39 protein-coding genes are annotated in these 45,368 nt (G+C 74.1%); 10 read left to right on the top strand and 29 right to left on the bottom strand.

The window, feature by feature from the left end; genetic code table 11:
- Positions 1-159 precede the first annotated feature (159 nt).
- The 3 genes from ACI783_RS15115 to ACI783_RS15125 all read left to right on the top strand — a co-directional run bounded on the left by ACI783_RS15115 (position 160) and on the right by ACI783_RS15125 (position 2,255).
- On the top strand, positions 160-813 hold the full coding sequence (locus ACI783_RS15115; RefSeq protein ID WP_457141204.1) for an amino acid ABC transporter permease: 654 nt from the start codon (positions 160-162) through the stop codon (positions 811-813).
- Positions 810-1,703, top strand: coding sequence for an amino acid ABC transporter permease (locus ACI783_RS15120; protein ID WP_457141205.1), 894 nt, complete (start codon positions 810-812; stop codon positions 1,701-1,703). Before ACI783_RS15115 ends, ACI783_RS15120 begins: the two co-directional genes overlap by 4 nt.
- Before the next feature lie 123 nt (positions 1,704-1,826).
- On the top strand, positions 1,827-2,255 hold the full coding sequence (locus ACI783_RS15125; RefSeq protein WP_457141206.1) for a hypothetical protein: 429 nt from the start codon (positions 1,827-1,829) through the stop codon (positions 2,253-2,255).
- Between the two features lie 127 nt (positions 2,256-2,382).
- Here the strand turns inward: ACI783_RS15125 and ACI783_RS15130 are convergent, their stop codons facing one another.
- From ACI783_RS15130 to ACI783_RS15145, 4 genes are all read right to left on the bottom strand, one after another.
- Positions 2,383-2,601: a hypothetical protein gene (locus ACI783_RS15130; RefSeq protein ID WP_457084972.1), complete on the bottom strand. Its 219-nt coding sequence runs from the start codon at positions 2,599-2,601 to the stop codon at positions 2,383-2,385.
- Between the two features lie 81 nt (positions 2,602-2,682).
- The gene (locus ACI783_RS15135) at positions 2,683-3,513 is read right to left on the bottom strand and encodes a regulatory protein RecX (RefSeq protein WP_457141207.1); all 831 of its coding nucleotides are present in this window, start codon (positions 3,511-3,513) and stop codon (positions 2,683-2,685) included.
- Between the two features lie 8 nt (positions 3,514-3,521).
- Positions 3,522-4,562: a recombinase RecA gene (gene recA, locus ACI783_RS15140; RefSeq protein WP_457141208.1), complete on the bottom strand. Its 1,041-nt coding sequence runs from the start codon at positions 4,560-4,562 to the stop codon at positions 3,522-3,524.
- 200 nt (positions 4,563-4,762) lie between these two features.
- Positions 4,763-5,149, bottom strand: a complete 387-nt coding sequence (locus ACI783_RS15145; RefSeq protein ID WP_457141209.1) for a winged helix-turn-helix transcriptional regulator — start codon at positions 5,147-5,149, stop codon at positions 4,763-4,765.
- A 104-nt stretch (positions 5,150-5,253) separates the two neighbouring features.
- Between ACI783_RS15145 and ACI783_RS15150 the strand changes: the two genes are divergently transcribed.
- Complete coding sequence (locus ACI783_RS15150) at positions 5,254-6,111, top strand: NmrA family NAD(P)-binding protein (protein ID WP_457141210.1); 858 nt, start codon at positions 5,254-5,256, stop codon at positions 6,109-6,111.
- A gap of 25 nt (positions 6,112-6,136) precedes the next feature.
- Here ACI783_RS15150 and ACI783_RS15155 read toward each other — a convergent pair whose 3' ends face one another.
- The 3 genes from ACI783_RS15155 to ACI783_RS15165 all read right to left on the bottom strand — a co-directional run bounded on the left by ACI783_RS15155 (position 6,137) and on the right by ACI783_RS15165 (position 8,010).
- Positions 6,137-6,331 carry a DUF3046 domain-containing protein gene (locus tag ACI783_RS15155; protein WP_457141211.1) on the bottom strand — a complete coding sequence of 65 codons (195 nt, stop codon included), beginning with the start codon at positions 6,329-6,331 and terminating at the stop codon, positions 6,137-6,139.
- A gap of 140 nt (positions 6,332-6,471) precedes the next feature.
- Positions 6,472-7,737 (bottom strand): MFS transporter, encoded by a 1,266-nt coding sequence (locus ACI783_RS15160; RefSeq protein ID WP_457141212.1) that lies wholly within the window; start codon positions 7,735-7,737, stop codon positions 6,472-6,474.
- Positions 7,738-7,788: 51 nt separating this feature from the next.
- The gene (locus tag ACI783_RS15165) at positions 7,789-8,010 is read right to left on the bottom strand and encodes a KTSC domain-containing protein (protein ID WP_457141213.1); all 222 of its coding nucleotides are present in this window, start codon (positions 8,008-8,010) and stop codon (positions 7,789-7,791) included.
- A gap of 245 nt (positions 8,011-8,255) precedes the next feature.
- Here ACI783_RS15165 and ACI783_RS15170 point away from each other — a divergent pair, with 245 nt between their 5' ends.
- Positions 8,256-12,875: an ATP-dependent helicase gene (locus ACI783_RS15170; protein WP_457141214.1), complete on the top strand. Its 4,620-nt coding sequence runs from the start codon at positions 8,256-8,258 to the stop codon at positions 12,873-12,875.
- Between the two features lie 88 nt (positions 12,876-12,963).
- Here ACI783_RS15170 and ACI783_RS15175 read toward each other — a convergent pair whose 3' ends face one another.
- Positions 12,964-13,557: an antibiotic biosynthesis monooxygenase gene (locus ACI783_RS15175; RefSeq protein WP_457141215.1), complete on the bottom strand. Its 594-nt coding sequence runs from the start codon at positions 13,555-13,557 to the stop codon at positions 12,964-12,966.
- A gap of 154 nt (positions 13,558-13,711) precedes the next feature.
- On the opposite strand from ACI783_RS15175, the gene ACI783_RS15180 reads away from it, so the two are divergent.
- Positions 13,712-14,713 (top strand): zinc-binding alcohol dehydrogenase family protein, encoded by a 1,002-nt coding sequence (locus ACI783_RS15180; RefSeq protein ID WP_457141216.1) that lies wholly within the window; start codon positions 13,712-13,714, stop codon positions 14,711-14,713.
- An 83-nt stretch (positions 14,714-14,796) separates the two neighbouring features.
- Positions 14,797-15,648: an Fpg/Nei family DNA glycosylase gene (locus ACI783_RS15185; protein ID WP_457141217.1), complete on the top strand. Its 852-nt coding sequence runs from the start codon at positions 14,797-14,799 to the stop codon at positions 15,646-15,648.
- 103 nt (positions 15,649-15,751) lie between these two features.
- On the opposite strand, the gene ACI783_RS15190 is transcribed toward ACI783_RS15185, so the two are convergent.
- The 13 genes from ACI783_RS15190 to ACI783_RS15250 all read right to left on the bottom strand — a co-directional run bounded on the left by ACI783_RS15190 (position 15,752) and on the right by ACI783_RS15250 (position 31,718).
- A complete protein-coding gene (locus tag ACI783_RS15190; RefSeq protein ID WP_457141218.1) occupies positions 15,752-16,609 on the bottom strand; it encodes a PspA/IM30 family protein in 858 nt (285 codons plus the stop codon).
- Positions 16,610-16,842: 233 nt separating this feature from the next.
- A complete protein-coding gene (gene pgi / locus ACI783_RS15195; protein WP_457141219.1) occupies positions 16,843-18,471 on the bottom strand; it encodes a glucose-6-phosphate isomerase in 1,629 nt (542 codons plus the stop codon).
- A 135-nt stretch (positions 18,472-18,606) separates the two neighbouring features.
- Complete coding sequence (locus tag ACI783_RS15200; protein ID WP_457141220.1) at positions 18,607-19,869, bottom strand: ABC transporter ATP-binding protein; 1,263 nt, start codon at positions 19,867-19,869, stop codon at positions 18,607-18,609.
- A gap of 75 nt (positions 19,870-19,944) precedes the next feature.
- Positions 19,945-20,778, bottom strand: a complete 834-nt coding sequence (locus ACI783_RS15205; RefSeq protein WP_457084958.1) for a carbohydrate ABC transporter permease — start codon at positions 20,776-20,778, stop codon at positions 19,945-19,947.
- Complete coding sequence (locus ACI783_RS15210; protein ID WP_457141221.1) at positions 20,778-21,737, bottom strand: carbohydrate ABC transporter permease; 960 nt, start codon at positions 21,735-21,737, stop codon at positions 20,778-20,780. Before ACI783_RS15210 ends, ACI783_RS15205 begins: the two co-directional genes overlap by 1 nt.
- Positions 21,734-22,984 carry an extracellular solute-binding protein gene (locus tag ACI783_RS15215; protein WP_457141222.1) on the bottom strand — a complete coding sequence of 417 codons (1,251 nt, stop codon included), beginning with the start codon at positions 22,982-22,984 and terminating at the stop codon, positions 21,734-21,736. Before ACI783_RS15215 ends, ACI783_RS15210 begins: the two co-directional genes overlap by 4 nt.
- Before the next feature lie 187 nt (positions 22,985-23,171).
- Entirely contained in the window at positions 23,172-24,443 is a 1,272-nt protein-coding gene (locus ACI783_RS15220; RefSeq protein ID WP_457141223.1) for a DUF4032 domain-containing protein, read from the bottom strand.
- Positions 24,444-24,636: 193 nt separating this feature from the next.
- The gene (locus ACI783_RS15225; protein WP_457141224.1) at positions 24,637-25,353 is read right to left on the bottom strand and encodes a TetR/AcrR family transcriptional regulator; all 717 of its coding nucleotides are present in this window, start codon (positions 25,351-25,353) and stop codon (positions 24,637-24,639) included.
- Between the two features lie 269 nt (positions 25,354-25,622).
- Complete coding sequence (locus ACI783_RS15230; protein ID WP_457141225.1) at positions 25,623-26,063, bottom strand: helix-turn-helix domain-containing protein; 441 nt, start codon at positions 26,061-26,063, stop codon at positions 25,623-25,625.
- Between the two features lie 108 nt (positions 26,064-26,171).
- Entirely contained in the window at positions 26,172-26,717 is a 546-nt protein-coding gene (locus ACI783_RS15235) for a CinA family protein (RefSeq protein ID WP_457141226.1), read from the bottom strand.
- Positions 26,714-27,397, bottom strand: coding sequence for a CDP-diacylglycerol--glycerol-3-phosphate 3-phosphatidyltransferase (pgsA, locus tag ACI783_RS15240; protein WP_457141227.1), 684 nt, complete (start codon positions 27,395-27,397; stop codon positions 26,714-26,716). Before pgsA ends, ACI783_RS15235 begins: the two co-directional genes overlap by 4 nt.
- Positions 27,398-27,401: 4 nt before the next feature.
- Positions 27,402-28,946: a 30S ribosomal protein S12 methylthiotransferase RimO gene (rimO, locus tag ACI783_RS15245; protein ID WP_457141228.1), complete on the bottom strand. Its 1,545-nt coding sequence runs from the start codon at positions 28,944-28,946 to the stop codon at positions 27,402-27,404.
- A 255-nt stretch (positions 28,947-29,201) separates the two neighbouring features.
- The gene (locus ACI783_RS15250) at positions 29,202-31,718 is read right to left on the bottom strand and encodes a DNA translocase FtsK (RefSeq protein ID WP_457141229.1); all 2,517 of its coding nucleotides are present in this window, start codon (positions 31,716-31,718) and stop codon (positions 29,202-29,204) included.
- A gap of 102 nt (positions 31,719-31,820) precedes the next feature.
- Here ACI783_RS15250 and ACI783_RS15255 point away from each other — a divergent pair, with 102 nt between their 5' ends.
- Positions 31,821-33,773 (top strand): dipeptidyl-peptidase 5, encoded by a 1,953-nt coding sequence (locus tag ACI783_RS15255; protein WP_457141230.1) that lies wholly within the window; start codon positions 31,821-31,823, stop codon positions 33,771-33,773.
- Between the two features lie 18 nt (positions 33,774-33,791).
- Here the strand turns inward: ACI783_RS15255 and ACI783_RS15260 are convergent, their stop codons facing one another.
- The 8 genes from ACI783_RS15260 to ACI783_RS15295 form a co-directional block, all read right to left on the bottom strand.
- Entirely contained in the window at positions 33,792-36,749 is a 2,958-nt protein-coding gene (locus ACI783_RS15260) for an acetoacetate--CoA ligase (RefSeq protein WP_457141231.1), read from the bottom strand.
- Entirely contained in the window at positions 36,746-37,522 is a 777-nt protein-coding gene (locus ACI783_RS15265) for a 4'-phosphopantetheinyl transferase family protein (RefSeq protein WP_457141232.1), read from the bottom strand. The genes ACI783_RS15260 and ACI783_RS15265 overlap by 4 nt, the downstream gene beginning before the upstream one ends.
- A 127-nt stretch (positions 37,523-37,649) precedes the next feature.
- Positions 37,650-39,359 carry a ribonuclease J gene (locus tag ACI783_RS15270; RefSeq protein ID WP_457141240.1) on the bottom strand — a complete coding sequence of 570 codons (1,710 nt, stop codon included), beginning with the start codon at positions 39,357-39,359 and terminating at the stop codon, positions 37,650-37,652.
- Between the two features lie 5 nt (positions 39,360-39,364).
- Entirely contained in the window at positions 39,365-40,261 is an 897-nt protein-coding gene (gene dapA / locus ACI783_RS15275; protein ID WP_457141233.1) for a 4-hydroxy-tetrahydrodipicolinate synthase, read from the bottom strand.
- Positions 40,262-40,271: 10 nt separating this feature from the next.
- On the bottom strand, positions 40,272-40,877 hold the full coding sequence (locus tag ACI783_RS15280) for a dihydrofolate reductase (RefSeq protein ID WP_457141234.1): 606 nt from the start codon (positions 40,875-40,877) through the stop codon (positions 40,272-40,274).
- Between the two features lie 2 nt (positions 40,878-40,879).
- Positions 40,880-41,734, bottom strand: a complete 855-nt coding sequence (locus ACI783_RS15285; RefSeq protein WP_457141235.1) for a thymidylate synthase — start codon at positions 41,732-41,734, stop codon at positions 40,880-40,882.
- A 33-nt stretch (positions 41,735-41,767) separates the two neighbouring features.
- Entirely contained in the window at positions 41,768-42,520 is a 753-nt protein-coding gene (gene thyX / locus ACI783_RS15290; RefSeq protein WP_457141236.1) for an FAD-dependent thymidylate synthase, read from the bottom strand.
- Positions 42,521-42,547: 27 nt separating this feature from the next.
- Positions 42,548-43,774: a winged helix-turn-helix domain-containing protein gene (locus ACI783_RS15295; RefSeq protein ID WP_457141237.1), complete on the bottom strand. Its 1,227-nt coding sequence runs from the start codon at positions 43,772-43,774 to the stop codon at positions 42,548-42,550.
- A 72-nt stretch (positions 43,775-43,846) separates the two neighbouring features.
- Here ACI783_RS15295 and ACI783_RS15300 point away from each other — a divergent pair, with 72 nt between their 5' ends.
- The gene (locus ACI783_RS15300; RefSeq protein WP_457141238.1) at positions 43,847-44,416 is read left to right on the top strand and encodes an N-acetyltransferase family protein; all 570 of its coding nucleotides are present in this window, start codon (positions 43,847-43,849) and stop codon (positions 44,414-44,416) included.
- An 8-nt stretch (positions 44,417-44,424) separates the two neighbouring features.
- Positions 44,425-45,090 (top strand): DUF2461 domain-containing protein, encoded by a 666-nt coding sequence (locus ACI783_RS15305; RefSeq protein WP_457141239.1) that lies wholly within the window; start codon positions 44,425-44,427, stop codon positions 45,088-45,090.
- Positions 45,091-45,368 lie beyond the last annotated feature (278 nt).

Consider the following 45,368-nt stretch of genomic DNA (forward strand, 5'->3'; position numbering starts at 1 on the left):
CCCCCCCCCCCCCCCCCCCCCCCCCCCCCCCCCCCCCCCCCCCCCCCCCCCCCCCCCCCCCCCCCCCCCCCCCCCCCCCCCCCCCCCCCCCCCCCCCCCCCCCCCCCCCCCCCCCCCCCCCCGCCACTCCCACCACCCAGCTCCGGAGGGCACCACCGCATGGGCGTCGTCGTCGCGAACTTTGACCTGTTCTGGTCGGGGTTCCTGCGCACCCTGCTGATGAGCGTGGTGGCTGGGGCCGTCGCGCTGCTGCTGGGCACCCTGCTCGCCGGCTTCCGGGTGTCCCCGGTGCCGCCGCTGCGAGCCCTGGGGACCGTGTACGTCAACGTCGTGCGCAACACCCCGCTGACGGCGGTGTTCGTGCTGGTGGTCTTCGGGCTGCCACAGGTCGACATCACCTTCGAGGACTACGTGCTCGCCGCCATCGTGGCGCTGTCGGTGTACACCTCTGCGTTCGTCTGCGAGGTGGTGCGCTCCGGCATCAACTCCGTCTCCGCCGGGCAGGCCGAGGCGGCCCGTGCGCTGGGCCTGACGTTCCGCCAGTCGCTGGGCACCGTGGTGCTGCCGCAGGCCTTCCGTACCGTCGTCCCCCCGCTGGGCAACGTCTGGATCGCCCTGGTGAAGAACACCTCGATCGCCGGCGGCGGCTTCGCCGTCGCCGACATCGCCTTCTACGGCCCCTCCATCATCCGGGACAACCCCGGCAGCGCCCTGTGGGTGTTCGCCGGCGTCGCCTTCTTCTACATGGTGATCACCGTGCCCTCGGCCTACGCGATCTCCGTCGTCGAGCGCCGGACGGCGATCGTCCGATGAGCACCTCGACCACGGTCCTGTTCGACGACCTGGGCCCCCGTGGGCGCGCCCGTGTGCGCGCGGCCACCGTCGGCGGTTTCCTGCTGGTGGCCGCCGTCGTCGCCGTCGTGCTGTGGCGGCTGGGGGTCAACGGCCAGCTGGACGGGCAGCGCTGGGCGATCCTGTTCGACTCCCGGACCGGAGTGCCGCAGCGGCTGTGGGACGGCCTGCTGAACACCCTGGAGGCCGCCGGGTACGCCATGGTGCTGGCCGTCGCGCTGGGCGCCGTGCTCGCCGTGGGACGGCTCTCCGACCACCGGCTGCTCCGGTGGCCGTGCCTGCTGATCGTCGAGTTCTTCCGGGCGGTGCCCCTGGTGGTGCTGCTGCTGTTCCTGCTGCTGGGCGCACCCACGATCGGGCTGGACGTCAGCCGGCTGTGGACGCTGGTCTTCGGGCTGACGCTCTACAACATGGCCGTGCTGAGCGAGATCTTCCGCGCCGGCATCCTGTCGATCGACCGGGGGCAGAGCGAGGCCGCCTACGCGCTGGGCATGCGGAAGACCACCGTGATGACCACGATCCTGGTGCCCCAGGCCGTGCGCCGGATGCTGCCGGCGCTCATCAGCCAGCTCGTGGTGCTGCTGAAGGACACCGCGCTCGGGTTCATCATCGCCTACCCCGAGCTGCTGCAGTCCGCGTCGAACCTGGTCAACTTCTACGGCTCCCGCTACCAGCTGCAGCTCTATGCCGCGGCGGTGGCCGTCTACATCGTGGTGAACCTCCTGCTGTCGCTGCTGGCCACCCGGCTGGAGCGCCGGCTGGGCCGTTCCGCGCGGAGCCCCGCCGGGATCCCCGAGGACACCGACGGAGAGCCGGACGCCGTCGCCGGCCTTCCGCCGGCCCGGGGCTGACGCGTCCGATCCGCCCGATTCGGGGCCGCCTGGTCAGACAGGTCAGACAGCGCCGTAGTCGACGCGACGGCTTGGCAACTCCCGCCGGTAGGACCGGGGTCCCCCGCTGCCGAGAACTGGGACGTGACCGCCTCCCCCCTCGCCGCGAGGTTCGACATGGACTACGACCTGGACCACACCTCGCAGCTGTTCGTGAACCGGCTCCGGACGTCCGCCGCGAACTTCGCCGCCGCCGCCGGCGCCGAGGAGGCGATCGTCCGCGAGGCGGTGCCCCCGGCCCGCCACCGCCGCTCCCGCTGCCGCGTCGTGCTGCGCTACCCCGGCGGCCTGGAGAACGACGTGACCTTCCTGGGACCGGTCGTCTCCCCGGACCTGGGCAAGTACCTGTCGATGTCGGAGTTCGACGCCTCCATCGAGCGGTGGCTGAGCTCGGGCCAGCAGCGCAGCCGCCGCTGGCTGGTGCCGGACGACGAGGCCGCCGACGGCGTCGCGGTCGACGTGACGGCCTGGCTGGACCGCGCCCCCGGCGCGTTCGTGCCGCGCCCGCGCTGACCCGTCGTGTCCGACTCCGCGAGGGGGCGGATCCGGGCACCACGCACGCACTGCGAGCGTCTGACTGCGCGGGGCCGGTGCGACGTCCTGGACGTCGCACCGGCCCCGGCGGCGTTCGCGGCACCGCTCACCCGCCGGAGCCGCCCCCGCCGAGCATCCAGCTGCTCTTGTTGACCGCCCCGCGGGTGTCGGGCGCCTGGTTCTCCGCGCCCGCGCCGCGACCCGGCGGGTCGTTGCTCGGATGTTCCGGCTCGGACATCCGCTCCCAGCGGCGCCGGCGGCTCCCCACGTAGAGGACCGATGCGACCACCACTGCGACGGCGAGCAGCACGAGGACCCACTCCACAGACGACCTCCGTTCGACGGCCCACCGGCGGGGCTCCTGTGGAACATGCCCCGCGACGTCGACGGGAACCGCCCGCGGGCGTCAGGGGAGGGAGTCCTCCCAGACGTCGCCCGGCCGGGCGGCGCGACGGCCGAGCCCACGCACCTGCCCCTCCCCCACCTCAGGGCCGGCGGACGGGCCCCCGTCGTCCGCATCGGCCGTGAGGTCGTCGAGCCGTTCGTCCTCGGCCAGCAGTTCGGCGGCGAGCGTGTCCAGCGCTTCCCGGACCACGTAGCCGGCCAGTCCACCGCCGTAGCCCTTCCGGGCCAGCATGCCGACCAGCCGGCGCTCGGCGGTGACCCGGTCCAACCGGCGCATCGACGGCAGCTTCCGCTCGACCAGCCTGCGCGCGGCGTCCCACTCGTCCTGCGGGTCGACCTCGGCGACCGCCGCAGCGGCCACCTCGTCGTCCACGCCCTTGGCGCGGAGCTCCGCAGCGAGCGCTCGGCGGGCCAGCCCTCGGCCCGACTGCCGTGAGGTCACCCAGGCGGCGGCGAACGCCGCATCGTCGATCAGCCCGACCTCGGTGAACCGGTCGAGCACCGCCGCGGCCGCCTCGTCGGGGATCTCGCGCTTGGCCAGCAGGTCGGCGAGCTGCTTGCGGGTTCTCGACGCACCGGTGAGGGCGCGCAGGCAGATCGCGCGGGCAGCCTGCTCCGGGTCACCCAGATCGTCCTCCGCGCGCCCCGGAGCGTCGTCACCCCCCGAGCGACGACGCTCGGCTCGGGGGCGCCGCGCCCCCTGGTCATCTCCTCCCGACCAGCCGCCGGCCGACCGTCCGGAACGACGACGGCCGGCGCGGCGGGTCTCCCCGCCGGCCGGCCGTGCGCGCTCCTCGGCCGGCCCGTCGCTGGTGAACAGCGATTCGGACACGGCGGGGATCAGAAGTCGGCCGGGACAGCGGCCTCGACCGGGGCATCGAGCGGCGCACCGATGCCGAGCTTCTCCTTGATCTTCTTCTCGATCTCGTCGGCGAGGTCGGGGTTGTCGCGCAGGAAGTTGCGGGCGTTCTCCTTGCCCTGGCCCAGCTGGTCGCCCTCGTAGGTGTACCAAGCGCCGGACTTGCGGACGAAGCCCTGCTCCACGCCCATGTCGATGAGGCCGCCCTCGCGGCTGAAGCCGTGACCCCAGAGCAGGTCGAGCTCGGCCTGCTTGAACGGGGCGGCGACCTTGTTCTTGACGATCTTCACCCGGACCCGGCTGCCGACCGCCTCGGTGCCCTGCTTGAGGGTCTCGATGCGGCGGACGTCGAGGCGGACCGAGGCGTAGAACTTCAGCGCCCGGCCACCGGTGGTGACCTCCGGCGAGCCGTAGACCACGCCGACCTTCTCGCGCAGCTGGTTGATGAAGATCGCGGTGGTGCCGGAGTTGTTCAGCGCACCGGTGATCTTCCGCAGCGCCTGGCTCATCAGCCGGGCCTGCAGACCGACGTGGCTGTCACCCATCTCGCCCTCGATCTCGGCGCGGGGCACGAGCGCCGCGACCGAGTCGATGACGATGACGTCGAGCGCGCCGGAGCGGATCAGCATGTCGGCGATCTCGAGCGCCTGCTCACCGGTGTCGGGCTGGCTGACCAGCAGCGCGTCGGTGTCGACACCGATCGCCCGGGCGTACTCGGGGTCGAGCGCGTGCTCGGCGTCGATGAAGGCCGCGATGCCGCCGGCGGCCTGGGCGTTGGCCACCGCGTGCAGGGCGACCGTCGTCTTGCCGGAGGCCTCGGGGCCGTACACCTCGACGACCCGGCCGCGGGGCAGACCGCCGATGCCGAGGGCGATGTCGAGGGCGACCGAGCCGGTCGGGATGACCTTCATGGCGATCTCGGGCGAGTCGCCGAGGCGCATGACCGAGCCCTTGCCGAACTGCTTGTCGATCTGGGCGAGGGCCATGTCGAGGGCCTTGTCGCGGTCCAGGGTTGCTGCCATGGTGGCCACCTTCGGGTGTCGCTGTGCGCTGTCTGCGGGTCGTCGCCGACGCTAGGGCGGGGGTCTGACAGTTTCGCCGGGCCGACGTCATCTGTGGACGAGCACCGGACCTGTGGACACGGTAGACCGAACAGGTGTTCGAAGCCAGCGACACGCCGTCCGCCCGTCCCACGCGCCCCACCGGCCGGGGCCGGCATCGCTCAGCGGGCGGAGCGCGCCTCGTCCGCCGCGGCCCGGGCTGCGTGCACGGCCGGCATCCGGCCCTCGACGAACTCGATGAGCGCCAGCAGGTGCGGCACCAGCTGCTCCCCGGCGTCGGTGAGCCGGTACTCCACGTGCGGCGGGATCGACGAGCGCACCTCGCGGTGCACCCACCCGTCGCGCTCGAGGGTCTGCAGGCTCTGGGCCAGCATCTTCTCGCTGACCCCCTCGATCCGGCGGCGCAGCTCGCCGAACCGGTGCGGGGACTCGGCCAGTGCCGAGAGCGCCAGCAGCGACCACTTCCCGGTGACGTGCTCGAGGGCCTCGCGCGAGGTGCAGGCACGCCGGAAGACGTCCGCGACCAGCTGCTCGACCGTCTGCTCCACGGAACCCCTCCCCTCCGGTGCCGCCTGCGAGTGTACGGTGCGACCGACCTGTACTAACTATTGGTTAGTACCAGCCGCGCAGCACCCATCCCTCGGAGGGCCCCTTGATCACCGTCACCGGAGCCAGTGGCCACCTCGGCCGGCTCGTCGTCCTCGGCCTCCTCGACGCGGGCGTGCCCGCCACCGAGGTCGTCGCCGTCGTGCGCACCCCCGCCAAGGCCGCCGACCTCGCCGACCGCGGCGTGCAGGTCCGCCAGGCCGACTACGCCGACCCGGCCGCCCTGGAGGCGGCCCTGCAGGGCACCGACCGGCTGCTGCTGGTCTCCGGCAGCGAGGTGGGGCAGCGCGTCGCCCAGCACGGCAACGTCCTGCAGGCGGCGAAGGCGGCCGGCGTGCAGCTGGTCGTCTACACCAGCGCGACGCGGGCCGACGACACCCCGCTGCCGCTGGCCCCCGAGCACATCGCCACCGAGCGGCTCATCGCCGAGGCCGGCATCCCCGCCGTCGTGCTGCGGAACAACTGGTACCTGGAGAACTACGACCAGCAGATCCAGCAGGCGGCCGGCACCGGGGAGCTGACCGGCAGCTCCGGCAGCGGGCGCATCGCCGCCGCCACCCGGGCGGACTACGCGGCCGGTGCGGTCGCCGTCCTCACCGCCGACCAGCCGGAGACCGGCGTGCTGGAACTGGGCGGGGACGAGGCGTTCAGCCTCGCCGACCTCGCCGCGGTCGTCGCGGCGCAGACCGGCCACGAGGTCGTCTACCGGGACCTCGGCCCCGAGGAGCACCTGCGCACGCTGACCGAGGCGGGGCTGCCCGAGGCCACCGCCGGGTTCGTCGTGGCGCTGGACCAGGCGATCGCCCAGGGGGCGCTGGACACCGGCAGCACCGACCTGCACCGGCTGATCGGCCGGGCCCCGACGACCCTGGAGCAGTACGCCCGCACCGTCCTGGGCAGCTGACCCGACGGCGTCCCGCCGGTGGTCCTCAGCGGTCCTTCGGCGGGACGTCGTAGGCCTTGCAGATCTCCAGCCAGACGGTGCGCACCGGCACCCCGGCCTCGATCGCCTCGATCGCCGTCCGGCCACCGAGCGGGCCGAACGAGTGGTCTCGGGCGACGCTCTGCGACCGCATCGAGCCGAACTGCTGCTCCATCCGGGACCAGAACTCCTGCAGGCGCACAGCGAGCACGGTACCCACCGCCGCCGTCCGGCCTACCCTCGGCGCATGGTCCCGAGCACCGGTTCCCCGACCTGGGACACGATCCTGGAGATCGCCATCGTGTGCGCACTCGTCGCCTGGCTGGTCCTGCTGTGGCGGAGCTACCGGAACCGGCGCTGATCCACCCACACCACGACCAGCGGGACGACGAGCCCGGCGCTGACCGCCGCGACCAGCCCGAAGCCCCCGCCCGCCAGCAGCGGCCCCCCGATCGCCCCGGCCAGCGCTGCGCCGAGGCCCATCAGCAGATCGGTGGCCCCCTGGGCGGCGGGGCGCACATCGTCGGTGACCGACTCCGTCACCAGCGTCGAGCCGGCCACCAGACCGCACGACCAGCCCACCCCCAGCAGGAACAGCCCGACGCCCAGCTGCCAGGCCGCTCCCGGCGGTGCGGTGCCGGCCACCAGCGCCGCGAGCAGCAGCAGGGCGCCGCCCAGCGCCACGGTCGCCGAACGGCCGAACCGGTCGGCCAGCCAGCCGACCACCGGGGAGAACAGGTACATCCCGGCCACGTGCACGCTGATCACCAGGCCGATCACCCGGAGCGTGGTGCCGTCGGCGTGCTCGCCGCCCGCGCCCATGTGCACCGGGGTCATGACCATCAGGCCGACCATCACCGAGTGCGCGACGACGACGGCGGTGACCCCGAGCCGCCCGTCCGGCGTGGCCCAGACCGCGCGCAGGGCACCGATCGCGCCGGCCCGGGGCACAGGCCCGACGGCGGGCGCGGTCGCGGCGAGGCGCCGGGCCAGCAGCAGCGGGTCGGGCCGCAGCAGGACCAGGACCCCCAGGACGACGGCGACGAACACGACGACCGGCAGCACGAACGCGCCACCGAGCGCGGGCAGGCCCAGGGCCCGGCCGAGGTCGTCCCCGGGACCGGCCAGGTTCGGCCCGAGCACCGAGCCGATCGTGGTCGCCCAGACGACCAGGGACAGCGCGCGGCCGCGGTGCTCGGGCTCGGCCAGGTCCGCGGCGGCGTACCGCGCCTGCAGCCCGCTGGTCGTGGCGGCCCCGAAGAGGAAGAGCCCGGCCAGGAGCAGGGCCAGCGACGACAGCGCGGCCGCGGCGAGGACCACCAGCGCGCCGAGCACGGCGACGGCGTAGCCGAGGGCGAGGCCCGCCCGGCGGCCGGCGCGGTCGCTGACCCGGGCCAGCGGCACGGCGATCAGCGCCGCGCCCAGCACGCTCGCGGTCTGCCCCAGGCCGGCCGCGGCGTCGCTGCCGGCGACCTCCCGGGCGAGCAGGCCACCGACGGTGATGCCGACGGTCACCCCGAGTCCACCCAGCGCGACTGCGCCGGAGAGGACGGCGACCGTGCGGCGCTGCACGGCCGCCCGGTCCGGGATCGTCGTCGGCGCGGTCACGGCGGCGAGTGTGCCGCAGCCTCCGGCCGGCGCGGGGCGGAGACCTCCGGCTCAGGCCGCCCGGTGGACCACGCGGCAGCGGTACCGCGGCTTGATCTCCCCGTTGACGTAGCGCCCGATGCTGGCCGACTCCAGCATCGCGAGCGCTTCCTCCGGCGGGACGTCGAGGTAGTCGTAGACCCCGCCGCCGGCGAACTCGATCTCCAGCACCCGGTGGTCGAGGTCGTAGCCCACCGACCGCACGCTGGACGACTGCACGTGCGCCCGCTCCATCGGTCCTCCTGAACCACAGCGGCGTAGTTCCACCAGTGTGATCCCGCCCGGGTCCGTCGACAAACCCTCATGTCGACTCGTCGACCCCCCGGCCCGCGCGGCCATCGCGCCGGACCGGGACGGCTGCTCGGTCTCCCACTCGCGCCGGCAGCTCGTCGAGGCCCGGCGGCCCGGCTGGGAGCTCCCGGACGGGGCGTCCGCGCCGGGGGACGGCGAACTGTCGTACCCGCGGGGAGACTGGAGCCGTGTCCGCCCTCGAGCGCTTCTCCACGCCCACCCAGGCGTGGTTCACCGGCGCGTTCGCCGGCCCGACACCGGCCCAGGAGGGCGCCTGGTCGGCGATCAGCAGCGGCGAGCACGCGCTGGTGGTGGCCCCCACCGGTTCGGGCAAGACGCTCGCGGCGTTCCTCTGGTCGCTGGACCGGCTGGCCGCCACCCCGCCGCCCGACGAACCGCTGGCCCGTTGCCGGGTGCTCTACGTGTCCCCGCTGAAGGCGCTCGCGGTCGACGTCGAGCGCAACCTGCGCGCACCGCTGACCGGCATCGGGCAGGCGGCCGCGCGGCTGGGGCTGCCGCGGCCGGAGATCAGCGTCGGCGTCCGCTCCGGTGACACCCCGGCCGACGAGCGGCGCAGCTTCGCCCGCCGGCCGCCGGACATCCTGATCACCACCCCCGAGTCGCTGTTCCTGCTGCTGACCAGCCAGGCGCGTGAGGCGCTGCGCGGGGTCGAGACGGTGATCCTCGACGAGGTGCACGCCGTCTGCGGCACCAAGCGCGGCGCGCACCTCGCGGTCTCCCTCGACCGGCTCGACGAGCTGCTCGAGCGCCCGGCTCAACGGATCGGGCTGTCGGCCACCGTGCGCCCGATCGAGGAGGTCTCCACCTTCCTGGCCGGCGGCCGACCGGTGCAGGTGGTCGCGCCGCCGGCGAGCAAGCAGTGGGACCTGTCGGTCGTCGTCCCGGTGGAGGACATGTCCCAGCTGGGGCAGCCCACCGGTGAGCTGGAGGGCTCGGCGGCGGGCAACCAGCCACGGACGTCGATCTGGCCGGCGGTCGAGGAGCGGGTGCTCGACCTGATCGAGGCCCACCGCAGCACCATCGTCTTCGCGAACTCCCGCCGGCTGGCCGAGCGGCTCACCAGCCGGCTCAACGAGCTGCACCACGAGCGGACGACGGGCGAGCCGTTGCCGCACGGGGCGAACCCGGCGCAGCTGATGGCCCAGGCGGGTGCCGGTGGTGGGCTCCCGCCCGAGGTCCGCCCGATCGCCGCCGCGCACCACGGCTCGGTCTCCCGGGAGCAGCGGGCGGTCACCGAGGAGGCACTGAAGTCGGGCCGGCTGCCCGCCGTCGTCGCCACCTCGTCGCTGGAGCTGGGCATCGACATGGGCGCCGTCGACCTGGTGGTGCAGGTCGAGTCCCCGCCCACCGTGGCGTCGGGGTTGCAGCGGGTGGGCCGCGCCGGGCACCAGGTCGGCGCGGTCAGCGAGGGCGTCATCTTCCCCAAGTTCCGCGGCGACCTGGTGCAGAGCGCCGTCGTCGCCGAGCGGATGCGCGCCGGGGCCATCGAGTCCACCCGCTACCTGCGCAACCCGCTGGACGTGCTGGCGCAGCAGATCGTGGCGATGGTGTCCGAGCGGCCGCGCACGGTCGAGGAGGTGGCCGGGGTGCTCCGCCGGTCGGCGGCGTTCGCCTCGCTGCCCGACTCCGCGCTGCACGCGGTCCTGGACATGCTGGCCGGCCGCTACCCCTCCGACGCCTTCGCCGAGCTGCGGCCGCGCCTGACCTGGGACCGGGTCACCGACACCCTCACCGCCCGGGCCGGCGCCCAGCGGCTGGCGGTCACCAGCGGCGGCACCATCCCCGACCGCGGGCTGTTCGGGGTCTTCCTCGTCTCCGGCGCCGGTGAGACCGGGGGCAAGCGGGTCGGCGAGCTCGACGAGGAGATGGTCTACGAGTCCCGGGTGGGCGACGTCTTCCTGCTGGGCTCCTCCTCCTGGCGGATCGAGGAGATCACCCACGACCGGGTGCTGGTCAGCCCCGCTCCGGGGCTGCCCGGGAAGATGCCGTTCTGGCACGGTGACACGCTCGGCCGACCGCTGGAGCTCGGTCGCGCGCTGGGCGCGTTCCTGCGCGAGGTCGGCTCCGCGACCCCCGAGGCCGGTGCGGAGCGCGCCCGGGCCGCGGGTCTCGACGAGTGGGGCGCGGCCAACCTGCTCGCGTACCTGGCCGAGCAGAAGCAGGCGACCGGGCACCTGCCCGACGACCGCACGATGCTGGTCGAACGGTTCCGCGACGAGCTCGGCGACTGGCGGCTGGTCGTCCACTCCCCGTTCGGGGCGCAGGTCAACGCCCCCTGGGCGCTGGTGCTCGCCGCCCGGCTGCGCGAGCGCTACGGGGTCGACGTCGCCTCGATGCACTCCGACGACGGCATCGTGCTGCGGCTGCCCGACACCACCGGCGAGGCACCCGAGGCCGACCTGGCGATCCTCGACCCGGACGACGTGGAACGGGAGGTGACCGCCGAGGTCGGCAACTCGGCGCTGTTCGCCAGCCGGTTCCGCGAGTGCGCCGCGCGGGCCCTGCTGCTCCCCCGCCGCGACCCGCGCCGCCGCACACCGCTGTGGCAGCAGCGCCAGCGGGCGGCCCAGCTGCTCTCGGTGGCCAGCGAGTTCTCCTCGTTCCCGATCACCCTCGAGGCGGTCCGGGAGGTGCTGCAGGACGTCTACGACGTGCCCGGGCTGGTCGAGCTGATGCGCGACGTCCGGTCCCGCCGGGTGCGGGTCGTCGACGTGCAGACCCAGACCGCCTCGCCCTTCGCCCAGTCCCTGCTGTTCGGCTACGTCGGGCAGTTCATCTACGAGGGCGACGCACCGCTGGCCGAGCGCCGCGCGCAGGCCCTCGCGCTGGACACCGGCCTGCTGGCCGAGCTGCTGGGCCGCTCCGAGCTGCGCGAGCTGCTGGACGCCGACGCGATGGCCGAGGTGGAGGCCGAGCTCCAGCGGCTGCCGGCCGAGCGGCACCCCCGCGACGTCGACGGCGCCAGCGACCTGCTCCGCGGGCACGGCGCCCACACCGTCGCCGAGGCCGCGTCCCGCGGGGTGCCGGCCGAGTGGCTGGCCGAGCTGGTCGCCTCCCGCCGGGCGATCGTGGTGCGCATCGCCGGCGAGGAGCGGCACGTGGCGATCGAGGACGCCGGGCGGCTGCGCGACGCGCTGGGCACCGCGCTGCCGGTCGGCGTGCCCGAGGCGTTCACCGAGCCGGTGGCCGATCCCCTCGGTGACCTCGTCGGCCGCTACGCCCGCACGCACGGGCCCTTCGTGCCGGCCGACGTCGCCACCCGCCTGGGGCTGGGCGTCGCCGTCGTGACCGCCACCCTGCAGCGCCTGGTCGGCACCGGACGGCTGGTGACCGGCGAGTTCCGGCCCGGCGGCGTCGGCCAGGAGTGGTGCGACGCGGACGTGCTGCGGTCGATCCGGCGACGGTCACTGGCCAAGCTGCGTCAGGAGGTGGAGCCGGTGCCGGTCGACACCCTGGCCCGGTTCACCCCGTCCTGGCAGTCGGTGGGCGGCCGGACGCGCGGGGTCGACGGCGTCCTGGCCGTCGTCGAGCAGCTGGCCGGGGCGCTGGTGCCGGCGTCGGCGCTGGAGTCGCTGGTGCTGCCCTCACGGGTGCGTGACTACTCCCCCGCCATGCTCGACGAGCTGACCAGCGCCGGCGAGGTGCTCTGGGCCGGCGCCGGTGGGCTCGCCGGTGGCGACGGGTGGGTCACCCTGGTGCCGGCCGACCTCGCCCCGCTGCTGCTGCCCGAGCCGCCCGGTGGCGCGCAGGTCGAGGGTGGAGTGGCCCAGCAGGTGCTCGAGGAGCTGGCCGGCGGGCAGGCGCTGTTCTTCCGGTCGCTGTCGGACCGGGTCGGGTCCACCGACGACCAGGCGCTCGCCGAAGTGGTGTGGGACCTGGTCTGGAGCGGGGCGCTGACCAACGACACGCTCGCCCCGCTGCGCGTCCGACTGGCCGGCGGCGGCGCGCACCGCAAGGCGCCGGCCGCACCCCGCGCCCGGCTGGACCGCACCCGGTACGGGCGCACCCGGGTGGGCCGCCCGGCGATGCCCAGCCGCACCGGTCCACCGGCGATGGCCGGGCGCTGGTCGGCGCTGCCGGAACTGGAGTCCAACGCCACCAAGCGGACCACCGCGCGCGCCGAGGCGCTGCTCGAACGGCACGGGGTGCTCACCCGCGGCGCGGTGCAGGCCGAGCAGGTGGTCGGCGGGTTCTCCGCGGTCTACCCGGTGCTGCGCGCCTTCGAGGAGAACGGCCGCGCCCGGCGCGGCTACTTCGTCGAGACCCTCGGCGCGGCGCAGTTCGGCACGTCGGGCTCGGTCGACCGGTTGCGCAGCTTCGCCAGCCCCGACCGGGCGCCGGCCGGGCCGGTGGTGCTCGCCGCGACCGACCCGGCCAACGTCTACGGCGCGGCGCTCCCCTGGCCCGAGCGGCCCACCGGCGACCGGGACGCCGTCGACCGGGACGCCGTCGACCGGGACGCCGTCGACCTCGGAGAGGGCACCGGATCACGCCGCAGCGGCCACCGGGCCGGCCGCAAGGCGGGCGCCCTGGTGGTGCTGGTCGACGGTGAGCTGGTGCTCTACGTCGAGCGCGGCGGCAAGACGCTGCTGTCCTGGACCGACGAGGAGACGGTGCTCAAGGAGGCAGCCACGGCGCTGTCCGGGGCCGTCGCCTCCGGGGCCCTGGGCCGGATGACGGTGCAGAAGGCCGACGGCGCCTCGGTGCACGAGGCCACCGTCCTCTCCGCCGCCCTGCAGGCGGCCGGCTTCGCCGCCACCCCACGGGGCCTCCGCCTGCGCGGGTGAACATCGAACCCCGGTGCCCCACGATCAGTCACGTCGCGGGCCACGGGGTTCGCGCGTGCCGGTCCAGTCCGGCGGAGCCCTGGCCGCGTCAGCTGCGGCGGGAGCCCTGCAGCCAGGGGGCGAGCCAACGGCTCAGCCGCGGCATGAGCACGCGCAGCGCCGTCACGACGTAGACCGCGGACAGCAGCAGCCGCAGCGGCCACGGCCAGTCGCCGACGAACGGCACGGCGAGCAGCTGGAACGTGCTGGTGAACAGCAGCACGACCGCGACGGTCAGCAGCCAGCTGCGCCACACCGGACCGGGGCGCGGCGGCACCGCGAAGAACGTCTGCAATCCCACGGAGCGGGCCACCCGCTCGTCCTCGACGAGCCGGTGCACGCGGTCGAGCGCTTCCCGTCGCTGCGGCGACCGCTCCCAGTCGGCGAGCGACTCGTCGTCGGCGAACCGGTAGACCAGGTGGTACTCGTCACTGGCCGGTCCGGGTCGCAGCAGCGAGGAGCCCAGGTGCCCCGGGAAGGTCGCGACCAGCTCCTGCACGTCGGCCGCCCACCGTTCGAACGCGTCGTGCTGCTCCGGTCGCACCACCCGGGCCACCGTCACGGTGACCGGCTCGGGAGCCGGTTCCCGGGCGACACCGTTGCCGGTCAGCCGAACGGGCAGGTGCCGCAGTCGCGAGGTCACGTCCACGGTAGGCCCAGCGCCGACGGACCGTCGGCTCTTCCCGCCTGTCGGCCCACTCACAGCAGGCCACCCCGACGGGTGACCCACTGGTCCGTCGGCCGCTGCTGGCGCGTGACCGGGCATGCGCACGCCCCGGCCCGGGTTCTCAGCGGGCATGACCACCATGCGCGCCGTCGGCGCCCTCCGCGGGCTGCCGATCTCCGACCCCGAGTCCCTGATCGACGTCGAGCTACCCGTTCCCGACCTGCGCCCCCGCGACGTGCTCGTCCGGGTGCACGCCGTCTCGGTCAACCCGGTCGACGTCAAGGTCCGCGCCGGCCTGGACCCGCAGCAGACCCCCAAGGTCCTCGGCTACGACGCCGCCGGCGTCGTCGAGGCCGTCGGCAGCGAGGTGCAGACGCTGACCGTCGGCGACGCGGTCTGGTACGCCGGCGACATCACCCGCCCCGGCTCCAACGCCGAGCTGCAGGCCGTCGACGAGCGGATCGTCGCCCGCACGCCGGCGTCGCTCAGCTTCCCGGAGGCCGCGGCGCTCCCGCTCACCACGATCACCGCCTGGGAGTCACTGGTCGACCGCTTCGGCCTGGACTCCTCCTCCACCGGCGACCTCGTGGTGCTGGGCGCGGCCGGCGGGGTCGGCTCGGTCCTGGTCCAGCTGGCCAAGCAGCTGACCTCGGTGCGCGTGCTCGCCGGTGCCGCCCGGCCCGAGTCGCGCGACTGGGTGATCGGGCTGGGCGCGGACGAGGTCGTCGACCACACCCAGCTGGTCACCTCGGTGCTCGCGGTCGCCCCGGACGGCGTGGACCACCTGTTCACGCCGCACTCGGCCGGCAACGTCGAGGCGTTCGCCGCCGTCGTCAAGCCGTTCGGCGACATCGTCGCCATCGACGACCCGGTGGGCCTGGACCTGCTGCCGCTGAAGTCCAAGAGCATCAGCTGGCGCTGGGAACTCATGTTCACCCGGTCCATGTACGGCACGCCCGACCTGGCTGAGCAGGGCCGGATCCTGGCAGAGACCGCCGCCCTCGTCGACGCCGGCGCCGTCCGCAGCACACTGACCACGACGATCGACGACTTCAGCGCCGCCGGTCTGCGGGAGGCGCACCGCCTGCTGGAGACCGGGCGAACCATCGGCAAGGTCGTCGTCCACCGCTGAGGCCCGCTGGGGTCCGCCGGGCCGGGAGGACCCGGGCTGCGCTGACCGGGCGGATCCGAGCGACGTCGGGGGATCATGGACAGGTGCCCGAGGGAGACACCGTCTGGCTGGCCAGCCAGCGGATGAACACCGCGCTGGCCGGGGCCACGCTTCGCCGTGGCGAGCTGCGGGTGCCGCAGCTCGCCAGCGTCGACCTGACCGGGGCCACCGTCACCGAGGTGGTGCCGCGCGGCAAGCACATGCTGATCCGCTTCGCGGACGGTCGCACGCTGCGCACCCACTACCGGATGGACGGCAGCTGGCACGTCTACCGGCCCGGCGCGACGTGGCGCGGAGGTCCGGCGTTCGCCGTCCGGGCGGTGCTCACCACCGACGAGTGGGAGTGCGTGGGCTACCGGCTGCACGACATGACGCTGGTGCCCACCGCCGACGAGGCGCAGCTGGTGGGCCACCTGGGCCCCGACGTCCTCGGGCCGGACTGGGACCTCGACGAGGCGGTGCGCAGGCTGCGCAGCCACCCCGACGAGCAGATCGGCGTCGCCCTGCTCGACCAGCGCAACCTGGCCGGGATCGGCAACCTCTACAAGGTCGAGTCGCTGTTCCTCGCCGGGGTGCACCCGTGGACGCGCGTGGCCGACGTCCCGGACCTGGCCGGCCTGGTCACCCGGGCCCGCACGTTGATGCAGGCCAACAAGCACCACCCCGAGCAGAGCACCACCGGCAGCACCCGGCGCGGCGAGGTCCACTGGGTCGCCGGCCGCAAGGGCCGCCCCTGCCGGCGCTGCGGCACCACCATCCTGCTGGGCGACCAGGGGCCCGACACCCAGGAGCGGGTGACCTGGTGGTGCCCCCGCTGCCAGGCCGCGCGCAGCCCCATCGCCCCGGCCGCCCGCACCGGCGAGCGCGACCACCCGCCGACGCTGGCCGGCCGCTGAACGACGGAGCCCCGTCGTCCACGTGGACGACGGGGCTCCGTTCCCGGCCGCCCTCCAGGGCCCCGCGCCGAGCCTGCCAGGCGTGGGGAGGAGGGTGGCCCTTCTACTGCTCGGGCCGCTCGGCCGGCTGGGCGGCCGGCTGCTGCTCCGCGGCGGGCACGGCACCGGTGCCCTGCTCGATGGCCGCGGCCTGCTCACCGCCGGTGACCGCCTGCTGGCCGCCGCCCCCCACGGCCTGCTGCCCGCCCATCGAGGCACGGATCTCGGCGAGCCGGGAGGAGCCGGCGACGTCCAGCGTCGCCTTCTGCACGTCGAGCATCCGGCCCTCGACGGAGTCCTGCGCCAGCTCCGCCTGACCGAGCGCATTGGCGTAGCGGGCCTCGATCTTGTCCCGGACCTCGCCGAGGCTCGGGGTGTTGCCCGGCGCGGACAGCTCGTTGACCTGCCGCAGCGAGTCCGAGACCCGCTCCTGCATCTTCGCCTGCTCCAGCTGGGACAGCAGCTTGGTGCGCTCGGCGAGGGTGGTCTGCAGCCGCATGCGGCTGGTCTCCACGGCACCCTTGGCCTGCTCGGCGGCCTGGAGCGCCTCGTCGTGGCTGCGCTTGAGGTCCTCCATCGCCTGCTCGGCGCTGACCAGCTGGGTGGCGAACGCCTGCGCCGCCTGCTCGTACTCGGCGGCCTTGGCAGCGTCACCGGCAGCGCGGGACTGGTCGGCCAGGACGAGCGCCTGCCGGGCGGAGGCCTGCATCTGCTCGACCTCGCTCAGCTGCCGGTTCAGGCGCATCTCCAGCTGACGCTGGTTGCCCAGGACAGCCGCGGCCTGGTTGGCCAGCGCCTGGTGCCGCTGCTGCTCCGCCTCGATGGCCTGGGCGATCTGGACCTTGGGGTCTGCACGCTGGTCGATCTGCTGGTTGGCCGACGCCGTCAGGTACTTCCACAACTTCACGAACGGGTTGGGCATGGTTCCTCCTGTCCGGCGCACCGGTCCACCGGGCGGCGGATGGTGCGGCACGGGCGACGTCGTCGTCGATCATCGTCCCAGTCGGTCGCGGAGGTCAGCCACCGCAGGCCCCCGGGCGTCGTGCCACCTGGTCCGGGCTCATCGCAGAGATGAGCCCGGACCGGCCCCGCTGCAGGGTCCCGCGCCGAGCGTGCGAGGCGTGGGGGGCGTGGGGGGGGCAGCGGGGTGCTTCTTCAGACCGGGCGGTTGCGCAGCCTCCGGTAGTGCTCGACCAGCGCCACCGTCGAGTCGTCCTGGTCGATCTCCGGAGCGCCTTCGCTGGTCAGCGCCGGGGCGAGCTCGCGGGCCATCACCTTGCCCAGCTCCACGCCCCACTGGTCGAAGGAGTCGATCTGCCAGATGACGCCCTCGGTGAAGACGGTGTGCTCGTAGAAGGCCACCAGCTGCCCCAGCGTCGCAGGGGTGAGCTTCGGCGCCAGGATCGTCGTCGACGGCCGGTTGCCCGGCATCACCTTGTGCGGGACGACGTCGGCGGCGGTGCCGTCGGCGGCGACCTCCTCGGCGGTGCGCCCGAACGCGAGCACGGCGCTCTGCGCGAACATGTTCGCCATCAGCAGGTCGTGCATGTCCGCGATGTCGTGGTTGGGCTCGCCGAAGCCGATGAAGTCCGCCGGGACCAGCGAGGTGCCCTGGTGCAGCAGCTGGTGGAACGCGTGCTGGCCGTTGGTGCCCGGCTCGCCCCAGTAGACCTCGCCGGTGGTGGTGGTGACCGGCTCGCCGTCCCAGCGGACCGACTTGCCGTTGCTCTCCATGGTCAGCTGCTGCAGGTAGGCCGGCAGCCGGGACAGGTACTGGCTGTAGGGCAGCACGGCGTGGGTCTGGGCGCCGAAGAAGTTCGTGTACCAGACGTTGAGCAGGCCCTGCAGCACCGGCAGGTTCTCCCCCAGCGGCGTGCGGCGGAAGTGCTCGTCCACGGCGTGGAAGCCGGCGAGCATCTCGTCGTAGGCGTCCGGGCCGATGGCGACCATCAGCGCCAGGCCGACGGCGGAGGTGAAGGAGTACCGGCCGCCCACCCAGTCCCAGAAGCCGAACATGTTGTCGGTGTCGATGCCGAACTCGGCGACGGCGTCGGCGTTGGTGGAGACGGCGACGAAGTGCTTGGCCACCGCGGACTCGTCGGCGCCGGAGTCGAGCAGCCAGGCCCGCGCCACCTTCGCGTTGGTCAGCGTCTCCAGCGTGGTGAAGGTCTTGGAGCAGACCACGAACAGCGTGGTCGCCGGATCGAGGTCGCGGGTCTTCTCGGCGAAGTCGGTCGGGTCGATGTTGGACACGAAACGGGCGGTGATGTCCCGGTCGCTGTAGTCGGCCAGCGCCGTGTAGGCCATCGCCGGGCCGAGGTCGGAGCCGCCGATGCCGACGTTGACCACGGCGCGGATCCGCTGCCCGGTGTGGCCGGTCCACTCCCCCGACCGCACCCGGTCGGCGAAGCCGCGCATCTTCGCCAGCACCTCGTGCACGTCGGCGGTCACGTCCTGCCCGTCGACGACCAGCTGCTGGTCGGCGGGGGCGCGCAGCGCGACGTGCAGGACGGCGCGGTCCTCGGTGGTGTTGATGTGCTCACCGCGGAACATCGCCTCGATCCGCTCGGGCAGGCCGGCCCGCTCGGCCAGCGCGACGAGCAGCCGGACCGTCTCGTCGGTGACCCGGTGCTTGGACCAGTCGACGTGCAGGTCGCCGGCGGTGCCGGTGAGGCGATGGCCACGGTCCGGGTCGTCGGCGAACAGCTGCCGCAGGGTGGTGCCCTCGATCGCGGCGTGGTGGGCGGCGAGCGCGCCCCACTCGTCGGTCGCGGTGATGTCCAATGCTGCCTCCTGGGTCGACCGAGGTCTGTCAGGACACAGGTGTGCACCACCGGGTCCGGACAAACGCTGCGGGGGGCAGCATGCCGCACCGGAGTGCCGGTCCCCCATCCGGGGAACCGGCGCCCCGGTGCGGCGTCAGGCTGCGCTGTCGCTGCGCTCGCTGATCGACCCCTGGGCGTCGGCGACCTGCTCCTCGCGGTCCTGGGCGGCCATGCGGGTCAGCTCGGCGCCGGCCTCGGCGTCGCGGGTGAGGTTCTCCCCCGACGCCGGGTCGAAGACGTGCACCTTGCGGCTGTCCAGCCAGAACTCGGCGTCCCGCCCCTCCCGGATCCGGCTGGTCGCGTCGATGGAGACGATCGCCTGGGTGCGCAGCTCCTCGGCGTCCAGCTCCCGGGACAGGTCGCGCAGCTGGGCGCGGATCTCCTCGGGTGCCTCGTAGGGGATGTAGGCGAACTGCGAGTCGCCGAGCCACTCGGTGACGTCCACCCGGGCGGTGAAGACCGAGCCGAGCGGCCGCTTGGCCTCGTCGACCAGCGACGCGTCCTCGAAGTACTCCGGACGGATGCCCACCAGCAGGACGTCCCGCCCGGCGACCGCCGCGGCGCGACGCTCGTCGAGCTCGATCGTCCCGAACGGCGTGGTCAGCGTGCGGTCCTCCAGGGTGGCGGGCAGGAAGTTCATCGGCGGGGAACCGATGAACCCGGCGACGAAGAGGTTCACCGGCTGCTCGTAGAGCTCCCGGGGGGAGGCGACCTGCTGGATCTTGCCCTTGCGCAGGACGCAGACCCGGTCGCCGAGCGTCATCGCCTCGGTCTGGTCGTGGGTGACGTAGACCGTGGTGATGCCCAGCCGGCGCTGCAGCCGGCTGATCTCGGTGCGCATCTGGCCGCGCAGCTTGGCGTCGAGGTTGGACAGCGGCTCGTCGAAGAGGAACGCCTCCGCCTGGCGGACGATGGCGCGCCCCATCGCCACCCGCTGGCGCTGACCACCGGAGAGGTTCGCCGGCTTGCGCTCGAGGTGCTCGTGCAGCTCGAGGACGTCGGCTGCCTCGTTGACCCGGCGCTGCACCTCGGCGTCGTCGACCTTGGACAGCCGGAGCGGGAAGGCGATGTTCTCGAACACCGTGAGGTGCGGGTAGAGCGCGTAGTTCTGGAAGACCATCGACAGGTTGCGCTCCCGCGGCGCGAGGTCGTTGACCCGCTTGCCGCCGATGAGCATGTCGCCGCTGGTGATGTCCTCCAGCCCGACGATCATCCGCAGCAACGTCGACTTACCGCAGCCGGAGGGCCCGACCAGGATCATGAACTCGCCGTCGGCGATCTCCAGGCTGACGTCGTTCACCGCCGGGAAACCGTCGCCGTACTTCTTGACGATGTGGTTCATCTCGATGGATGCCATCGGTGTCCGTCCCCTTCGTGGGCGTACGTGCAGTTCGGTGGGTGGGCGCGCTGGTCCGGGGGCTGCGCGGAGGGATCAGCCCTTGACGGCGCCGTTGGTGAGGCCGGCGACGATGCGCCGCTGGAACAGCAGCACCAGGACGACGACCGGGATGGTGACGATCACCGCCGCCGCGGCGATGGCCCCGGTCGGGTCCTCGAACTGCGAGGCGCCGGAGAACAGGCCCAGCGCCGCGGGCACCGGCCGGGCCGCCTCGGTGGAGGTCAGCGAGATGCCGTAGACGAAGTCGTTCCAGGCGATGAAGAAGGCGATGATCGCCGTGGTGAAGACGCCGGGTGCGGCCAGCGGGACGATCACCTTGCGGAACGCCTGCCAGCTCGTCGCGCCGTCGACCTGCGCGGCCTGCTCCATCTCCCAGGGGATCTCCCGGAAGAACGCCGACATCGTCCAGATGGAGATCGGCAGGGTGAGCGACAGGTACGGGATGATCAGCCCCGGCCAGGTGTCGTACAGGCCGATGTTCCGCCAGAGGTTGAACAGCGGCGTGACGATGGAGATGACCGGGAAGATCGCCACCGCCAGGGCGGTGCCGAGGATGAACTTCTTGCCCGGGAAGTCCAGCCGGGCGATCGCGTAGGCGGCGAACATCGCCAGGATGCAGGAGATGAACGTCGCGATCAGGCAGATCCCGAACGAGTTCCGCAGCGCCGGCAGGAACAGGTCGCTGGCATCGCCGGTGAGGATCAGCGAGTAGTTCTCCGTCGTCGGGGTGCTCGGGAAGAACGACTCGTTGGCCAGGTCGCTGGGCGCCTTGAACGACAGCGAGACGATCCAGGCGATCGGCGCCAGGCAGTAGAGGACGATCCCGACCCCGGCGACGATCCACCAGGTGCGTTCCTTCGTGGACATCAACGCCCCCCCGCCTGCGACAGATCGACCTTGAAGCCCTTGATGAAGCTGAACGCGATGAGCACCACCGCGAGGAACAGCAGCACCGAGACCGCCGACCCGAGGCCGATCTCCAGCCGCGAGATGGTCTGCCGGTAGGCCAGGAACGACACCGACTCGGTGGCGTTCGCGCCGTTGGTCATGATGAAGATGCTGTCGAAGACCCGGAAGGCGTCCAGGGTGCGGAACAGCAGGGCCACCATGATCGCGGCCTTCATGTTGGGCAGCGTGACCCGGCGCATGCGCTGCCACCAGCTGGCGCCGTCGACCTTGGCCGCCTCCTGCAGCACCTCCGGCACCTGCGCGAGCCCGGCCAGCAGCAGCAGCGAGATGAACGGCGTGGTCTTCCAGATCTCGGCCAGGCAGATGACGAACAGCGAGCTCCAGGTGCCCCCGAACCAGTCCGTGTCGCCACCGATCCCCGGGATCCAGCCGAACCAGCTGTTGATGAAGCCGGTCTGGATGTCGAAGGCGAACTGCCACGCGAACGCGGACACGACCGTGATCACCGCGTAGGGGATGAGGATCGCCGCGCGCAGCACCGGGCGGATGGCCTTCAGCGCCTTGGCCATCACCAGGGCCAACGCGAAGCCCAGGACCAGCTCGACGGCGACGGTGACCACGGTGATGAACAGCGTCACCAGGATGGCCCGCCACCACAGCCAGTCGCTGAGGATGACGGCGTAGTTGGAGAACCCGGTGAAGGACCGGTTGTCCGGGTCGGTGAGCCGGTAGTCGAACAGCGACTCGTAGAACGCCTGCGCGATCGGGTAGGCGGTCACCAGCAGCATGACCACCAGTGCCGGGCCGGCCAGCAGCCAGCCCAGCCGGCGTTCACCGCGACTGCGGTCGCTGGTCGTGCCCTCCGGCGCGGAGACCGGCGCGGTCTTCTTGACCGGCGGGAGCGTTGTCTGGGTCACAGCAGTTGCTCCTTCCGCAGAACGGCGGTGATGAGCTCGGTCGCTGCCTCAGGCGTCCGCTGGGGGTCGACCGACGACGGCGGGTGGTACGACCGCTGGATGCCGCCGGACACCTCGCTGTAGTAGGGCGTCTGCGGCCGCGGCGCCGCCTGCTCCAGCGAGTCACGGATGACCGGGGCCATCGGGAACTCCTCCAGCACCGCCGGGTCGTCGTAGACCGTGGTGTCCGAGGCCGGGTTGCCGTTGGTGACGAAGTAGTACGACTGGTTCTCCGTCGAGGTGATGCACTCGGTCGCCTCGTAGGCGAGGTCGGGGTGCTCGCTGAAGGCGCCGACCCCGAGGTTGATCCCGCCGTACGGGGGCGCGCTCGGGGTGCCCTCGTCGACCTGCGGGTAGAGCGCCCAGCCGTAGTCCTCGGGCACCGAGGGGTCCATCGTCCCGGCCTCCACGGCGCCCAGCGCACGCGGCCACAGGAACGGGTAGTTGACGTTGAACCCGCCCTCGGGGCCCTCGAAGGCGGTCGCGGTGGAGTCCTCGTTCGCCGTCGACAGCGCCGGGCCGGCCGTTCCGCTGGTGGCGATCATCCGCATCACCTCGGTGGCCCGCACCCCCGCCTCGGAGTCCAGGCCCAGCACGATCTCCGACGGGTCGGTCGAGTTGTCCGCGATGATCGAGCCACCCGCGGACTCGATCAGGGCGTTGAACCACACGGTCAGCGCCTCGGCCCGGATGCCCTGCACGCCCACCTGGACGCCCTGCTCCTGCGCGGCCTGGACGATCTGGTCCCAGGTGACCGGCTGGGTCATGTCCAGCCCGGCGGCCTCGGCGACCGACTCGCGGTACCAGAGGATCTGGGTGTTCGCCCAGAACGGGACCGCGACCAGCTCGTCGTTCCAGGTCGAGCCCTCGATCGCGCTCTCCACCACGTCCTCGGTCACCCGCCCGGCGACGTCCTCGGGCACCTCGGCCAGGAACCCGGCCTCGGCGAACTCGGGGATGAACGGCGGGTCCAGGCTCATGATGTCGATCGAGGAGTCGTTCGCCGCGAGCCGCCGGATCAGCTGCTCCCGCTGCTGGGACGCCTCGCGCGGCAGCTGTGCGGTCTCGATCCGGTAGCGGCCCCCGGCCGCCTCGGTGCACCGAGCGGCGATCTCCGCCTGCCCTCCCGAGTCCGGGTTGGTGTACCAGGTCAGCGTGGGGGCGCCGCCCCCGTCGCCGCCGCAGGCAGCCAGAGCCAAGCTCAGCACCACCACCGCGGCCGCCCCACCCAGCCCCCGCCTCAGCGCCCTCCGGGGCGCCGACCGGGCCGGACCGGCCCGTTCTCCGTCGGGACCGACTTCGTGGACATCGCCCACCGTCCACCGCCTCCGTTGGCGCCGGGGCGATCCGATGATCGCCGTGGATCTCGGAGAGTGGCCCAGCCCACAAAGACTGTCAAACGGACGGAGACCCCTCGGTGACCATCTCGCTCGCGACCGCCGAACGGTGCGCCATCACCGACGGCGTGGTCAGCACCGCCGGGGTGCGGGGCAGCTCGTGCTGCACGTAGGAACGCGCCGCCGTCCAGGTGCCGACGTCGAAGCCGGCCCGCTCGGAGAGGAACCAGCGGTGCTCCAGCACCTCGTGGAAGACCTCCGCCGGCGCCAGCCGGCCGGCCAGCTCCTCGGGGATCGCGTTGATGACGGGCTGGTACACCTCCGCCAGCCAGCGGTGACCCGCGACCGTCTCCGGCACCGGCTCGCCGGCCCGCTGCTCGAGGTAGGCGCGGTAGGAGCGGACGTCGTTGAGCAGCCGCCGGGCCTGGTTCTCCTGCACCTCCAGGCCGGTGAGCCGGAACAGCTCGCGGCGGTTCTCCCCCGGCTCGGCGACGCGGGTCTCCACCCGCAGCCGGGCGCCGTCCGCGGAGGTGACCAGCTCGATCTCACCGACGTCGAAGCCCAGCTCGTTGATCCGGGCCAGCCGCTCGGCAACCCGGATGGCCGACTCGTCGAGCCGGAAGACCTCCTCCCGGGTCACCTCGTCCCACAGCGCCTCGTACCGGTCGGGGAGGCTGTTGGCGACCTCCAGCGGGTCGATCTCCTCCGGCAGCAGCTCCCCGGCCTGCAGGTCCATCAGCTCGGCGCCCACCCGCTCGCGGGCCAGTTCGACGTCGTAGGAGCGCTGGCCGTTGGACAGCCGGGGGTGCCGCTCGGCCGTCTCGGCGTCGACCAGGTACGCGGTGTACGCGCCGGCGTCCAGGCGGAACAGGGTGTTCGACAGCGAGCAGTCGCCCCAGTAGACGCCGGCCAGGTGCAGCCGGACCAGCAGCTGCACCAGGGTGTCCAGCAGCCGCTCGGCCGAGTCCGCGGCCCGCGGGCCGGAGAACAGGTAGCGGTAGGACATCGAGTACTCGAGGTACCGGGTGACCAGGATGGCCTCCTGGTCGTCGGGGCGGTCGACGCAGATGCCCAGCACCGACACCGACGGGAGCCCTTCCTCCTCGAACTCGGTGAGCAGCGCGTACTCGTGGCGGGCCAGCGGCTCGGCGATCTCCTTCAGCGCGTAGACCCGCCCCTCCGCCACGGTGAACCGGACGACGTGCCGGGAGATGCCGCGCTGCGGGACGTCGAGCAGCAGGCTGTCGTCCCACTCCTCCAGCGGCTGGTCCCAGGGCAGGGACAGCAGCCCGGCGGCCTCGGTGGCCGGTGGGCGGAAGAGGTACCGCATCAGGTCCTCCAGAGGGTGTGCGGACGGCGGATCGGCCGGGTCCGGGCGGGACGCCGTCGTCTGGCGTCACGATGCCACGCCGATGGTGCGGCGAGCGGGCGCGGGCGCCGTCCTGGCTCACGCCACGTGCTCCTGGCTCACCTCGCACCGTGAGCCAGGAGCACGCACGATCAGCTGACCTGATCCCGGGCCGTCACCCCAGGATCTGGCCGGTGATGACCGCTGCCTGCGCGGCCCGCTCCGCCGGCGTACCGGGCTGCAGCACCAGGCCGAGCAGCCACCGGCAGACCAGCTCGGCCTCCGGCCGGGAGATCCGCAGCGCCGAGGCCAGGGTGAGCACCACGTCGGTCCAGCGCCCGGCGTCCAGCGCCATCATCTGCACCAGCGTCTCGGGCTCGGCCTCCGCCAGCCGGCGCAGCACCGGGTGCGCACCGACCTCCTCGGCCAGCGCCGGGACGGCGACGGTGAGGGGCAGCTCCCCGGCCAGCGCGGCCAGCCGGTCCAGCTCGAAGGCGATCAGCGCCTGGGCGACGTCGTCCTTGGTGCGGAAGTGGTTGTACAGCGTCGCCTTGGCCACGCCCGCCGCCGCCGCGACGTGCTGCATGGTGGCCTTGCGGACCCCCCGCTCGGCGAACGCGATCCGGGCGCCGTTGAGCAGGCCACGCCGGGTGCGGCTCATCGCGGACCCGGTGCGGATCGGCGCCCGGCGGGGGTCCCGGGCGGCGGCGGGCGCCGTCGGGCGGGGGGCCGGGACGGCGACGGCGAGCGCGGGCACCGGCGCGGTCAGGTGGTGGCCGGGGACCGGTGGCTGGATCCGGCCGGCGCCCACCGGCACCGGGGTGGTCAGGTGCTGCCCGCCGGAGACGGCCGCCTCGGCGGCAGCGGCCTCGGCAGCGTCGGCCTCCAGCACGGTGGCCGCACCGCGACCCGCGTGGGGCGCCGGCGACGCGGCGGACGACGACTGCGGAGAACGGGATCCCGGGGAAGACATGGACACTTTGTGCCCTCCCGGTCGCACTGGGTCAAGGAGGTGGACGTCGAGCGCAGTTCGTGTCGCACCGCCGCGGTGACCGGTCCTGCCTCCTGGACGGTCGGGGGCGCCCACGTCCAGGTGGTCTGCGGCCCCGCTGCAGGGACCCGCGCTGAGCCTGCGAAGCGCGGGGGCAGCGGGGTCCTTCGTCAGGCGGCGAGGGAGACCGCGCCCGAGGCGCGGGCGGCGCGGGCCGGCTGCCCGCCGCCGACCAGGGCCAGGGCGGGCTCGGCGACCGGGGCGTCGCCAGCGGCTCCCGCCTGCTCGGCCGGCTGCGCCGCCTCGTCGCCCGCGGCCTCCTCGGCTCCGGCGCCGGGGACCGGGAGGGCCACCGGACGGACCGTGCGCCGCGCAGGCTCGGCCAGCCGCATCTCCAGGCTCACCTCGGCGAGGAGGTCGGCCAGCTCGACGTCCAGGGCGTCGCAGATGGAGGCCAGCAGCTCCGAGGACGCCTCCTTCTGCCCGCGCTCGACCTCCGAGAGGTAGCCGAGGCTCACCCGGGCAGCGCCGGACACGTCCCGCAGCGTGCGCCGCTGCCGCAGCCGGTGTCCCCGCAGGGTGGTGCCGAGCTGGGTGCGCAGCAGCGTCATGGCCGTCTCCTGTCCACTCATCTCGAGCAGTCGCAACGAGCAGCTGCGGCGTCGACCGGCCGGGCCGGAGGGACGCCGTGCGCCCACGGTACGCGGACCGGCCCACCCTCACGCGCCGGGTCGGGCTCCGTCCGCTCCTGGCGTAACGCCCCGACCACCGTCCGGCTTCCCGGGGTCGAGGCGTGCCAGCAGCCGCTGCGCCGCTGCGGCGACCGCGCCCGCCCGCACCGCCGCCCGGTCGCCGGGCAGGTCGAGCTGGTGCACCTCGGTCCGCGCGCCGTCGCTGATCCCCACGTAGACCCGCCCGGGGCCGTGGCCGTCGACCGGGTCGGGGCCGGCCACGCCGGTGAGCCCCACGCCCCAGGTGGCCGCGCAGCGTTCCCGGATGCCCTCGGCGAGCGCGGCGGCGGTGGGCTCGCTGACCGGACCGGCGGCGGCCAGCAGGTCCGTGGGCACCCCGGCCAGCGTCGTCTTCAGGTCGGTGGCGTAGACGACGGCGCCGCCGCGCAGCGTGCCGCTGGCCCCCGGCACGGCCGCCAGCGTGGCGCAGAACAGCCCGGCGGTCAGCGACTCGGCGGCCGCCACGGTCTCCCCGCGGGCCAGCAGGGCAGCGTGCAATCGGGCCACGGCGCCCTCGGCGCGCGGGCCGCTCACGCCGCGTTGTCCCGGCGACCGGGGTCGCCGGGGGTGGTGCCGCCGCTGCGCCGATCGGTCGCCTCGCGCATCGCCCGGGCGCTGGTACGGCGCAGGGTCAGCGCCCGGTAGACGTAGTCGATCCCGGTGATCACCGTGAGCACCAGCGCGGCCGCCATCACCCACCAGCGGGCCGACGCCAGCACCCCGGTCAGCGGCAGCATGTACAGCCCGATCGCCAACGACTGCAGCACCGTCTTGGCCTTGCCGCCGCGGCTGGCCGCGATGACCCCGTGCCGGATGACCCAGAAGCGCAGCACGGTGACCCCGAGCTCGCGGAACAGGATCACCACCGTCACCCACCAGGGCAGCAGCCCCAGGATGGACAACCCCAGCAGCGCCGTGCCGGTCAGCGCCTTGTCCGCGATCGGGTCGGCGAGCTTGCCGAACTCGGTGACCTGGTTGGTGCGGCGGGCGATCATCCCGTCGTACCAGTCGGTGATGATCGCCAGCACGAAGAAGACCGTGGCCCAGATCCGGCGGTCGCCGTCCATGCCGCCGTCGGTGAGCAGCAGCAGGGCCAGCAGCGGCACCATGAGCAGCCGCAGCACGGTCAGCGCGTTGGGCAGGTTCACCAGCCGCGTGGACTGCGGGGGTGTGGCGGCCGGGTCGGCCCCACCCTCGGGCACCGCCGCGCTCACGAGTTCAGGCCCCGGCCGCGGTGAGCGTCGAGGTGGCCGCGGCGAGCACCGGCGCCACCGCGACGGCGATCAGGTCGATGCCCTCGGTGTCGACCACTTCGGCCCGCACCAGCTGCCCGGCGACGGCGCCGGCCGGCACCCCGGAGAGGGTCGTCGTGCCGTCGGCGTCCGGGTCCTGGTGGGCGGCGTGGCCGGACCAGACCCCGGCGCCGTCGGTGGCGGAGAGGTCCTCGGTGAGCAGCACCTCGACGGTCGACCCGATCCGGTCCTCCGCCCGCTGGGCGGTGAGCTCCTCCACCAGGTCGGTGATGCGCCGGACGCGGGCGTCGATCTCGGCCTGGTCCAGCTTCCCGTCCAGCCGTTCGCCCTCGGTGCCCTCCTCGTCGGAGTAGCCGAAGACGCCGACGGCGTCCAGCCGGCCCTCGACGAGGAAGCGCTCCAGCTCGGCGACGTCGGCCTCGGTCTCCCCGGGGAAGCCGAGGATGACGTTGGTGCGGAAGCCGGCCTCCGGGGCGAGGGACCGGGCCCTTGCCAGCACCGCGAGGAAGTCGTCGGTGCCGCCGAATCGGCGCATCCGGCGCAGCAGCGTCGGCGAGGAGTGCTGGAAGGACAGGTCGAAGTAGGGCGCGACCCCGGGCGTGCCGGCGATGACCTCCAGCAGCCCCGGGCGCAGCTCGGCCGGCTGCAGGTAGGCGACCCGCACCCGGACGATGCCGGGCACCGCCGCCAGCTGCGGCAGCAGCTTCTCCAGCGAGCGCAGGTCGCCGGTGTCCTTGCCGTAGGAGGTGGAGTTCTCGCTGACCAGGACGATCTCGGTGACGCCCTCGGAGGCCAGCCACTGGGCCTCGCCCAGCACCTCGGCCATCGGGCGGGAGACGAACGCGCCGCGGAAGGTCGGGATGGCGCAGAAGGCGCAGCGCCGGTCGCAGCCGGAGGCGATCTTCAGCGCCGCGGACGGGCCGCTGGCCAGCCGACGCCGGCGCAGCCAGTCGTGGCCGGGCAGCGCCGGGACCGCGCCATCGCCGGACCGGCCCGACGCCACCACCGCGGTCCGCTCGACGGGGCTGATCGGCAGCAGCGTGCGACGGTCGCGCGGCGAGTGCGGCACGAGCGGCCGGCCGGAGAGCACGTCGTCGAGCCGGTCGCCGATCGCGGCGTAGTCGTCGAACCCGAGCACGGTCGCCTCGGGCAGGGCGCCGGCGAGCTCGTTGCCGTACCGCTCGGCCATGCAGCCGACGGCGATCACCTCGGCACCGGAGTCGGTGGCCTCCAGGATCGCGTCGAGGGAGTCCTTCTTCGCGCTCTCGATGAAGCCGCAGGTGTTGACCAGCACGGCGTCGGCGTCGTCGGCGTCCTCGACCAGCTGGTAGCCCTCACCGGCCAGCCGCCCGGCGAGCTCCTCGGAGTCGACCTCGTTGCGCGCGCAGCCCAGGGTGACCACCGCCACCCGGCGCGGCGCGGCGCCGTCGGCCGGCGGCTCCCCCGGCTGGCCACCGCTCCGACGATCGGTCGGGGCAGGGGCGGGAACGGAGCGGGGCAGAGCTGGCACCCGACCATCGTAGGCGTCGCTCGGCCGATCCCCCTCCCCGCCGCCGGGTGGAGGGTCAGCCGCCGCCGGCCCCGCTGCACGGGCCCGCGCCGAGCCTGCGAGGCGTGGGGCACTGGGGCCTTCTACTCGCCGCCGCGGAGGGTGAGCCCGGCGACGACCTCGCCCCCTGCCGCGGCCGCCAGCGTGATCAGCCTTCGCCGCCGCGGAGGGTGAGCCCGGCGACGACCTCGCCCCCTGCCGCGGCCGCCAGCGTGATCAGCCTTCGCCGCCGCGGAGGGTGAAGAGCACGCTCTCGAGCTCGTCGGGCTTGATCAGCACGTCGCGGGCCTTGGAGCCCTCCGAGGGGCCGACGATGCCCCGGCTCTCCATCAGGTCCATCAGCCGGCCCGCCTTGGCGAACCCGACCCGCAGCTTGCGCTGGAGCATCGAGGTGGAGCCGAACTGGCTGGTCACCACGAGCTCCACCCCCTGCACCAGGAGCTCGAGGTCGCCACCGATGTCCTCGTCGATCTCCTTCTTCTCACCGGCCGCCGCGGTGAAGACCTCTTCCCGGTACTCGGGCTCGGCCTGCCGCTTGGTGAACTCGACGACCGCCTCGATCTCGGTGTCGGAGACGTAGGCGCCCTGCACGCGCATCGGCTTGCCCGCGCCGATCGGCAGGAACAGCGCGTCACCCATGCCGATGAGCTTCTCCGCGCCCGGCTGGTCGAGGATGACCCGGCTGTCGGTGAGGCTGGAGGTGGAGAACGCCAGCCGCGAGGGCACGTTGGCCTTGATCAGGCCGGTGACGACGTCGACCGAGGGGCGCTGCGTCGCGAGCACCAGGTGGATGCCGGCGGCGCGGGCCTTCTGGGTGATCCGGACGATCGACTCCTCGACGTCCCGCGGGGCGACCATCATCAGGTCGGCGAGCTCGTCGACGATGGTGAGGATGTACGGGTAGGGCTGGTAGACGCGCTCGCTGCCCGGCGGGGCGGTGATCTCGCCGCGCTCGACCTTCTTGTTGAAGTCGTCGATGTGCCGCACGCCGGTGGCCCGCATGTCCTGGTAGCGCTGCTCCATCTCCTCGACCAGCCAGGCCAGCGCGGTGGCGGCCTTCTTGGGGTCGGTGATGATCGGCGTGATCAGGTGCGGGATGCCGTCGTAGGGCGTGAGCTCGACCATCTTCGGGTCGACCAGGATCATCCGCAGCTGGTCCGGGGTGGCCCGCAGCAGCAGCGAGGTCAGCAGCGAGTTGATGCAGCTGGACTTACCGGCACCGGTCGCGCCGGCGACCAGCAGGTGCGGCATCTTCGCCAGGTTGGCGCAGACGAAGCCGCCCTCGATGTCCTTGCCCAGCCCGACCATCATCGGGTGGGGGTCGGCCTTGGCCACCTGCGAGCGCATGACGTCGCCGAGGCTGACGGTCTCGCGGTCGGTGTTGGGCACCTCGACGCCGACCATGGACTTGCCGGGGATCGGCGCCAGGATGCGGATGTTGTCGTTGGCGACGGCATAGGCGAGGTTCTTCGTCAGCGCGGTGATCTTCTCGACCTTGACCGCGTTGCCGAGTTCGATCTCGTACCGGGTGACCGTCGGGCCGCGGGTGAAGCTGGTGACGGCGGCGTCGATGTTGAACTGCTCGAGCACCCCGGTGATCGCCTCGATGGCGACGTCGTTGGCCTTGGACTTGGCCCGCGGTGGGGTGCCCGGTCGCAGCACGCTGACCGACGGGAGGGTGTAGGTGCCCTCGACGGGCTGGATCCGAAGCTGCTCGGGCTCCTCGATCGGCGGCAGTTCCTCGGCCGGGGCAGTGCGGTCGACGACGGCCGGCCGGCGCACCGGGACGGCCTCGGGCGCCGGCTCGTGGACGACCACGTCGGGCGCGCCGTCCAGGGCAGCGGTGTCGATGACCCCGGTGTCCAGGGTGTCCTGCACGGCCGCGGCGGCGGTCTTGCGCCCGCGCCGGCTCCGCGGCGCGGGCTCTTCCTCCGGCTCGTCGTCGTAGAGCTCGTCGTAGTCCTCGTCGTACTCGTCGGTGTCCCGGCCGAGCTTCTCGTCGAGCCAGCCGCGCAGCCGCTCGGGAACCTGGTGCACCGGCGTGGCGGTGACCACGAGCAGGCCGAAGAAGGCCAGCAGCACCAGCAGCAGCACGGTGACCACCGGGCCGACCCCGGCCACCAGCGGGGTGCCGACCGCCCAGCCGAGCAGGCCGCCCGCCCCGCTGCGGTCGCCGTCGCTGAGGTCCGGGCCGGTCACGTGGGTGATGCCGACCACGGCGGCGACGACGCAGACCCACCCGATGGTCAGCCGGCCGCGGACCTCCGGCTGTGGTGGGTGGCGCAGCAGGCGCAGGGCCACCAGCAGCAGCACGACCGGCAGCACGGCGGTGAGCACCCCGATGGTCCAGCGGACCCCGTCGGCCATGCCGGCGCCCACCGGGCCGATGCCGTCGGTCCAGGTCGCCGCGCCCAGCACGATGGCCAGGCCGAGCACGAACAGGCCGACGCCGTCGCGGCGGTGCTCCGGGGCCAGCGGCTCGGCCTCCGGGGGCCGGGCGACCGAGCGGGCCAGCCCCCCGGCGCCGCGGGCCAGCAGCGACCAGGCGCCGACGGCGCCGCGCATCAGCGAGCCGCTGAGCGTGCTCTTCTTCTTCGCCGCCGGCCGACGGGCGGCGGTGGAGCCGCCGCGCTTGGCCGGGGGACGCTTCTTGGCAGTGGACCCGCCGGAGCGCGGGCGGGAGGAGGCCCCACCACGCGCCGGCGCCCGGTTCGACGTCGCGCGAGCAGGCATGCGTCGACGGTAATGGCCTGCGGGGTGGAGGTGGATGATCCCGGCCCCGCGTGTCCACCTCCGGCTCCCGGCGCGACGGCTCCGCTGGCTACGGTCTCAGAGGTGACCGAGATCCGCCCGTACGGCAGCTGGCCCACCCCGATCACCTCCGAGCTGGTGGTCCGCACCTCCGCGCGGCTGGGCGAGGTGGCCGTCGACGGAGCCGACGTCTGGTGGGCCGAGGGCCGCCCCGGCGAGGGTGGCCGGACGGTGCTCGTCCGCCGCTCCCCCGACGGGACGACGACCGACCTGCTCCCGCCGCCGTGGAACGCGCGCACCCGGGTGCACGAGTACGGCGGTGGGGCATGGACCGTCGCCGACGGCACGGTGTGGTTCACCTCCTTCGCCGACCAGCGGCTGTACCGGGTGCCCCCGGGCGGCGCGCCGGTGGCGGTCACCGCCGAGCCGGCGATCCCGGCCGGGGTGCGGTTCGCCGACCTGACGGTGGTGGACGGCGGCGCGGCGGCCCTCGCCGTCCGGGAGACCCACTCCCCCGGCGGCGCGTCGGCGGACGTGGTGCACGAGGTGGTCCGGGTCGGCGCCGACGGTGCGACCGAGGTGCTGGTGTCCGGCAGCGACTTCGTCTCCGACCCGCGCCTCTCCCCCGACGGCCGGTCGCTGGCCTGGTTGCAGTGGCAGCACCCGGACATGCCCTGGGACGCCGCCGAGCTGGTGGTCCGCGGGCCGGACGGCGGCGAGACCGTGATCGCGGGCGGGCGGTCGGGTGCGCAGCCGGAGTCGGTCGTGCAGCCGGTCTGGGCGGCCGACGGCTCGCTGTGGTTCCTCGCCGACCGCACCGACGTGTGGTCGCTGTACCGCTGGGCACCGGGGAGCGAGCCGGAGCTGGTGGTGGACGTGGGCAGTGACATCGCCGGGCCGCAGTGGGTGTTCGGGCAGAGCCGGTTCGCCCTGCTGCCCGGCGGGCGGGTCGCGCTGGCGTACGGCCGGGACGGCGCCGACCGGCTGGCGGTGCGCGAGCCGGACGGGGCACTGCGCGAGCTGGAGGTGGAGTACACGTCCTTCGGCCAGCTGCGCGCCGCCGACGACGGCGTGGTCTGCGTGGCCGGCGGCCCCACGGCGGAACCGGTGGTGGTGCGGGTGGCGGCCGACGGGCGGGCCGAGGTGCTGCGTCCGGCCCGCGACCTCGGGCTCGACCCGGCCTGGTTCTCCCGGCCGGACCACGTCACCTTCCCCACCGAGGACCGGGGCAGCGGGGTGGCCGAGGCCCACGCGCTGCTCTACCCACCGACCAACCCGCAGGTCGAGGGTCCGGACGGGGAGCTCCCGCCGTTGCTGGTGCTCGTGCACGGCGGACCGACCGCCGCGGCGTCGCCGGTGCTCTCGCTGGCCGTGCAGTACTGGACGTCCCGGGGCTTCGCCGTCGCCGACGTCGACTACCGCGGCTCGACCGGCTACGGCCGGCGCTACCGGGAGGCGCTGCGGGGACGCTGGGGCGTCGCCGACCTGGACGACGTCGTCGCCTGCGCGCGCTTCCTGTCCGGGCAGGGGCGCGTCGACCCCGCCCGGATGGCGATCCGCGGCGGCTCGGCCGGCGGGTACACGACCCTGGCGGCACTGACCTTCCGCCCCGGCGTGTTCGCCGCCGGGGCCAGCCACTACGGCGTCGCCGACCTGGCCGCGCTGGCGGCCGACACGCACTCGTTCGAGTCCCGCTACCTCGACGGCCTGATCGCACCGTGGCCCGCGGGCACCGACGTCTACGCCGCCCGCTCGCCGATCCACGCCACCGACGCGCTGGACACCCCGCTGGCGGTGTTCCAGGGCGACGAGGACGCCGTGGTGCCACCGGCGCAGGCGGAGCTGATGGTCGCCGCGCTGCGGGAGAAGGGCGTGCCACACGCCTACGTGCTGTTCGCCGGCGAGCAGCACGGGTTCCGCAAGGCGGACAACATCCGGGCCGCGCTCGACGGCGAGCTGTCCTTCTACGCCCAGGTGCTCGGCTTCGAGCTGCCCGCCGAGGAGGGCATCACCCCGATCGCCGTCGTCCGGCCCTGACCCGGCCCGTGCACCTGCTCAGCGGAGGGTGGCCGACACCCGGGCGGCCAGCTCGTCCAGGTGCTCGGCGGCCAGCAGGTCCCAGTGGTCGCCGGGCACGTCGGTGGTCACCAGGTGAGGGGCCACGCGGAGCCAGGCGGCCATCGTGTTGCCGACGACGGGCAGCCGCTCGCGGGCCTGGTAGTAGGTGACCATCCCGTCGTAGCGGGACAGCTCGTGGTCCTCCACGGCGGAGAAGAGCCCCCGGACCATGGCCTGTACCGGGTCGGCGAACCGCCGCCGGAGGCCGGCCGGCAGGTGCCGGGCCAGGGCCTTGCGCGCCTTGGTGGCCGAGCGGGCGGTCTGCACCCGGCCCGCCCATGAGTGGGCGCGGCGCTCGGCCGGCGTCAGGTTCGCCGCCGGGGGCAGGACGTCGAGCAGACCGACGTAGGGCACCTCCGCGCCGGCTGCCCGCAACCGGACCGCCGCCTCGTAGGCGACCAGCCCGCCGAACGAGTAGCCCAGCATGCTGTACGGGCCCTGCGGCTGGACCTGGCGGATCCCGGCCAGGGCGTCGTCGACGACGTCGGCGAGGGGCCGGCGCCCACCCCGGGAATCGGTGACCGACAGCCGCAGGCCGTGCACCGGCCGGGCGGTGTCCAGCCGGCGCACCAGCCCGGCGTAGGAGTTCAGCTGCCCCCAGGCGTCGGCGACGACGAACACCGGCCGGCCGGTGCCCGGGCGCATCGGCTCGACCACCTCGGGGGTGGCGGCGCGGGCGGCGGCGGCGAGCCGGGTGAGCCCGGCCAGTGTGGGGTGGCGGGCGAACTCGTCGATCGGCACCTCGGCGCCCAGCTCGGTCCGCAGCCGCCGCAGCAGGTCCACCGCCTGCCGGGAGGTGCCGCCCAGGTCGGTGAAGTCGTCGTCCGGCTGGGCTGCGCGGAGCCCGAGCGCGGCGCACCACTCCCGGGCGACCCCGCGGCGCAGCTCCTCGTCCCCGTCGCCCGGGGTCGCCCCGCTGACCGAGCGCTCGACCGGGGGCGCGGCCGGTGCGGCGGACGGCTGTCCCGCCACCGGGACCGCGGCGCGGATGGCGGCCACGCAGCCCGGATCCCGCAGCGCGTCGAGGTTGGGCACCGGGTCGCCGTTGACCGCGTCCCGTGCCGCCCGGTACGACTGCTTGCCGTTGTGGGTCACCGGCAGGCCCGGGACGGCGACCACGAGCGCGGGCACGTGCGCAGCCGACGCCTCCCGGCGCAGCGTCCGCCGGATCGTGCGGTCCAGCTCGGCGTCCAGCTCGGCGCCGGGGGCGAGGACGACGAGCAGCACCATCCGGGTCCGCCCCGGGTGAACGGGGTCGCGCTGCTCGACCGGCATGGCGTCGGCCACCTCGGGCACGGCACGCAGCGCGGCCACCACCTCGGCGGGGCCGATCCGGACGCCGTCGACGTTCAGCACCCCGTCGGAGCGGCCGTGCACGCGGGCCGACCCGTCGGCGGCGACGTCCACCAGGTCGCCGTGGGTCCAGCTGCCCGGGTGATCGGCGAAGTAGGCGGCGTGGAACCGGGCGCCGTCGGGGTCGGCGAGGAAGCCGACCGGCCGGGACGGGAACGGGTTGCGGCACACCAGCTCGCCGATCCGGCCCACGACGGGCTCCCCCCGCTCGTCGACGGCGGCCACGTCCAGCCCCAGGCTCAGCGCCTGGGACCGCCCCCGCCGCACGGGGAGCTCGGGGTGGCCGAGCACGAAGCAGCCGATGATGTCCGTCCCGCCGGAGATCGACTGGAGGGGCTGGGGTCCCACCGACTCGGCCACCCAGTCGAACTGCCACTCGTGCAGCACCGACCCGGTCGACAGGACCGCGCGCAACGCGGTGAGGTCGACCCGGTTCCGCGGGCGGTAGCCGGCGTCCTCGCACAGCTGCAGGTAGGCCGGGCTGGTGCCGAAGACGGTCACGCCCTCCCCGGCCACCAGCTCCCAGAGGGTCTGCGGCCCGCGAACGGGACCGTCGTACAGCACCACGGACGCACCGACGGCGAGCGCGGACAGCTGCCAGTTCCACATCATCCAGGCGGTCGTGGTGTGGAAGTACATCCGGTCCGCCGGACGCAGGTCACCGTGCAGCCGGTGCTCCTTGACGTGTTCCAGGAGCGTGCCGCCGGCGCCGTGGACGATCGCCTTCGGGGGCCCGGTGGTGCCCGAGGAGAACATGACGAACAGCGGGTGGTCGAAGGGCAGCCTCGGCCAGTCGTGGTGCCGCCCGCCGGCGGCCCGCGCGACCAGGTCGGCGAGGCGGTCGACCGGGACCACCGGGTGCTCGGGCAGCGGGCCGTCGTCGAGGACCAGCACCCGGCGCACCGTCGGCAGCCCGGCCAGCAGCTCCGCGAGCGCCGCGGTCCCGGTCTCCGGCCCCGCGGACCGGTCCAGCAGCAGGGTGGACGGCTCGACCTGCGCGAATCGTCCCAGCAGGGTGGCGGTGCCCATGTCCGGGGTGGACGTCGACACCGTGGCACCCACGGCGGCCAGGGCCAGCACCGCGACGGTGACCGCACCGTCGTTCGGCCCGATCACCGCGACGCGGTCACCGGGGCCGATGCGCAGGGCGGCCAGGGCATCGGCCGCGCCGGCGACCGCCTCGCGGAGCCCCCGCCGGGACCAGCGCTGGGCCGGGGCCGCGGCGTGCAGCGAGCTGAGCGCGGGGGCGTCGTCGTCGACCCAGGGCAGCGGCGCCAGGAGCGCCTCGGCGTAGTTGAGCGTGACCGCGGGGAAGAACCGGGCGGTCTCGACGTCGTCCCCCGTCAGGACGGGGTCGGCCGACCCCGACCAGGGCAGGCCCGACCACTCCAGCAGGAGACGCCAGAACGCCTCGGGCCGCGCCACCGAGAAGGCGTGCAGGTCCGTCGGGCTGTCCAGGGGCTGCCCGGCCAGCTGCTCGCAGGCCACCCGGAAGGCGGCCAGCTGGGTGGCGGTGGACCGCTCGTCGGCGATGGACGTCATGAGGTGCTCCCTCCTGCGGGGACGAGTTCGAGCGGACGGGGCACCAGCGGACCGCGGTGCAGCGGTCGGCGGCGCGAGCAGGCGAGCCGGCCGACCGTCCCCGGCGGCGTGACCAGACCCGTCACCGTCCACCCGGCCACCCGCACGGGTGTGCCGGCGAGACCGGGCTCGACCAGCGCCGGGGCGACCGTCAGGCCCCACCCGCCCGCCTTGAGGACGGCCTCCTTGCCGGCCCAGGCACGGGCGGCCGCGGTCGCCCGCTCGCCGGCGGGCAGGGCGAGCAGCGCGATGGCCTCGCGCTCGGACAGCCAGCCGTCCTCGAGGAGCTCCGGAGCCCAGGGGGTCACGCGCTCCAGGTCGATCCCGACCCGGACACCGCGGCCCACCGCGACCAACCCCGTCGTGCCCGAGGCGGTGCAGGTGACGTCGAGCCCCGCCGCCGGTCCGGGCACCTCGGGCCGCCCGGACGGTCCGGTGGTGAGCGGCACCTCCGCCGGCGAACAGCCGAGCTCGCGGGCGGCCGCCGTGCGCAGGGCAGCGCGCAGCGCGATCCGCCGCCGACGGACCGGTTCGGTCCCCCGGTCCGCCCGGGCCCGCTCGGGAGGCGAGAGCAGCGCCGACGCGGCCTCCAGGGCGTCGTCCGGCAGGTCGAGACCCGCCTGCCAGACGGCGACCGCACCGCTCCGGTCGCGGCGCGGGACGGTGCCGCACGCCCCGGGGTTCCCCGACCCGCCGGGCCGGGGAACCCCGGGCTGCCGTGACCACCGCCTCATCCTGATCATGGTGGCACTGCCCGCAGTCCACCGCAGCCCCGATCCGCGCGCCGTCCCCGGGACACCGGCGGGCTACCCGGACCACGACGGAGGCCGGGCCCCCGTGGCCCCGGGGACACCGCCCGGGTCAGACCTCGAGGACGGTGGGAATGATCATCGGGCGACGGCGGTGCCGGTCGCTCACCCACTTGCCGACCGTGCGGCGGATGACCTGCGAGAGGCGGTGCGGATCGACCTCGCCGTCGGCCAGGGTGCGGCGCAGGTTGTCCTCGACCAGGGCGAGCACCTCGTCGAAGGCCGACGGGTCGTCGGAGAAGCCCCGGGTCGACAGGTGCACCGGCCGGACGATCGTGCGGGTCGAGGGCTCGATCACCACGGTGAGCGCCACGAAGCCCTCGTCGCCGAGGATCCGCCGGGCCTGCAGCGACTCCTCCCCGACGTCCCCGACGTTGACCCCGTCGACGTAGACGTTGCCGATCGGCACGCTGCCGACGATCGAGGCCTTGCCGTCGACCAGGTCGACGACCACACCGTCCTCGGCGAGCAGGATCCGGTCGCGGGCCATGCCGGTCTGCTCGGCCAGCGCGGCGTGCGCCCGCAGGTGCCGCCACTCACCGTGCACCGGCATCAGGTAGCGGGGCTTGGCCACGTTGAGCAGCGTGCGCAGCTCACCGGCCGGGGCGTGCCCGGAGACGTGCACCCGCGCCGTCTCCTTGTGCACCACCGTGGCGCCCAGGCGGGCCAGCTGGTTGATCACCTTGTAGACGGCGGTCTCGTTCCCCGGCACCAGCGAGGAGGCCAGGATGATCGTGTCGCCGGCCTCGATGGTGATCTGGTGGTGCTCCCCGCGGGCCATCCGGCCCAGCGCCGACAGCGGCTCGCCCTGCGAACCGGTGCTCACCAGCACCACCTGCTCCGGCGGCATGGCGGCGGCCTCGTCGAGCTTGACCATCAGCCCGGGGGCGACGCGGAGCAGGCCGAGGTCCTGCGCGACGCCCATGTTCCGCACCATCGACCGGCCCACGAGGGCGACCTTGCGGCCGTGCTTGACCGCGGAGTCGAGCACCTGCTGGATGCGGTGCACGTGGCTGGCGAAGCTGGAGACGATCAGCCGCTGGGTGGCGCGCTCGAACACCGAGTCCAGCACCGGGCCGATCTCCCGCTCCGAGGTGACGAACCCGGGCACCTCGGCGTTGGTGGAGTCGCTCAGCAGCAGGTCGATGCCCTCGACGCCGAGCCGGGCGAAGGCGCCCAGGTCGGTGAGCCGGCCGTCCAGCGGCAGCTGGTCCATCTTGAAGTCACCGGTGTGCACCAGCGTGCCCGCGGGCGTGTGCACCGCAACCGCCAGCGCATCGGGGATCGAGTGGTTGACGCTGATGTACTCGGTGTGGAACGGGCCGGCCACGTGGTCGTCACCGGCGGCGACCTCGACCAGCACCGGGTCGATGCGGTGCTCGCGCAGCTTGGCCTTGACCAGGGCGAGGGTGAACCGGGAGCCGATGAGCGGGATGTCGGCGCGCAGCCGCAGCAGGTAGGGGATGGCGCCGATGTGGTCCTCGTGCCCGTGGGTCAGCACGACGCCGGCGACGTCGGCCAGCCGGTGCTCGATGACGCCGAAGTCGGGGAGGATCAGGTCGACCCCGGGCTGCTCGGCCTCCGGGAAGAGGACGCCGCAGTCGATCACGAGCAACTGCCCGTCGAACTCCAGGACCGCCATGTTCCGGCCGATCTCGCCCAGCCCGCCCAGGGCCATCACCCGCAACCCGCCGGACGCCAGCGGCGGCGGGGCCTTGAGGTCCAGGTGCGGCTGCAGCGCCTGCTGGCCGGGCGGGGGCATCGAGGTCACAGTTGAACTCCTCCGTGGGCGAGGTCCTCGCGCAGCTGCGCGAGCTCCTCGGGTGTCGCGTCGACCAACGGGGGGCGCACCGGGCCGGCCGGCAGGCCGAGCTCACGCAGTGCCGCCTTCACGGTGATCACGCCCTGAGTGCGGAACACACCGGTGTAGACCGGCAACAGGCTCTGGTTGACGGCGCGCGCGGTGACCAGGTCACCGGACTCGACCGCGGCGACCAGCTCCGCGAGACGCGAGCCGACCAGGTGGCTGACCACGCTGACCACCCCGACGGCCCCGACGGCCAGCAGCGGCAGGTTGAGCATGTCGTCACCGGAGTAGTAGACGAGGTCGGTGCGGGCGAGGGTCCACTGCACCGCGCCGAGGTCGCCCTTGGCGTCCTTGACCGCGACGATGTTCGGGTGCTCGGCGGCCCGGACCAGGGTGTCCACGGCGATCGGGACTCCCGAGCGGTGCGGGATGTCGTAGAGCATCGCCGGCAGGTCGGTGGCGTCGGCGACCGCGGTGAAGTGCCGGAGCAGCCCGGCCTGCGGCGGCTTGTTGTAGTACGGGGTGACGACGAGCAGCCCGTCGACGCCGAGCCGGGCAGCGGACTGCGCCTTCTCGATGGAGTGCGCGGTGTCGTTGGTGCCGACGCCGGCGATCACGGTGGCCCGGTCGCCCACGGCGTCGAGCACCGCCTCGAGCACCGCGTGCTGCTCGCTGTCGCTGACGGTGGGCGACTCCCCCGTCGTCCCGAAGACGACCAGGCCGTCGTTGGACTCGCGGTCGACGAGGTGGGCGGCGAGCTCCTGGGCGCCGGCGAGGTCGATGGTGCCGTCCTCGGCGAGCGGGGTGACCATCGCCGTGATCACGCGCCCGAAGGGCCGGGCGGGGTCGGTGGTCATGCCCGCGAATCTACCGGCCCGCGCCGACGCCGCCGTCGGACCGTCCGGCCGCCGCCCACTGCTGCGCGTGCTCGGCCAGCACGGCCGGCACCGGGCCGGTCGGCGGGGTGCCGCGCCGCCACGACGAGACGCGGAACCGGAGGCCGCCGGCCGACGTCACCCACCCGTTCGCCGGCGCCCGCGGGCCCCGCACCCAGGCGGGCCCCAGCGGCGGAGCCCAGGTGTCACCGGGCAGCTGCACGTCCACCTCGGTGACGACCACCTCCGCGGCGTGCGGCAGGAACGCCGCGTAGACCGTGCCGCCGCCGATCACCCACAGGTCGTCGTCGCGGGCGAGGACCTCCTCGACCGACCGGGCCACCGGGACCCCGGCGTCGGCCGGGTCGAGCGTGCTGCTCAGCAGGAGGTTGGTGCGCCCGGGCAGCGGCCGGGCGCGCGGGGGCAGCGACTCCCACGTCCGCCGCCCCATCACCACGGTGCCGCCCAGGGTCAGCGCCTTGAACAGCCGGAGGTCCTCCGGCAGGCGCCAGGGCAGGTCGCCGTCGGCACCGATGACCCCGTCGGTGGTCTGCGCCCACACCATCCGGACGGTGCGGCCCGCGCTCGACGACGCCACGGTCAGACGGCCACCGCGCCGCGGATCGCCGGGTGGTGCCGGTAGTCCAGCAGGTGCAGGTCCTCGTAGGTGTGGTCGAACAGCGACGGAGCCGGGTCGACGGTCAACCGCGGGAAGGGCAGCACCTCGCGGGAGAGCTGCTCGCGCACCTGCTCGACGTGGTTGGTGTAGACGTGGCAGTCGCCGCCGACCCAGATGAGGTCGCCGGGCTCGAGTCCGACCTGCTGGGCGACCAGCTGGGTGAGCAGGGCGTAGCTGGCGATGTTGAACGGCACCCCGAGGAACATGTCGGCGCTGCGCTGGTAGACCTGGCAGGACAGCCGACCGTCGGCGACCGCGAACTGGAACAGCGTGTGGCAGGGCGCCAGGGCCATCTCCGGCAGCGCGGCGACGTTCCACGCCGAGACCACCATCCGGCGCGAGTCCGGGTCGCTGCGCAGGGTGTCCAGCACCCCGGCGAGCTGGTCGACCGTGCCGCCGTCGGGGGTGGGCCAGGAGCGCCACTGGACGCCGTAGACCGGCCCCAGGCTGCCGTCCTCGGCGGCCCACTCGTCCCAGATGGAGACGCCGTGCTCCTGCAGCCAGCGGACGTTGCCCTCCCCTCGCAGGAACCACAGCAGCTCGTAGGCGACCGACCGGAAGTGCACCTTCTTGGTGGTGACCAGGGGGAAGCCGGCGGAGAGGTCGTAGCGCAGCCGCTCGCCGAACAGGCTCAGCGTGCCGGTGCCGGTGCGGTCGGACTTCGGCGTGCCGGTCTCCAGCACCCGGCGCAGCAGGTCCTCGTACTGGGTGTCGACGGCGGGGCCGGAGCCGGGGGCGTCGGAGCGGGAGGTGTCGAGCTGGGCGGCCTCGGCCATGGTCTCTTCCTTCTCTCGATCGTCGGTGCGCACTCAGCCCTCGGTGACGTAGGGGCTGGCCGCCACCTCGGTGCCGTCGGCCAGCGCGCTGACCCGGAAGTCACCGAACACGGAGGGGGCGACCCGCTGCAGCTCGCGCAGGCAGGCGACGGCGAGCTCGCGGATCGCCACGTCGGCGTGCTCGCTGGCGCGCATGGCGACGAAGTGCCGCCAGGCACGGTAGTTGCCGGTGACGACGATGCGCGTCTCGGTGGCGTTCGGGAGGACCGCACGGGCCGCCTGGCGGGCCTGCTTGCGGCGCAGGGTGGCGTTGGGGACGCCGGCGAACCGCTGCTCCAGCCCGTCGAGCAGCTCGGTGTAGGCGGCCAGCGCGGCGTCGGTGGCGGCCAGGAACCGCGCGTGCAGCTCGGGATCCTCGGCGATCACGGCCGGCTCGACGACGGCGGCGTCCCGCTCGGGCACGTACCGCTGGGAGAGCTGGCTGTAGGAGAAGTGCCGGTGCCGGACGAGCTCGTGGGTGAGCGACCGCGACAGCCCGGTCAGGTACATCGTCACGCTGGCGTGCTCGAGCACCGACAGGTGGCCGACCTCGAGGACGTGGCGCAGGAACCCGGCGTTGGTCGCCGTCGCGGGGTTCGGCTTGTCCCAGGACTGGTAGCAGGCGCGGCCGGCGAACTCCGCGAGGGCCTGACCGCCGTCGGCGTCGGTCTCCCAGGGGACGTCGTCCGGCGGGGTGAACCGGGTCTGGGCGATGACCTGCACCTGGAGCGGAGCGATCGCGGGCACCTGTCGAGGGTACGGGGGCGGCACCGCTCAGCCTGCCGACGCCCGGGCGGCGAGCGCGGGCCTCAGCGCCGGCGCGAGGTCCCCGGCGCCGGCCACCGTGACGTCGGCCAGCGCCAGCCAGCCGGCCATCAGCCGCAGCTCGGCGGCGAGCTCGGCCGCCACCGCACCGTGGTCGACGCCCGGCTCGGCGTGGGCGGCCTGCACCCGGAGCACACCTGCCTGGCGGTCGGCCTTGAGATCGACCCGGGCGACGAGCCGGTCGCCGAGGAGGAACGGCAGCACGTAGTAGCCGTGCACCCGCTTGTGCGCGGGGGTGTAGATCTCCAGCCGGTACCGGAAGCCGAAGACCCGCTCGACCCGGGGGCGTTCCCACACCAGCGAGTCGAACGGGCTGAGCAGCGCCCGCGCCCGGGTCCACCGCGGCCGGCGGGCCAGCGGGTCGACCCACGCCGGCCGCCCCCAGCCGACCACGTCGACCGGCTGCAGCTCCCCGGCGTCGGCGAGCTCGGCGATCGCCGTCCGGGCGTCGACCGGGGCCAGCCGGAAGTAGTCGCGCAGGTCGGTCTCGGTGGCGACACCGAGCGCGCGCGCAGCGGTGCGCACCAGCTCGCGGATGGCGTCGGCCCGGTCGGGGGTGGGTGTGTCGACGACTGCGGCGGGCAGGACCCGCTCGGTCAGGTCGTAGACCCTCTCGAAGGAGGCGGTGCGGGCGCGGGCGGTGAGCGCGCCGGTGAAGAACAGGTACTCCAGGGCGGCCTTGCCGGCGTGCCAGTTCCACATGCTCCCGGGGCGGTGCGGGCGCGCCTCCTGCAGCTGGCTCGCCCGCAGCGGCCCCTCCTCGCGCACCCGGTCCAGCAGGGCCGCCACGTACTCCGGCCGTTCGCGCTGCACCCGGGTCATCGAGCCCCAGGCCTCGCGGTCGGCGGCGTGCATGCGCCACCTCAGGCAGGGCTGCAGGCGCGCCGGCAGGAACGACGCCTCGTGCGCCCAGTACTCGAACAGGTCGTGCCGGCGGTTGGAGAAGGCGTCGAGGGCTGTGCGGTCGTAGGGACCCAGCCGGCTGAAGTAGGGCAGGTAGTGCGACCGGGACAGCACGTTGACCGAGTCGATCTGCACCACGGCCAGCCGCTCTGCGGTACGCCGGAGCTGACGGGTGCCGACCGCGCCGCTGGGACGTGGGTCGGCGAACCCCTGGGCGGCCAACGCCATCCGCCGGGCGAGGGCGGCGGGTAGCCGCTCGACAGCCGTGGTCACGCGCTCGATCCTGCCCTGGGGGTACGACGAGCGCGGGTCGGGCCGGACCCGCCGACGACCTAGGCTGCCGGAGTGCACCTGCCCCCGCTCCCTGGCCCGCGCGGTCGCGCGGAGGTGTCGGTGCGCCCGGCCGTGGCGGACGACGCAGCGGCGATCGCCCGGGTGCAGGTCGTCACCTGGCGCACCGCGTACCGCGAGGTGCTGCCCGACGAGGTGCTCGACGGGTGGGACGACGACGCGGCGGCGAGCACCTGGCGCCGGTCCGTGGACACCCCTCCGTCGCCGGCCCACCGGGTGTTCGTGGCCCAGGAACGGGAATCCGTCGTCGGGCTCGCCGCCTGCGCCCCCGCGGAGGACGATCCCGGCTCCGGTCTGCTCGAGATCGTGGCGCTGGCCGTGGAGCCTCGCTGGGGACGGCGGGGGCACGGCAGCCGCCTGCTGGCCGCGGTCGCCGACGCGGCCCGGACGCTGGGCGCGCCCGGTCTGGTGATGTGGCTGCCGGCGGCGGACACCGTCACCGCTCGCTTCCTGGCCGGCGCCGGGTGGGCACCCGACGGGTGGACCCGCATCCTGGACGCGGGCAGCGCGACGGTGCCCCAGGAGCGGTGGCACAGCTGGTTCGACGACGACACGCGACCGTGAGGAGCAGGGTGGGCTTCAGTGGCTTCCCCGACGAGGGGCTGGTCTTCTACGAGGGCCTGGAGGCGGACAACAGCCGGGCGTACTGGACGGCGCACCGCGCCGACTGGGAGGCCCACATCCGCGGCCCCGTGCAGGCGCTGGTCGACGAGCTCAGCGGTGAGTTCGGCACCCCGAAGCTGTTCCGCCCCTACCGCGACGTGCGCTTCAGCCACGACAAGACGCCGTACAAGACGCACCAGGGTGCGGTGCTGCACCCGGACGGAGCGGGCCTGGGCTCGGTGTACGTGCAGGTGTCCGCGGACGGGCTGCGGGTGGCCGGGGGCTGCTGGCGGCTGCAGCCCGATCAGCTGGAGCGCTTCCGGCGGGCCGTGGCCGACGACCTGCAGGGCCCCCGGCTGGTCGCCGAGGTGGAGCAGCTGCGTGCCGCAGGATTCGACATCGACGGCGACCGGCTGGTGCGGTGTCCCCGGGGGTGGCCGGCCGACCACCCCCGGATCGAGCTGCTCCGGCACAAGTCGCTGCACGGGTCCCGGCAGTGGGAACCCACTGAGTGGCTGCACACCGAGGCTGCGCTGGACCGGGTGCGCGACGCCTGGCGTGCGTTCGCCCCGTTGAACCGGTGGTTGGACGACAACGTCGGCGCGACGACGGCGCCTCCGGATCGTCGCCGTTGATCGACGTGGCGACGCCGCGCGCGTCCGGCGGTTCTTCCGTCACGTGACGCCGATCGGTGGGTGCCCGCCGTGCCCGGGAGCTTGGTGCCCCTCTCGGCGCCGCAGGCGGGCGGGGCTGTCCGCGTGGACTCCACCGCCGAGGCCGGGGCGGTGGCGTGTGGGCGGCTCGTGTGCCCACGGCCTGCGCTGTGCTCGCGGCGCGGACGCCGGCCCTCGCGTGGCCGGTGACCGTCCCCGCACAACGGTGCGGCCGGTGACCGTGCCCGCAGAACGGTGCG

The sequence above is a fragment of the Modestobacter sp. SYSU DS0511 genome (assembly GCF_054050755.1).

Coding starts and splice junctions, on each gene's coding strand:
- ACI783_RS15205 (WP_457084958.1), bottom strand. CDS start 20,778: ATGTCCACGAAGGAACGCACCTGGTGGATCGTCGCCGGGGTCGGGATC.
- ACI783_RS15260 (WP_457141231.1), bottom strand. CDS start 36,749: ATGACGTCCATCGCCGACGAGCGGTCCACCGCCACCCAGCTGGCCGCC.
- ACI783_RS15265 (WP_457141232.1), bottom strand. CDS start 37,522: ATGAGGCGGTGGTCACGGCAGCCCGGGGTTCCCCGGCCCGGCGGGTCG.
- ACI783_RS15115 (WP_457141204.1), top strand. CDS start 160: ATGGGCGTCGTCGTCGCGAACTTTGACCTGTTCTGGTCGGGGTTCCTG.
- ACI783_RS15190 (WP_457141218.1), bottom strand. CDS start 16,609: ATGCCCAACCCGTTCGTGAAGTTGTGGAAGTACCTGACGGCGTCGGCC.
- ACI783_RS15230 (WP_457141225.1), bottom strand. CDS start 26,063: ATGACGCTGCTGCGCACCCAGCTCGGCACCACCCTGCGGGGACACCGG.
- ACI783_RS15220 (WP_457141223.1), bottom strand. CDS start 24,443: ATGCGGTACCTCTTCCGCCCACCGGCCACCGAGGCCGCCGGGCTGCTG.
- ACI783_RS15165 (WP_457141213.1), bottom strand. CDS start 8,010: ATGGAGCGGGCGCACGTGCAGTCGTCCAGCGTGCGGTCGGTGGGCTAC.
- ACI783_RS15180 (WP_457141216.1), top strand. CDS start 13,712: ATGACCACCATGCGCGCCGTCGGCGCCCTCCGCGGGCTGCCGATCTCC.
- recA (WP_457141208.1), bottom strand. CDS start 4,562: ATGGCAGCAACCCTGGACCGCGACAAGGCCCTCGACATGGCCCTCGCC.
- ACI783_RS15120 (WP_457141205.1), top strand. CDS start 810: ATGAGCACCTCGACCACGGTCCTGTTCGACGACCTGGGCCCCCGTGGG.
- ACI783_RS15200 (WP_457141220.1), bottom strand. CDS start 19,869: ATGGCATCCATCGAGATGAACCACATCGTCAAGAAGTACGGCGACGGT.
- ACI783_RS15270 (WP_457141240.1), bottom strand. CDS start 39,359: ATGCCCCCGCCCGGCCAGCAGGCGCTGCAGCCGCACCTGGACCTCAAG.
- dapA (WP_457141233.1), bottom strand. CDS start 40,261: ATGACCACCGACCCCGCCCGGCCCTTCGGGCGCGTGATCACGGCGATG.
- ACI783_RS15285 (WP_457141235.1), bottom strand. CDS start 41,734: ATGGCCGAGGCCGCCCAGCTCGACACCTCCCGCTCCGACGCCCCCGGC.
- ACI783_RS15250 (WP_457141229.1), bottom strand. CDS start 31,718: ATGCCTGCTCGCGCGACGTCGAACCGGGCGCCGGCGCGTGGTGGGGCC.